This window comes from Cytobacillus oceanisediminis (assembly GCF_007830235.1).
In the GTDB taxonomy this organism is placed as follows: domain Bacteria; phylum Bacillota; class Bacilli; order Bacillales; family Cytobacillaceae; genus Cytobacillus; species Cytobacillus oceanisediminis.
In genome coordinates this window covers 202,987-243,476 of record NZ_VLKI01000007.1, presented here as the reverse complement: position 1 = coordinate 243,476, position 40,490 = coordinate 202,987, and the positions used below count along the sequence as shown (strand labels likewise).

Annotated in this window: 40 protein-coding genes and 10 pseudogenes (1 of these 50 running past the window's edge); 16 read left to right on the top strand and 34 right to left on the bottom strand. The window is 40.5% G+C overall.

The annotated features are described in order from the left end of the window. From IQ19_RS14240 to IQ19_RS14215, 6 genes and pseudogenes are all read left to right on the top strand, one after another. Positions 1–257: pseudogene (locus tag IQ19_RS14240) on the top strand (sodium/proline symporter); the annotation flags it as partial. Positions 258–939: 682 nt separating this feature from the next. Further along, the gene (locus tag IQ19_RS14235; protein WP_277875343.1) at positions 940–1,311 is read left to right on the top strand and encodes a redoxin domain-containing protein; all 372 of its coding nucleotides are present in this window, start codon (positions 940–942) and stop codon (positions 1,309–1,311) included. 77 nt (positions 1,312–1,388) lie between these two features. Continuing rightward, positions 1,389–1,704, top strand: a pseudogene (trxA, locus tag IQ19_RS14230) (thioredoxin). A gap of 133 nt (positions 1,705–1,837) precedes the next feature. Next, on the top strand, positions 1,838–2,077 hold the full coding sequence (locus tag IQ19_RS14225) for a DUF2553 family protein (RefSeq protein WP_158638805.1): 240 nt from the start codon (positions 1,838–1,840) through the stop codon (positions 2,075–2,077). A 23-nt stretch (positions 2,078–2,100) separates the two neighbouring features. After that, positions 2,101–2,418 (top strand): iron-sulfur cluster biosynthesis family protein, encoded by a 318-nt coding sequence (locus IQ19_RS14220; protein ID WP_113885883.1) that lies wholly within the window; start codon positions 2,101–2,103, stop codon positions 2,416–2,418. A 78-nt stretch (positions 2,419–2,496) separates the two neighbouring features. After that, positions 2,497–3,132, top strand: coding sequence for a peptide-methionine (S)-S-oxide reductase MsrA (locus IQ19_RS14215; RefSeq protein WP_242021008.1), 636 nt, complete (start codon positions 2,497–2,499; stop codon positions 3,130–3,132). 30 nt (positions 3,133–3,162) lie between these two features. Here IQ19_RS14215 and IQ19_RS14210 read toward each other — a convergent pair whose 3' ends face one another. After that, positions 3,163–3,573 (bottom strand): peroxiredoxin-like family protein, encoded by a 411-nt coding sequence (locus IQ19_RS14210; RefSeq protein ID WP_144543043.1) that lies wholly within the window; start codon positions 3,571–3,573, stop codon positions 3,163–3,165. Then, positions 3,570–4,457, bottom strand: a complete 888-nt coding sequence (locus tag IQ19_RS14205) for a LysR family transcriptional regulator (RefSeq protein WP_144543042.1) — start codon at positions 4,455–4,457, stop codon at positions 3,570–3,572. Before IQ19_RS14205 ends, IQ19_RS14210 begins: the two co-directional genes overlap by 4 nt. A 130-nt stretch (positions 4,458–4,587) precedes the next feature. On the opposite strand from IQ19_RS14205, the gene IQ19_RS14200 reads away from it, so the two are divergent. From IQ19_RS14200 to IQ19_RS28540, 3 genes are all read left to right on the top strand, one after another. Further along, the gene (locus tag IQ19_RS14200) at positions 4,588–5,283 is read left to right on the top strand and encodes an L-2-amino-thiazoline-4-carboxylic acid hydrolase (RefSeq protein ID WP_144543041.1); all 696 of its coding nucleotides are present in this window, start codon (positions 4,588–4,590) and stop codon (positions 5,281–5,283) included. A gap of 5 nt (positions 5,284–5,288) precedes the next feature. Next, positions 5,289–5,546, top strand: a complete 258-nt coding sequence (locus tag IQ19_RS28545; protein WP_242021004.1) for a hypothetical protein — start codon at positions 5,289–5,291, stop codon at positions 5,544–5,546. Between the two features lie 143 nt (positions 5,547–5,689). After that, positions 5,690–6,358 (top strand): hydantoinase/carbamoylase family amidase, encoded by a 669-nt coding sequence (locus IQ19_RS28540; protein ID WP_242021007.1) that lies wholly within the window; start codon positions 5,690–5,692, stop codon positions 6,356–6,358. On the opposite strand, the pseudogene IQ19_RS28535 reads toward IQ19_RS28540, so the two are convergent. The 3 genes and pseudogenes from IQ19_RS28535 to IQ19_RS14180 all read right to left on the bottom strand — a co-directional run. Next, a pseudogene (locus IQ19_RS28535) lies at positions 6,296–6,535 on the bottom strand (DUF6262 family protein); the annotation flags it as partial. The gene IQ19_RS28540 and the pseudogene IQ19_RS28535 overlap by 63 nt on opposite strands. Before the next feature lie 339 nt (positions 6,536–6,874). Continuing rightward, positions 6,875–10,375 (bottom strand): S8 family serine peptidase, encoded by a 3,501-nt coding sequence (locus IQ19_RS14185; protein WP_144543040.1) that lies wholly within the window; start codon positions 10,373–10,375, stop codon positions 6,875–6,877. 354 nt (positions 10,376–10,729) lie between these two features. Further along, entirely contained in the window at positions 10,730–11,572 is an 843-nt protein-coding gene (locus IQ19_RS14180) for a MurR/RpiR family transcriptional regulator (protein ID WP_242021003.1), read from the bottom strand. A 186-nt stretch (positions 11,573–11,758) separates the two neighbouring features. Here IQ19_RS14180 and IQ19_RS14175 point away from each other — a divergent pair. Then, positions 11,759–12,642: pseudogene (locus tag IQ19_RS14175) on the top strand (aconitase family protein); the annotation flags it as partial. Between the two features lie 2 nt (positions 12,643–12,644). Further along, a pseudogene (locus IQ19_RS28530) lies at positions 12,645–12,749 on the top strand (IS6 family transposase); the annotation flags it as partial. 92 nt (positions 12,750–12,841) lie between these two features. Here IQ19_RS28530 and IQ19_RS29010 read toward each other — a convergent pair. The 16 genes and pseudogenes from IQ19_RS29010 to IQ19_RS14100 form a co-directional block, all read right to left on the bottom strand. Further along, positions 12,842–13,513, bottom strand: a complete 672-nt coding sequence (locus tag IQ19_RS29010; protein ID WP_277875342.1) for a LamG domain-containing protein — start codon at positions 13,511–13,513, stop codon at positions 12,842–12,844. A gap of 22 nt (positions 13,514–13,535) precedes the next feature. After that, positions 13,536–14,021, bottom strand: coding sequence for a glycoside hydrolase family 16 protein (locus tag IQ19_RS29005; RefSeq protein WP_277875341.1), 486 nt, complete (start codon positions 14,019–14,021; stop codon positions 13,536–13,538). 24 nt (positions 14,022–14,045) lie between these two features. Continuing rightward, positions 14,046–14,258 (bottom strand): chitinase, encoded by a 213-nt coding sequence (locus IQ19_RS29000; RefSeq protein ID WP_277875346.1) that lies wholly within the window; start codon positions 14,256–14,258, stop codon positions 14,046–14,048. Further along, a complete protein-coding gene (locus tag IQ19_RS14165) occupies positions 14,219–14,770 on the bottom strand; it encodes a chitinase (protein WP_277875340.1) in 552 nt (183 codons plus the stop codon). The genes IQ19_RS29000 and IQ19_RS14165 overlap by 40 nt, the downstream gene beginning before the upstream one ends. A gap of 127 nt (positions 14,771–14,897) precedes the next feature. After that, the gene (locus tag IQ19_RS14160) at positions 14,898–15,083 is read right to left on the bottom strand and encodes a fascin domain-containing protein (protein ID WP_144543039.1); all 186 of its coding nucleotides are present in this window, start codon (positions 15,081–15,083) and stop codon (positions 14,898–14,900) included. Between the two features lie 119 nt (positions 15,084–15,202). Next, on the bottom strand, positions 15,203–15,751 hold the full coding sequence (locus IQ19_RS14155) for an NAD-dependent epimerase/dehydratase family protein (protein WP_144543038.1): 549 nt from the start codon (positions 15,749–15,751) through the stop codon (positions 15,203–15,205). Between the two features lie 97 nt (positions 15,752–15,848). Continuing rightward, positions 15,849–16,355, bottom strand: a complete 507-nt coding sequence (locus IQ19_RS14150; RefSeq protein ID WP_144543037.1) for a peroxiredoxin family protein — start codon at positions 16,353–16,355, stop codon at positions 15,849–15,851. 367 nt (positions 16,356–16,722) lie between these two features. Beyond that, positions 16,723–16,905, bottom strand: a complete 183-nt coding sequence (locus IQ19_RS29290) for a redoxin domain-containing protein (RefSeq protein ID WP_415802985.1) — start codon at positions 16,903–16,905, stop codon at positions 16,723–16,725. 1,346 nt (positions 16,906–18,251) lie between these two features. Beyond that, positions 18,252–19,205 carry a peptide-methionine (S)-S-oxide reductase MsrA gene (msrA, locus tag IQ19_RS14140; protein ID WP_144543035.1) on the bottom strand — a complete coding sequence of 318 codons (954 nt, stop codon included), beginning with the start codon at positions 19,203–19,205 and terminating at the stop codon, positions 18,252–18,254. Positions 19,206–19,317: 112 nt separating this feature from the next. Continuing rightward, positions 19,318–19,758, bottom strand: coding sequence for an OsmC family protein (locus IQ19_RS14135; protein WP_144543034.1), 441 nt, complete (start codon positions 19,756–19,758; stop codon positions 19,318–19,320). 320 nt (positions 19,759–20,078) lie between these two features. After that, a pseudogene (locus IQ19_RS29425) lies at positions 20,079–20,643 on the bottom strand (IS110 family transposase); the annotation flags it as partial. A 340-nt stretch (positions 20,644–20,983) separates the two neighbouring features. Next, a complete protein-coding gene (locus IQ19_RS14125) occupies positions 20,984–21,496 on the bottom strand; it encodes a GNAT family N-acetyltransferase (protein WP_144543033.1) in 513 nt (170 codons plus the stop codon). A 771-nt stretch (positions 21,497–22,267) separates the two neighbouring features. Further along, entirely contained in the window at positions 22,268–22,546 is a 279-nt protein-coding gene (locus IQ19_RS14110) for an MmcQ/YjbR family DNA-binding protein (protein WP_338422658.1), read from the bottom strand. A gap of 259 nt (positions 22,547–22,805) precedes the next feature. Beyond that, a pseudogene (locus tag IQ19_RS14105) lies at positions 22,806–23,089 on the bottom strand (excinuclease ABC subunit UvrA); the annotation flags it as partial. Positions 23,090–23,321: 232 nt separating this feature from the next. Further along, positions 23,322–23,489, bottom strand: coding sequence for a hypothetical protein (locus IQ19_RS27765; protein ID WP_158638802.1), 168 nt, complete (start codon positions 23,487–23,489; stop codon positions 23,322–23,324). Positions 23,490–23,733: 244 nt separating this feature from the next. Continuing rightward, on the bottom strand, positions 23,734–23,970 hold the full coding sequence (locus tag IQ19_RS14100) for a Rossmann-fold NAD(P)-binding domain-containing protein (protein WP_144543030.1): 237 nt from the start codon (positions 23,968–23,970) through the stop codon (positions 23,734–23,736). Between the two features lie 416 nt (positions 23,971–24,386). Between IQ19_RS14100 and IQ19_RS14095 the strand changes: the two genes are divergently transcribed. The 3 genes and pseudogenes from IQ19_RS14095 (at position 24,387) to IQ19_RS14085 (ending at position 26,433) form a co-directional block, all read left to right on the top strand. Continuing rightward, positions 24,387–25,715, top strand: coding sequence for an MFS transporter (locus tag IQ19_RS14095; RefSeq protein ID WP_415802976.1), 1,329 nt, complete (start codon positions 24,387–24,389; stop codon positions 25,713–25,715). A gap of 45 nt (positions 25,716–25,760) precedes the next feature. Further along, positions 25,761–25,967 (top strand): annotated as a pseudogene (locus IQ19_RS28995) (NAD-dependent epimerase/dehydratase family protein); the annotation flags it as partial. Positions 25,968–26,013: 46 nt separating this feature from the next. Continuing rightward, positions 26,014–26,433 carry a zinc-binding dehydrogenase gene (locus IQ19_RS14085; RefSeq protein ID WP_199749473.1) on the top strand — a complete coding sequence of 140 codons (420 nt, stop codon included), beginning with the start codon at positions 26,014–26,016 and terminating at the stop codon, positions 26,431–26,433. A gap of 152 nt (positions 26,434–26,585) precedes the next feature. On the opposite strand, the gene IQ19_RS14080 is transcribed toward IQ19_RS14085, so the two are convergent. From IQ19_RS14080 to IQ19_RS14055, 6 genes and pseudogenes are all read right to left on the bottom strand, one after another. Further along, positions 26,586–27,287, bottom strand: coding sequence for a Crp/Fnr family transcriptional regulator (locus tag IQ19_RS14080; RefSeq protein WP_144543029.1), 702 nt, complete (start codon positions 27,285–27,287; stop codon positions 26,586–26,588). Between the two features lie 24 nt (positions 27,288–27,311). Beyond that, positions 27,312–27,908, bottom strand: a complete 597-nt coding sequence (locus IQ19_RS14075; protein ID WP_144543028.1) for a Rossmann-fold NAD(P)-binding domain-containing protein — start codon at positions 27,906–27,908, stop codon at positions 27,312–27,314. After that, on the bottom strand, positions 27,898–28,185 hold the full coding sequence (locus tag IQ19_RS14070) for an NAD-dependent epimerase/dehydratase family protein (protein ID WP_144543027.1): 288 nt from the start codon (positions 28,183–28,185) through the stop codon (positions 27,898–27,900). The genes IQ19_RS14075 and IQ19_RS14070 overlap by 11 nt, the downstream gene beginning before the upstream one ends. Positions 28,186–29,015: 830 nt before the next feature. Next, positions 29,016–29,371: pseudogene (locus tag IQ19_RS14065) on the bottom strand (carboxymuconolactone decarboxylase family protein); the annotation flags it as partial. A 167-nt stretch (positions 29,372–29,538) separates the two neighbouring features. Further along, positions 29,539–30,177, bottom strand: a complete 639-nt coding sequence (locus IQ19_RS14060) for an FMN-dependent NADH-azoreductase (protein WP_144543026.1) — start codon at positions 30,175–30,177, stop codon at positions 29,539–29,541. A gap of 89 nt (positions 30,178–30,266) precedes the next feature. Further along, the gene (locus tag IQ19_RS14055) at positions 30,267–30,905 is read right to left on the bottom strand and encodes an FMN-dependent NADH-azoreductase (RefSeq protein ID WP_144543025.1); all 639 of its coding nucleotides are present in this window, start codon (positions 30,903–30,905) and stop codon (positions 30,267–30,269) included. 205 nt (positions 30,906–31,110) lie between these two features. Between IQ19_RS14055 and IQ19_RS14050 the strand changes: the two genes are divergently transcribed. Then, entirely contained in the window at positions 31,111–31,602 is a 492-nt protein-coding gene (locus tag IQ19_RS14050; protein ID WP_144543024.1) for an Rrf2 family transcriptional regulator, read from the top strand. A 186-nt stretch (positions 31,603–31,788) separates the two neighbouring features. On the opposite strand, the pseudogene IQ19_RS14045 reads toward IQ19_RS14050, so the two are convergent. From IQ19_RS14045 to IQ19_RS14020, 5 genes and pseudogenes are all read right to left on the bottom strand, one after another. Further along, positions 31,789–33,346, bottom strand: a pseudogene (locus IQ19_RS14045) (IS1182 family transposase). Between the two features lie 327 nt (positions 33,347–33,673). Further along, positions 33,674–35,362, bottom strand: coding sequence for a methyl-accepting chemotaxis protein (locus tag IQ19_RS14035; protein WP_144543022.1), 1,689 nt, complete (start codon positions 35,360–35,362; stop codon positions 33,674–33,676). Between the two features lie 475 nt (positions 35,363–35,837). After that, the gene (locus IQ19_RS14030) at positions 35,838–36,800 is read right to left on the bottom strand and encodes an ArsA family ATPase (RefSeq protein WP_415802971.1); all 963 of its coding nucleotides are present in this window, start codon (positions 36,798–36,800) and stop codon (positions 35,838–35,840) included. Positions 36,801–36,812: 12 nt separating this feature from the next. After that, entirely contained in the window at positions 36,813–37,076 is a 264-nt protein-coding gene (locus IQ19_RS14025) for a cory-CC-star protein (protein WP_144543021.1), read from the bottom strand. 56 nt (positions 37,077–37,132) lie between these two features. Further along, a complete protein-coding gene (locus tag IQ19_RS14020; protein ID WP_144543020.1) occupies positions 37,133–38,875 on the bottom strand; it encodes a carbon starvation CstA family protein in 1,743 nt (580 codons plus the stop codon). A 157-nt stretch (positions 38,876–39,032) separates the two neighbouring features. On the opposite strand from IQ19_RS14020, the gene IQ19_RS14015 reads away from it, so the two are divergent. Further along, positions 39,033–39,413 carry a hypothetical protein gene (locus tag IQ19_RS14015; RefSeq protein ID WP_144543019.1) on the top strand — a complete coding sequence of 127 codons (381 nt, stop codon included), beginning with the start codon at positions 39,033–39,035 and terminating at the stop codon, positions 39,411–39,413. Positions 39,414–39,593: 180 nt separating this feature from the next. On the opposite strand, the gene IQ19_RS14010 is transcribed toward IQ19_RS14015, so the two are convergent. Continuing rightward, on the bottom strand, positions 39,594–39,905 hold the full coding sequence (locus tag IQ19_RS14010) for a DUF3870 domain-containing protein (protein ID WP_144543018.1): 312 nt from the start codon (positions 39,903–39,905) through the stop codon (positions 39,594–39,596). A 99-nt stretch (positions 39,906–40,004) separates the two neighbouring features. Next, on the bottom strand, positions 40,005–40,490 hold the 3' end of the coding sequence (locus tag IQ19_RS14005; protein ID WP_110066938.1) for an acyl-CoA dehydrogenase family protein. The gene runs 720 nt beyond the window's last position; the window shows 486 of its 1,206 coding nt (coding positions 721–1,206); the start codon falls outside the window, past its right edge; the stop codon is at positions 40,005–40,007.

The window sequence follows — 40,490 nt, the reverse complement described above, 5'->3', positions numbered from 1 at the left end:
CATGGGCAGGTATTGGGAATACATTTTCTGTTATTATCTTATTAATTTTCTTCTGGAAGCGTATTTCAGGTATGGGTGTTATCGCCACGATTATTGTCGGATTTGTCAGTGCTATCGTTTGGCCGCTTTCATCGCTTGAATCGATTTTATCAGCAAAAGCTGCAACGTTCTTTATTTGCTTAATCGCTGGTATTGTATTCTCTTTAATTTATCCTGATACAGTAAAAGAGACACAGCCTAAATTAGTAAAATCGTAATATGGACTATTATTTTCTTATACAAAAAGGGGCTTGTTTAGAAAGTGTGGATTTGAAATTTATCTAGACCGGTTCTGGTGCAAATACCAAGACAAATTGAAAAAAAGTTGTAGGTCCACTTTCAGAAAAGTCTATGTATGAATTCCACTTTATTTTTGGACAGACTACACCCCTTGATGAAGTTTCGAAAGCATATTTATCACCTCAAGATTTTCTTACTACAAGTTTAAATCCAAAAACACTGTATACAAACTCAATTTTAATGAGTTTGTATACAGTCTGAACATTTCTTCTTTAGAGGAAATGTTTTTTTTATTTGTTAAAATAAAAACCCAAAAATATTAAGATGAGATCTGTAAATGTTAGCCATCTAACAAAATTTATACTCATTTATGTAAGAGCAAAGTGTAGATAACGTATCACATTTTTTTAGGCGGAGGAGAACACTAATGAATGAACAGCTTACGTTAAATGAACATTACAAGGGGTTGTAGAGCAATTGCGCCACAAAAGGTATTAGACAATCTAGCAAAGTCAGTAACTGATTTAATTGACAAGGAACAGGTGGGTGGATTAGCTGTAGGATTAAGGCTCCTAATTTTACATTGAAAGATGCAACAAGTAAAAAAGTAACTCTAACAGAGGAGTTAGCGAAGGGGCCAGTATCCTTTTTTTTACCGAGGTGGGTGGAGTCTATTTTGAAATCTCGAGCTACAAGCTTACAAAAAAGCACCTGGAACAAATTAAAGGTCAAGGTGCTAAAATGATTGCGGTTAGCACTGAGTCACCAGACAATTCTCTAAGCTCAAAAGAAAAGTACGACCCACCTTTCCTTGTATTAAGCGATAGAAACAGTCATGTTACTTCTGCCGACAAAAAAGCATATGAGGTACCTGAATACTTGGCTGAAACGTTAAAAGGTGTTCTTGGACTGGACCTAATTCGTTATAACGATGCAGATGTAGCTATATTGCCGGTTCCTGCAACATTTATCATTGACAAGAAGGAATCATTCAATTTGCTTTTAAAAATCCAGACTATACGACTCGTATAGTGCCAACTAGAGCAATTGAAGTGCTTAGTGCATTAAAATAAACAACCATTCATTTAAATGAAAAGGAGTAGTTAGATATGGCAGTATTAAACGTAACGGATAAAACGTTCGCAACAGAAACAAATAATGGGGTAGTATTAGCTGATTTTTTTTGCTACATGGTGTGGGCCTTGTAAGATGATCGTACAAGTATTAGAAGAACTTGAACAGGATATGGGTAATCAAGTTAAGATTGTGAAAATTGATGTCGACCAAAACCAAGAAACAGCTAATAAATTTGGTGTAATGAACATCCCGACTCTATTAGTGATGAAAGATGGCGAAGTAGTAGATACACTTGTTGGTTATAGACCAAAGGAAGCTCTTGAAGAAGCTCTCAATAAACACATCTAAACAGCAAAATCATCGGGAAGTTAGAGATTTCAATCGTTTTGTGTAAGGTACATTACATTTTTCTTTTGCGGTTTCCTATATACTCAAGTTGTAAGGATGATTCATGATTAAGACGAAAAGGAGAGGAAATATAATGAAGAACATGATGAATGTAACAGAGCATATTCGAGCAGTTGTAAAAGAATATCAAATAGAATTATTCTTTAAAGATGAAAAGATAGGAACGATCTCCATTTCTCCTGATGAGCAAAGAAATTTAGAGCTGCATCAAGATTATGTGATGGAAAATGGGAAGATCTTTAAATATATGGAGCATTTACAAGCAGATCATCCTAAAGCATATGTCGAAGGCTGTGACCTTGGCTGGTGCTAAAATTTCTTTAAGGGGCAGATACTATGAATGTACAATTTTCGGATAGAGCAGTTGAGAGATTAAACCAGGAGCCTGCCATTGCTTATCAATTGAACCCTAGTCTGGGTGGTTGCTCCATTGGAGCGGATTGGGTGACATTTGTCGGGATGAAGGAGCTAAGTTCAGAGATGGAACAACAACTCCTTTCTACAAACTTTAAGCCGGTTTTATTGGGACATAAGTCAGACCATTTATTTGATGAAGACTTAGTAGTGGATTATAATCCAAGTAAGTCCACGTTTATTTTAAAAAGTAACAGCCAAATCTATACGGCGTATATGAAATTAGAATATAGAAATTAAGAATGATACAAATCAAGTATCTTACCATGTAAGATTGCCTTGATTTGTATTTTTTTAGGAGTGATTTAATTGGATACAGTGACGTTTGGTATGGGCTGTTTCTGGGGACCTGAGTCACGTTTTGGCTACCACCCTGGAGTCATCAGAACAAGAGTCGGGTATGCGGGAGGTAAAGAAGGTCAGCCTACCTCCAAAAACACGTTAGATTATACAGAGGCTTTACACATCCAATATGATTCAAATCAACTGAGTTTAGATCAGATCTTGACTCAATTTTTTGAGCAGCATAATACAACGAGAGCTCCTCGCTCGATTAAGTATCGTTCTGTTCTGTTTTATCAAAGCGAGGAACAAAAAGATAAGATGCTTCAAAAAGTAGAGCACATCAAGCAACATCATGGTCGCTGCTATACCGATGTAGAGCCTCTTGACACCTTTTACGAGGCTGAAATCCGTCATCAAAAGTATTATCTTCAAAGATGGAAGCCTGTTTATGAAACGTGGCAGCAGCTTGAGGGAAAGGAATTCCTAGTTGATTCAACCCTAGCAGCCAGGTTAAATGGCTTTTCAAAAGACTGTGGGTCACTTCAAGAGCTGATGCTGGAATTTTCGGATTCAGGCTACCATACTCTTTGGTCAGTGATCGAAGAAGTGTCAAAGGAGACGAAAAATCAGGCACGTGAATCGTGTGATATAGTATGTAAGAGTAAATGAAAAACAGCCTGAACTAGGGCTGCTATAGTTTTAAAGTTTGGATTTATGCTTAAAGCGGATTTCTCCAGTTTCATCTATCATAAACGTAGCCAGTACTGGTAAGATCCAGTTTACTTTCCCATTGAAGGATTCTAAATCTAAGTCGATCTTTTCATAAGCATCTTTTAAATAATCAGGAACATCGAAAAGTACATTATACTTCGCTGAAACGATTCCTCTCGGATCACTTAACACTTGAAAATCGAATTCGTTTTTCTCTTGCATGGATAGTGTATTGTCCGGTGTTTGTGGACTGATTGCCAAAAGCTGTGCGACTAGCTCCTGTATATCGGGTAGGATCTCTTGGTAGGCTTTTAATTGTCGATTACAGAAAGGGCACCAAGATCCGCGGTAAAACGTTAGCACTACCGGACCTTTTTCCAGCTCTTCATAATTTGTCAATAATCATATTTCAAACTTGAAGCAATATTTTTAGAAATTTTCACAAATTTTAAAGCGCTTGGAGAAAGCTGAATACTGTGTTTGTGTGCAATTCCGACGTGTCTAACATACGACTCATAAATTTTTTTTCGGATAAGAGTATTTGGTGCATGAATTAAAATCGAATTCGGCACGATTGAAATACCTAAATTTTCATTTACCATCGTCAAAATGACTTGGTCAACGGATAATTCATAAACGATATTAGGGTGTATTTTATTTTCGGATAACATGCGTGAAACATCACGGTCAATGGTTCGCTTTGGCATTATCCATCGTTCATCTTTTAATTGTTCTAGGTGAAGTTTATCCTCCTTCGCCAAGGGATGACCTTGGGCCATTATGCAAACGAGTTCATCATCAAAAATTGAATCAAAAACAAGATTTTTTGAATGCGGCTTTACTAAAAAACCGATATCGATAATCCCATTATGCAGCCATTCCTCGATTTGATCGTAATCTCCCTCCATCAAACGAATGTGTAAGTTAGGATGATGTTGTACAAAGTACGCTAATACTTTTGGTAATAAAACGAATGAAACACTTGGAAGAATACCAACAGATAAAGAGCCTCCGATGAAATTTTTTAAATTAGCAACTACGGTTTCAAGCTGATGGTTCTGTTGTAAAATTTTTGAGATATGTTCATAAATGATTTTGCCTTCGCTCGTCAAAACGATATTGTTTCGATTACGGATAATAAGAGACAGCTCTAGTTCTGCTTCTAAATTGCTGATTGCATGGCTAATAGAAGACTGTGTGAGATTCAACTTTAAGCCGGTTTCGGTAAAATTCCCTATATCAACGAGTGTATGAAATGCGATATATTGTGCTAAAGTAGCCATCGTAAACTCCTTTTATGAATTTTTTTCATACTCATTCATCAAAATATTCATTTGATTTATTTTAATGTCCCCTCCTATAATAAAAATAAATCCCAAGTAAATCAATACGAATTATTGGAGGTCCAAAAACATGGCAGAGGAAAAGTTGATGATGAAGGCTTTATCCATGGATATTATTACAGGAAAAATGTTTACTGAATTACATCTGTCTATTACGGAAGAATACGGTGAGCATGGTCGTGAGTTAGTTCAAAAAGGATTAGAAGCTTTTGGTTTAAAAGACGCTGAAGCAATGGCGAAAAAGGCGACAGCAGAAGGTGAAAATCATGCTTTCTTTGAATACTTACCTCAAGTTGTAGAAGGAGAAGAAAAATTTGCGGATTTAACGACATATGCACGTTTTTCAAAAATGTTTGCACAAATTGCAAAACTAGTTGTTGATGAATACGGTGAGAAAGGCGAGCAGGTAATTATGCGAGCAGTGGAACGCTTCGGTAATAAACGTGGTGAAGGTATTGCACAACGAGCACGTACAAACGGTTTAGAAAATACTGTGGAAAATTACCTAACTAACTACGATATGGGGCGCAGTGATTTATTTGAAATTGATACGGTTTATAAAAAGAATGAAGTAGAGCAAACATTTACACATTGCCCATTTGGCCAACAATGGGCAGATGATAATATGGGCAAATACGGTATTCTTTATTGCAAAGTAATCGATCCATCCATTGCAACAGGATATAATAAAAATTTTGAAGTTATACATGATCAATATGTATTACGTGAGGGTCAATGCCATTTCCAATTTCAGATGAAAGAGTGAGTGCAATGATTAATGCTAACCGACTACTAAAGCATCTTCAAGACTTAAGTCAAATTGGACGTAATGAACTAACAGGCGGCATTAATCGCTTTTCTTTTACACCTGAAGAACAACAGACTATTGAGCTCGTAACATCATATATGGAAGAAGCAGGCATGACCATCACAGTTGATGCCGTTGGGAACGTTATTGGCACATATGGTGAAGGAAGCGAAACCATTATGCTAGGCTCTCATATTGATACTGTGCCAGAGGGCGGATAATATGACAGTGCTTTAGGTGTTCTTGCAGCAATTGAAGTCGTTCAAACCATTCATGTACAACAGCTATCACTTTCAAAGAAAATTGAAGTTGCAAAGCGTTTAAAGATGAAGAAGGAACACGCTTTGGCTTTGGCTTTGGGTTAATCGGCAGTCGTGCAGTGGCTGGCCTTTTAGCATATGAGCACCTACAGAAAACCGATGCATCAGGTATTTCTATTGAAGAAGCAATGAAGCAATCCCAATTGTCACCCCTTCCTTTAGAAAAAATAAAACGTAATGACATTCAAGCATATTTAGAAATGCATATTGAGCAGGGAAAAGTACTAGAAAACGAAGAATTACCGGTAGGCATCGTTACAGGTATTGCAGCACCATTATGGCTGGAAGTGACTGTGACAGGCGTTAGTGCACATGCTGGTGCAACGCCAATGCCAATTCGTAAGGATGCTTTAGCTGCAGCAAGTGAAATGATTTTAGCAATTGAACAAATGTTCAATGACAGGACCAATTCTGTAACTACTGTCGGAAAACTAAATGTAGAACCAAATGGCGTAAATGTCATTCCGGGTAGAGTTACCTTTACAATTGATATTCGTGATATTGATGAACAAATAATAAGCACTTTGGAAGGTTCCTTTTTAAGACAAATGCAAAAGATTGCTGAGCGTAGAAAAGTTACGCTGAAAACAAAGATGTTACAACTCGTAAAACCAGCAAAAACAGATCCTATGCTTCAACAGCAGCTAGCAAAGGGCGTCCTTGCTGCTCTCATTTATTTCTCGCTTAACTTGTTTTGGTGTAGGTGCTTGTGATTGTTGCTGCCTTAACGCTTCAATCCGTTTGCGAATATCGACATTGTTGTACAGCGTTGCTTTCGTTACACCTGATTCATTTGAGACACTGTTAAAATTAATCCTTTCATTGGATCGTATGAGCCGTTTAACGGCTTCGTCTACCTTTTGATAGGTGTTTGCATGACAGATTGGAATGTTCGTGCACTCTTCAGACGTTTACGGGAGAAAACAGGTATACATGTGCATCCGCATTTATTTCGCATGCTCTTCCTAAAACCATTCGTAAAACCGTTTTTCCCTGACCATTTTCGCCATAAAAAACATGAATAACGGGCTGCTAAACAGCCCGTTAATTTTCAATTCTTTCACCCGATTGCCGAAGTTTTACAAATGAATAGATACTTATTGAACTACTCACCATTTAGGGGTTCCCAAACTTCAGCTACTAATTTTTTACCTGTCATCATATTTCTAGGTATGTTCCAATTTTGTCCATATGCCTTTTGTATAGAAATACTAATAGTGCGGAGGCCTCTAGTTAGACTGCCTGCCTTCATAGTTGACAATAGAACGAATCATATAGTTCCCGACATCAAATCCGGAGGTCGGCATCTGTCTCCATGTTGTCCCATCAGAATTCCATGCACGCCCGGCTAATTGACCGTTTGTATCCAAACCGAGTGAAGAGATATAAGGATATTTTCCTGATTGTCCATAGACAAGATAAAACTCCTTATCAACGAAAATAGAATAACCGGATAAATCGACTAACGTCCAAGGATCGTTCGGATTTACCTTGGCATCAATCGGGCCTGCGAGCCGTTTTCCCGGTGCCCCACTCTCACCTGTTGCATCATAGACATAGACTTGAAAGTTAGTGCTGCCCGGTAAAAAATAGTCCGGTATAACACGGAAAAGCCCACCGGTTAAAAGACCTTCTTGTTTCCCGTCCGCCAATGTCATTTTTACAGCTGCCAGTTCCTTTTCACTAGGTAAAATAACATTCTCATTTGTACCATCATCATAACCAATTTCTTCTGGATAACCCACAAACGGGTTTAACTGAATATCTTTCATTTTCGTCATTTTGTCACTGATTGTGATGTTCAATTTCTTTGTATGGTAGTACGGCGCACGGATCAGAAGAGTGTAGTTTCCATTATAAGCTTCAATAGAAAACCTTCCATTTTTATCGGTAACGACGGGTTTAATGGCCGCATCTTCTACCAATGCTAAAGTAGCTCCTGATATTGGTTTCCCCGTCGGCTGGTCGATAAGTTGTCCAGTTAACGTACCTTTAGGTATTGGGTGTAACACAAAATTTTCTGTGCCAACAGTATTATTTGTAAAAGTAACCCTTTGATCCTTTGAACGAAATCCATAGGCTTCGGCGCGAATTGTGTATTCTCCCTCTTCTGCTTTCAGTGTATAGCTGCCATCGTTTGGATTGGTCTGTATGGCTTGGCCTGTCTCAAGTATAGTTACTTGTGCGTCCAACGGAAGAAAATTAGAGTCACGTACTTTATTAATATCGACTTCAGAACCAGGTATTTGGATATTCTCTATTGTGAGTGGTATTTTTGTGATTTGCTGCTTTTGTTCCAAAGTTGTTGTAGAATTATTTTCTTTTAACGGTTCAGTGTCTTGAAGTGACTTTTCATCTATGGAAACATCATCTAAATACCATCCCAAATTTGAAACTTGGTTGTCGGTTACCAAATGATACCCCACATAAATGGTCTTTCCTTTATAAACAGATAAGTCTATCTCTTTCGTTTCCCATTTCGTATAGGTATGTCCTTCATTTGTTATAATCTTTTCCCAATATTTCATGTCAGTGGAGACTACCACATATCCATGGTCATCAATTCCGTTAAAAGAAAATGGAAAGCCATATGCTTGTTTAAAATGTAAATAAGTAGATCCTTCAGCAGGGACATCAATTGGAGGCATTACCAGAGTCGAGTACTCATTGTTATTGTAGGACCAATCGTTTGCTGTTGTGGCGTACACTTTTTCTCCTGACGGGACCGTTATTTTCGGATACATTGGTTTCCCCCACTCCCACGAACTAAATCGGCCAAACGAGTACCAACCAAATGGATCAGATTCAAAATCAGTTTTGTATCCTCTTGTAATCCCTTGTTTTACCTCTTCTGTATACTTTTTGGATTGCGTAGTGTTTTCGCTATAATCAGTAATGGTCCACTTATAAGAGATGGTTGATTCTTTTACATCTGAAAAAGGTATTGTGGCTTGAAAGCTTCCAGCATGAGAATCGCCAGATGTTTGAACAGCGTGAATGGATTTCCACTCTTTATTGTTACCAATTTGATAAGAGAGCTCGACCAGCTTAATAGTTGTGTTATCTTGTGCCTGAATGGTTAGCATAAGTGGAGCTCTACGATAAACAATGGCCGGTTTTGTAAATTGGAATGTAGGTTTCTTGTTGTCCGTCCCCTCATAACCAACTTGGCCATTTACCTCAGATAATTTTCTATCATCAGGATGAATTACGTCCCACGCATTGACCAGTCCATATCCATAGCCGTGATTTGGGGAAGTCGTATAGATTTCATCTGTTAGCTCTGTAGCGCTGGAAAGGAACTTTTGCGCGATTTCATCTACTGTGAGTGAAGGATTGGTTTGTTTTACCAATGCCACAATTCCTCCAATATGCGGTGCTGCCATCGAGGTTCCGTCTAAACTTCCATATCTTCCAGTCGGTAAAGAGGAACGTATTTCTACTCCGGGAGCAGAGACATCAGGTTTAATCTCGTTATAGGGTGAAGGTCCTCGTAATGAAAATGATGCAATTTGATTTTCAGAGTCCAATGCACCAACGGCAAATGATTCCGGATAATTTGCTGGATTCGAAACAGATCCTGGAGAAGAATAACCATTACCAGCAGCAAAAACAGGGAAAATGTCCGCCGCACGCCATGCTTGTACGATCTGGCGATACCACTCATCTAACTCTGATCCCCCGCCCCAAGAATTGTTGACAACATCGGGTGCCATCTCAGGATGTGGATTTCCTTCCGTATCTTTTGGAGCGAGGATCCATTCCCCTGCTTTTAATAAGTCAACATTTGTTGCTATACCATTATCATCAAAGGCTTTTACCGCGATCCATTTAGCCCCGGGAGCCACGCCAATATGATTAGTATGATTCGGTTCTGATCCAACCATAATTCCCATTGTGTGGGTTCCGTGTCCATTAACATCTTCAGGCACCGCTGAATCGTTTACTGCGTCGTACCAGTTAAAGGTATGAACCGCATTCATGGGATTAGAAATGTTAAATCCCCGATATTTTGTTTGGAGTGTCGGGTGTTTCCAATCGACACCAGTATCAATATTGGCTACGACCACACCGGATCCATCTATCCCTTCATCCCAAAGATTTGGTGCTCCTACTCTTTCAATATTCCATTCAACGGAAGAGCTGTTTGTTTTTACAAGGGGCTCACTCGACTGTTTGGGTTCAATCACTTTTTTTGTTTCGTTTGGTAAAATCTTTTCTATCTCAGGGTAAGATGCCAAACTATCCAAAACTTCTTTCGTAGCAGTGACGGCCATTGCATTGACAATGTAAAAAGATTCAATTTCTTTCACTTGTCCTTTATTTTTCTCTTGCTTTAGAAACTTTTTAACACTAGACTGATTATCTTCTGCGTTTGTACGAAGGGTTGTCACGATTGTGGAACGCTTTCGTTGCTTCTTTTGAAATGTAGTCATATCCTGGTTTTTAGACTTTTCAACCGTTTCTTTCACAACTGAATCTAGATTTACTTGTTTTTGGAATTTAACAAGAAAGGTGACGTACTCATCTTCCTTAAATTTCTCTAAAACTTTTTTATTAATTTTATTTTGCGCTTTTTCCTCTACCTGTTCATTGATTCGGAATACAGGAGATTTGTATGTACCTTCAGCAGCATAAGAAGGGACATTCACTGTAGAAAAAATTAAAATAACGGCCAATACCACTAGATTAAAAATTCTGTTTTTTCTGTACGTTCTTATTTTTTTCATTTCACCACTCCCTTAGTTTCTGAATCGCCTTGTTGGAAAATAACAACAACCTTCGCGATTTATTTTAGAATACTTCCTGCTAAGGCTCCTATCAATTGGTATCATTGAGATTGTAAGGTCATACATTTTTTGTATATGATTTCAATATTTGATTTTCATTTGAATGATCTCGTATCGCTTGCTAAATGTTATGTATGAAAAGAGACCCAATTCACTCAAACTCTATTAGACTTTCAAAGAGGAAATTTTTAAGTAAAGCTAGGACAGTCCTTTTTGTATATTATGTATATTTTAATCCTAAACAACTGACAGCTAAATCTTCATTCTCTTTGCCTGACTGCTTTTCACTAATAGTTATAATGTTTCCAAAGTTTTTTCGGTTTGTTCATTTAAAAACGAAATAATTATAAAATCTAAAATTATGCTCAATGGAAAACGTGAACTTATATCCAGCTCACCATAATAATAATTTGTGATATATGCCTGGAGAGATAAATGCACTTCCTGTTGTAAACTGTTGATAGGTCTCCCGGTAATAGCAATTAATTTGACATTATTATGTTTTAAAATTTGTACAAATTCTAACATATGCTTTGTTTCTCCGCTATAGGAAACCAATATTGCTAAATCATTTTCTTTTAAATTGTTTGCGGCACTTCGTAATTCATCCCAATCTTCTCGCGCATAGCAAATCTTTCCCGCAAACATAAGCTTCCTTGCAACGTCTTTACAAACCAGAAAAGAATTACCAACACCAAATAGCTCGACGTGATTGCTTTGTTTTATATAACCGGCTGCTAGCTTTATTTTTTTTTCATCTACTAATTGTAAGGTAAAATCCATTTCTTGTTTCATTCTTTCTATATGTATTTGTAAAAGAGAAGTGGGAGGCGAAACAGCATTTTTCATTTCTTGTGTTACTTCCTTAGTAAGCCTGTACTTCATTTCTTGAAACCCACGAAATCCTAGTTTTTGGCACGTTCTGCTAATAGTAGCAGTGGACACAAAAAGATTCCGGGATATTTCATCTAGTTTCTGGTGGGTAAAATATTCAGGGTTCCGCAATAAATACTCTAACACTCGCTTTTCAAGCGGGCTCAATCGTTCTCGATGTTGTGATAAGCGTTTTAAAAAAACTTGCATATTGTCATATCCCCTCTTTATTCTTAGATTAATGGACTTTTCTTTTGCCTTCATCTTCTTTGATCACCTTCAAGACAACCTTTCATTCTAGCCTTCTGCCTAATAATAAAAAAATAACTACGAAAATGACATTTAAAAAACAGGGTATTAAGTTTTAAAAACAGTTTTATTCATTTACCGTTTACAAAAAAGATAATGTTGTTTAAAAACGTTAGTCATGGTATTCCATTTAAAGGCCAGATTGCACCGGAATATGGGGGCGACCATGGGTTATTTTCCAGTCGATCATGAGACCTTGAGCTACTTACGATTTATCGGGCATACCGAGAAACACGTGTCCTTGGTTGAAGCCTATTACAAAGCACAGGGTATGTTTGTATCGGAAAACAGTGAGGATCCTGTGTATTCAGAAATAATCGAACTTGACCTGTCCACGTTAGTTCCTTGTTTGGCTGGTCCCAAGCGACCACAGGACCAAATTCCGATCTCCACTATGAAACAGTCCTATAAGGAAGCAGCTTAAGCTTCCGTCTACAAAGGCGGGTACGGCTTGTCTGAATCCGATCTGTCGTTCTCGCCGCCATTACGACCGGCACCAATACGACCAATCCAAGCATTTTGATTTGTGCCGGTCTCCTCGCCAAAAAGGCAGTAGATAAAGGATTGAAGAAGCCTGCATATGTAAAAAACTCGCTTATCCCGGGTCATTTCGGATTATTTAACCGAATCGGGTCTGTCCAAAAGCTTAGAAGCGCTCGGATTTCATGTTGCAGGATATGGATGCGCGACCTGTATCGGCAACTCTGGTCCGCTCCCCGAAGATGTCAGACAGGAGATCGTGGACCATGATCTTGTCACGGCAGCCGTTTTGTCGGGCAACCGTAACTTTGAAGGATGAATCCACCCACAAGTAAAAGCCAATTATTTAGCCTCACCTCCGCTTGTGCCTATGCGTTAGCGAGTACGGTTACCATTGGTGTCGCTACCGAGCCGATCGAGGAAAAGCCCGTTTTCTTGAAAGAATACAGTAATGGATGAACCAGGCAGTCCGTCCTGAGCTGTTCCGCAAAAACTATCAAAATGTCCTCTTCGCTAATAAACAGTGGAATGCTATCGAACCTCCAAACGAATTATTGCGGGGATAGAGGCTATGCACATGATCAAAAAAGGACAGACTCTTCAAAGGGAGAAGTCTGTCCAAAATCAAAAAGAATTCATCCATCAACTGTGATTGGACTAGTTGCTTAAGACCAGGGATCAATAGAAATCTTGTGCTTTTTTATATTTTCTTCAAGTATTTGCACCAGAACCCATTGTTGTTTGTTATTTTCTTACCAGTTCAAAGCCATCGAATGCCGCCCAGTTGTTCGCGTTGGCGTCATTCCATATCCCGATCTCGATTTGTCCGTTCGTGACCTGAATGTTGTCAATCGTATACTTCCGGTATTCCGTTACCGTACTCGTCCCGATGTCACTCGAGAGCTCGGCGCCTCCGTAATCTTTGACGTACAGCTTCAGGGCTTTCTGCCCTCCGCTGGAGCGAGCCCAGACGCTGGCCTTGTACAGACCGTTAGGAACGTTTACCTTTTGAGCCGTAATTTGCTGATACGCTCCGGACGCCCAGTGCGTCAATTTATAGCTGCCTTGGCGGGGATAATCCTTATCGACCTTTTGTGCCGATACCGAGCTATTCCACTCGAAACAGCCTGTCAAATCTCCCGTTTCAAAGCCCGAATTGGCTAGCAGGTATTGGCTCTGCGGTTCCGCGCGATTATACACCCGGACATAATCGACCATCATCGTCTGCAGGAACGTCGTCGAACCGTCGGGATCGCCGTCAAAGTTTCCGCCGACGGCCACATTGAGCAGAATGTGGAACCGCTTATTAAAGGGTGCCGGGCTTGGACCGCCCGAACTGTACCACTCCTTCGTCCTGTGTGTTTGGTACAGGTTACCGTCAACGTACCAGCGGATTTTGCCCGGCTCCCACTCCACGGCGTACTCGTGGTATCCCCCGTCAGGGAGCCGTTATTCCGCGCCGATATTTCCACAGATTTCCGAAGTGAATCGTTCCATGCACCTTGAGCGGGTCCGAGCCCCACTGCTCCATAATGTCGGTTTCGCCGCTGATCGGCCAGGTTCCGTATTCCCAATCGGTTGGAAGCATCCAGATGGCGGGCCATAAACCTTTCCCGGTGGGAAGCTTTGAACGAGCTTCGATTCTCCCGTAGGTCCAGTCTCCTTTATTTCTGGATACCAGGCGAGCGGAGGTGTAGGGCATTCCGTTCTTATTTTCTTTGATCGCCTTAATAACCAAATGGCCGGATCCGTCCAGGTAGGCGTTATTCGTACTGTCGGTGTAATACTGTTTCTCGTTATTCCCCCATCCGGTTCCCCCGGTATCGTAGCCCCATTTACCGGGGTCGGGCGCCGAACCGCTGATCCCGCTAAATTCGTCGCTCCACACAAGACGCCATCTGCTGTCTGCATTTAGTTCCGCCATCTCTAGAACTCCTCCTTCTTCAATTTAGCAGGAAAGATTGTTGCCCGGGCTCACGCCGAGAATCCCGCAAATTCTTTTGTACTGCTCGACACGGCTTTGAACCGGACCTCCGCCTCCGCGATTACATTCGAGCGACCCATTGATCGTACGGATCGTCTCGCCGAACCCTCTAGAATTTACCAACGCATTATGGCAGGTCATCGTTCCTGCCCCAGTCTGCGTGTTCCAGAACCACAGCCCCGTTTTCCAAGCGACCGAGGAGTCTCGAGCGACCAGACCCGGGTCGGCCCCAGTAGCGGCAGCCCCAGCGCTTCGCCGGCCGCTCCGTAATTGTAATTCCAGCTGATCTGGATCGGACCGCGGCCGTAATATTGTTTTCCCGGCGCGCTTGGATAGCGTGTGTTGCTAGGATCGGAATAGTGGGAGTAATTCGCCTTGTTCTGCTCGACGATGTAATAGAGACCGCCGGTTTCATGGTAGACGTTGGCAAGAAAAGCGGCAGCTTCCTGCTTCTCTATCGTAGCACCGCCGGTTTTCGCAAAGCCCGGATACGCACCGAGAGCCGCGATCAGCCCGGAGTAGGTATAGAAACCGTTCCGGTTCGGGAAAATTTGATTGAATTGCTGCTCAGATACGGCGAATCCTCCCGTTTGCGGGGAAGAAAAACCGGAGCCCGCCGGAGAAATAACGAATTCTTCCCATTTTGACGCCGACGACCTATTCGCGTAAAGAACCGCTCCTTTATTCAAATCGGCTGATACGTATAAATTGTTCGCTACGGCCTGCAGCGCTATTTTCCCGTTGCCGCGGTCGATTTTCCGGAACCTCTCCCATGCCTGAATCTCCGTAGCCCGACAACCAGCTTCGTCTCCTGATTCAGATCCGCCGTAAATATTTATTATTGGCTACCGCTTGGAAGGAGATGGTCCCGTCCGAGTTGTTAATGACATTAAAGTTCTCCCATTCCTGAGCAGCCTCGCGGTTGGCAGCCAGCGGGCTTTCTCCCTGGTTCTCCGCGCTAACGAATTGATTATTAAACGCCGATTTAATCTGTATTTGCATAAGTCATCCTTGAGCCTTTTTACGATTTTTGAAATCCGATTTATTTGTCAGAGTTCATGTATCGGTATATGTGTCAGATTTATAAACAACTTTGGCTCCTATACTAATGGTTATACCTCCTAGAATGCAGTCCCAATATTTGCCACATGTCCAACATAAAAATCAAATCGGCCTGTAAAGTCATCGTTTCCCGATACCACCATCGCTACACGAACAGCAACCACTGGGAATGCAGCATGTTGAAAAAAATAAGCCTCTGCCTGGCGTTTTCCTTCATCATAGGCATAATCGTCAGCATCCAGATTAACTTTGTAATCTTCCAGGATAAAATCTCTTTCCACAATTTCAGTTTCTTTATGACCGTACACTGCCATACTTGACGTAAAGACATAACGTTTTATACGGTTGCTGAATGTTTCAACAGCGATTTTGGCTTCTCTCGGATTAAAACAAATTTGGTCATAGACTACGTCAAAGTACTGGTCTGCAAAGGCGCGCTTCATTGAACTCTGATCCGTACGATCAATTTTAATTCTTTTTACCTTCTCCCCAAAATCATCTGAAGTTTGGCCACGAGTAGCAATGGTTACATTATGTCCATCTTCAAGTAATAACTCGACTAAGCGGCGACCAAAAAACTTTGTACCTCCCATAACAAGAATTTCCATAAAGGCCCTTCTTTCAAATTTGGAAAAAATGAATGCTGCCTTTTTGTAAGCCGTTGATGGGACATATTCATGCCTCTTTTTAAGCAAATCCTAAATATTAAGCTTTAAGTTTCTTTTTGATCCATTGAACAATTTTTCGGAGCTCTGTTGCCGTTGGTCGGCCAAATGGGCTTGTTTGCTTTTGTTGATAAAGCAAGGTGCCCCCTTCATCTGTTAAGAAGTATGCAGGTTCGCCGTGAGCACCGTGGTCCTCATAGAGATCATTATCATTATGGTAAAAGACATCATAAGCTTTTAATACGTTTAAATCCTGATCAGACAGAACTGGGAATGTAAAATTATGTTTTTCAACCATTTGGTTCAAATTATCAAGGTTATCTGCAGAAACAACTGTAAAATACACCCCTTTATCTTCAAAATAACCTTTGTTTTTCTCTAGTTCTTTTAGATCTTCCACACATACAGGGCACCAAGAACCTCTAAAATAGATGACTAGGTGCCAGCCTTTATTATCATTACGAAAAGATTCGAAATCATATTGGTAACCGGACGTAGAGGGGAGTTCAAAGTTAGGAACTTTATCTCCTAAATTAAATTTATTCACAAATAAACCTCCCATATTTGAAATTAAGTTATTTTTAATATAAAGATATTAATTAAACTACTATGGACGAATCCCTATAATGCATTTTTTCAAAGCTTCTTCAATTGATCAATGATTTCTTCTTGTTCCATTCGATCAAAAGCCCGGGTTTACGTGTGCCCTGCGGACACATCCTTCCTTGTCGATAATAAAAGTGGCCGGTACCGGCAAAATCCAGCGATCTGTTTTGTTGAACTCATTGAGAGAAAGCCCTAGATTATTTTAAAGATATCCTGAAGATAAGCGGCAGTTCAAACAGAATTTTGTAGTTTCCGACAACGCTGCCATTCGAATCGCTCAGTACCTGGAAGGCTAATTCCTCCTTCTCCTACTGGAACACAGAATTATCAGGACTTCGAGGAGTGATAGCAATCAATTGAGCACCAAGCCTCTGAAACAGTGGTAAAAATCGTTGATAAGTCCGGAGCTTTAAAGTGCAGAATGGACACCAACCGCCTCGGTAGAAGGTCAAGACAAACGGACCCTTCTCAAGCTCATCATACAGAGACATTTTTTTGCCCAAGCGGACTCGGCAATGTAAAATTCGGAGTTTCTTCCCCATCCTTTAAACCAAATTCGATATCGGACTGCTGTAGTTCCTTAATATGTCACAAGATTTGCATTTGTATATCCCTATGTACGTTGGTGACAAACATCTCCTTCTCTTGAATCAATTTCTCTTTTAAAAACATCGTTTCACGCCCCTTATATTTTTTTGGAGTGTTAACTCTATTTTATCAGAATAATCGTAACAATATTTTTTTGGAGTGTCAATTCCATTTTATTAAAAAAGATAATCCACCGTAGCCAAGTGTTCGACTCTCGGTTCGTCAAGTCCATGCGCTCATCGCATCACGAAGATCCTTCTACACAAACTCTGCTTTCCCTCCTGCTTTTCGGATATCTGTAACCGTCTGTACTCCACGATTTGCAATGCAGCCCGCAAGAACTTTTATCTACTGAAGAAGGAAATAAAAAGTATAGACAAAGGAAATGACGTTGAACCTGTCCAAAAAGAGATCTCAGTTCCAGTTATTAAAAAAACCAAAGATAAAGTGAAAATAAAAGACTAACCCAAAAGAGTCGTCATTTAACGACCTTTTGGGTCAGCCTCTATATTTATGGGTATATATTTTCTTTTTTACTACTCTTGAAACACCTAATAAAAAGGGGATTCCAATTAATTGTATCACCTTCGGCAGAAAGGATTTTATTTTGGCTAGCGCAAATCCAATAATACCTAATCTTATATGAAGCTAGTGTTCCTCAGAATCGAGGTTTGCCGCTCACTTTCTATAGATTCCGCGTCATTTGGATTCTCTCGCTTTACGTTAACTGATACTTCTGTCTTCGCAGTTCGGGACTTTCACCATTGAGACTCACCCCAAATTAGCTCACACAAATTAAATTAAAAGAAGCCCATGCGTCTCATTGAACTGTGCCCCGATTTACGGACAGTTTAAAAAGCGCCTATGCGGCTAGTAAATGGCCCCGGTATTGCTCCGGGATCATTTTATTTAAGCCCCATTGATAACGATGCTGGTTATATTCCTCGATCACTCGATTCACTTCTTTTAAATTTGGAGCTGTTTGCCCCGAAGATAATCCAGTAGGACCATGTTTCTCTAGATCCTCTGCAGCCTCTCTAAATACATCTAGTATTTCCTTAGGCCGATTTCTTTACAAATTGACTAATTTTCGCTTCTAGCTGTTCACGTAATGTCATAAAGCTTGACTCCATATATTCACTTTACTTCTCATTTTATAGAAAAACAATTGTTCATACTGGTTACCTAGCTTACAGGTTTGCCTTGTAATGAAAAAGTCCTTGGAGAAGCCTCCAAGAACTCTAGATTTCTATTGGAACAAACCAAGATATTCCCCGTAGCCCTCTTCCTGCAGTTTATCTTTTGGAATAAATTTGAGGGCCGCAGAGTTGATACAATATCGAAGCCCACCTTTATCACGTGGACCATCATCAAATACGTGTCCTAAATGAGAATCTGCTGACGTGCTTCTTACTTCTATCCGTCTCATTCCATGGGACGTATCTAGTTTTTCAAGTACCTCTTGATGCTTGATTGGCTTCGTGAAGCTCGGCCACCCACAGCCAGAATCAAATTTATCAAGAGAGCTAAATAATGGTTTGCCAGAGATAATCTCGACATAAATCCCTTCATCCTTATGATCCCAGAATTCATTTTGAAAGGGTGGTTCCGTTCCGTTTTCTTGTGTGACACGATACTGAATAGGAGTAAGCTTCTTGATGTTTTCAGCCTGATGCTTTTTCCAGTTTTCTCGAATAAATCCTGCTCGTCCTGACCCTTCCTTATAACGGTTATAATGAAAGGAATTCTTTTTATAATAGTGCTGATGATATTCTTCTGCCGGATAAAACACAGACGCCTCTTTAATTTCTGTCACGATTGGCTTTGAAAACCTTTTACTTTCTTGTAATGTCTGTTTAGATTCTTCGGCTAGTCGCTTTTGCTCCTCTGTATGATAAAAAATGGCGGTTTTGTAGGACTCTCCTCGATCACCAAACTGACCATGAGCATCGGTAGGATCAATTTGCTGCCAGAAAAGCTCTAACAGCTTCTCATACGGAAAAACGGTTGGGTCGAACGTAATTTGAACTGCCTCATAATGACCCGTTGTATTAGAGCACACTTCTTGATAAGTTGGGTTCTCTTTATGCCCACCTGTATAGCCTGACACTACTTTTATAATACCAGGTAACTCATCAAAGGGTTGAACCATACACCAAAAACATCCACCAGCAAACGTAGCTAGTTCATATTGTGCTGACATAAACAGACCTCCAGTATAGTCAATATATCCCTAGTTTACCCAAACCTTATTTATTCTTCATTTTAAGAAAAAACCTCTAAGTTCATAAAGGGTTCCTTGCCAAACAGTAAGATTATTTTCTTCTCCAAGTAGATTGAATCTTAATAAAGTTTGTATCCTTTAAAATGTTGAATACTGGGCATCTTGAATCTGTTTTTTCTTTAAGCTCTTGAATTCTTTCGTCAGACTCGTCAGTATCAACAAGTGCTTCAATCGTAAGGGTTTGGAAGTATTGCTTTACGGATGCATCTCCCATTAAGCCTTTTGGATCTAAAGCTCCTTCAATTTTGAAGTCGATTCCATTTAAATTAAACTTCATTTCCTTTGCCACCATGTTGGCAATGGCGTTTTCACAGCCTGCAAGAGAGCCTAATAGTGTATTTAATGGATTTGCACCCTTATCATTTCCACCTAAGTTTTTTGGCTCATCTACAAAAAATGTATGAGCTCTTGCCTTCACTTCAGTTGTTACCTTTTGAGATGTAGATTCGATATTGAAATTCACTAATGCCATGATTAGTTCCTCCTCTAATATGCTTTTTTTAACTTACACATAGGAGTATACTTGGAATCCTCTTAAAAAAATGTTAGGTGCCTTACATATTTAACGAATAATAAAATGAAGCAAAGTAAAGTTGAATCTCTCTGCAATTAGTAGAATAGTCTCGTTAATTTGGGAGAATACCTTCATATAATTGTGAAAAAGTTATGGAATTTCTAGTTAATTTTATTCATCCAGGCTTATTTGATTTTTTGCATTTGGCTAGGACATAGTGTGTTATGTTTACTAATTTTCTCATTAATGACTTTGACACTTAAATCGCCAGCTTCTCATAAAATACTGGCTAATGAAATTTCACTAATTCCCTTGAAATTAAGCAGCTTATCTGCGAAAGGGATATTAGGGAGTTCTTCCTTTATTGCCAGCTCGACTTTGTCTATTTGTTGAACCGCAAGGTCATACTCTTCGAGTAATTTTTCCAGATGAAATACATAAGCCTCTTTGCTTGTCTTGTACCAACAGGTTTCCTTGCTACCAAGAAGTTAATAGGCTTTCCTTAATCCAGGTTGTCTTTTCATGAGTGACTTCCAACCGGCCATGACTTCTTCTGGCTTCATGGAGCCCAATTCCATAGCGGGTAGGAAAAAACCGTAGTGTAGCGATTGCCCCTTTGGCGGTGATGTCTTTAAATACTTGCCTTAGTTCAGGAAATACAATGTCCACCCAACGATTTATTTGATTAACCGATCTTACAAGCCTTTTAACAATGGCATCTCGGTTTGACATGAGTACTCTCAATTTTTCAAACTACCCAGAAGTATTCCTGAAAAAGGAATAGTAGCCATTCTTCACCATATCGGCTATGGCCAGGTTATCATTCTTATCACTCTTTGATTGGTTAAAGTACAAAGATTAAAAAAATTGCTTGAAGTTTACTTTATTTCTTTAAGCTGCTTAAAGAAAACAAGTTGCTTTTTAGGCTGAAATATCATAATAGTAAAAACAAAAAACAAGCCCCACAGCATTCTATGAACTAAGTTTTCCATTGAGGACACTGTCTCCAGGACGCTCCAGAATTTGCCAAAAACCTCCAAAGCAAGTAGGCTGAGGAGGTATAAATATAACCCATTATTTTCTCTAAATAACTGGAAACGTGAACTTTTTCTTTAGCAGAAGTATTCCATTCAGTCACAACTTTCGCCTTTCTGTAATGATTCTTTATAAATACCAACGAAATTTAATCTTCCACAGGATTTTTAGGTCCTTTAAGTTCTAATTGATAAAAAGCTAAGTCAAGCCATCTATTGAATTTAAAACCTGCCTTTTTTATAGTATCTGAATGAACGAAGCCAAAGTTTTTATGCATGGTAATGCTTTTTTCATTTGCGGCATCAATCCCAGCAATTAAAGTCATGTACTCCCTCTCCATGGCATTTGCGATTATTTCTTTCAGTAAAGAAGTCCCAATTCCTTTTTTTCTGTATTCCTTATCTACATATACAGAATGCTCAATTGAATATTTATAAGCCGGCCACGCTCTAAAAGGACCAAATGTCGCAAATCCAACCACTTTATGACCTTGTTCGTATACTAATATTGGATACCCCTCCTCCTTCTTTTGGTCATACCAAAATTGTCTGCTTTCAAGCGTTTGGGGTTTATATTCGTATACAGCAGTCGTATTGAGAATGGCATCATTATAGATATTTAAAATGTCCATTAAATCATTTTGAGTTGCTTCTCTTATCATTTTTTTCTTCCTTTCCTCATCAATGTATTTGCCTCCATTTATTGTAGAACTTTTCATACAAAAACGTAAAATTGAACTTTTTAACATTACAGCTAGCTACGTTGAAGATAGAAATAAACAAAAAAGCCCCTCTCTAATGAGAAGGGCACAGTATGTAGACAAGTATACCTGTTGAAATGCCTTTACCCGAGCTTATTAGTATAATTTTAATGGAAACAAATTTTAGCCGATGTTCCACTTGCTGGGCCAATAGCGGCGGCAGCCGAGTATAAACGATACGGTTCGTTAATATGACGCGCCACGCAGATGGCTCCTACCATGATTCGGGAGGCAGGACGAAGAGAGAGGACGAGCGCATTCTTTGTTTGAATCATTATGAGCACGGCATTGTCATCAACGCCCTGAACAGTCTGCGCGCCGCGGCAAAAAACAAGGCTGGGAACACTTCTTCTTTTCCGGGAATAAAGAAAAGGTACAGAAGTATTCGCCAGAAACGCATCATCAAAGCCGGTTTGCCAAGAGGCTGACAAGCTTTCCGGCTTGATACCGCCATTGGAAAATCGAAGACATCTTGAATATGAGCGCGCGTGTCTTTCGAACGATATGCAAGTTCTTGTCCATCGCATTGGACATAAACTTGTATCGTGAAAATGAAGAAATCCGCGGTTTACGCAGATCTGCCCCTTCCTGCCTTGAGATACGGGAGCGCCGCCTTCGTCATGAAAAATTGAGGAAACACATTTGTATGATAGATATCCAACAATTGTAAAACTAAATAGACTCCCGGATTCTCTTAGGAAGGCTTTTGACAACCAAATCGTAAGATTGGTCAATCATTGCAAAGATATCCGACTCCGGCAAAGAACCCTCGAGAATAATCGTATTCCAGTGCTGTTTGTTCATATGATACCCCGGTAGAACGTCCTCATGCTTCTCTCTCAAGTTTTCCGCAATCACAGGATCACATTTTAGGTTCAAGTACCCTTTTTCCTCATAAAAAAGAGCGAATATTTTACCTGCAATTTTTATCGCGATTGGATCGAGTCCCAAAGGATAATCCTTAATCGCTCCTTTTTTTGTTTAGACAGTATTCGATGAAATTATTTTTCAAACCGGCTAATCTCCTTCGTAAATGATATCGTATAGTCCACGCCGTTTATCTATACCGTCGGCATGCATCTTCAGTTTCTTAATATTATAAAACGAACGTTCGCAATCTTCAAATAGAATCCGTTAATTAAGAGAAAAGCTGTCGATTCTGCCGGCAGCCATGGTTGAGTTTTACCTTTTATCAAAGTGATTGGATGCATTATGCCAAGTACCTTCCCGTGATCGACTGCTCCCATGGATGATCTGCGAAGGCGTGCCCTCGAACACCACCTGTCCATCCGTCCGGTCCCATATCGATGATCCAGTCCACTTGACTGATCACATCGAGATTGTGCTCGATGACGATCACGGTATTGCCGGCGCCCACGAGGCGGTTCATGATCTCCAGAAGATGACCGTTGTCAGACATATTCAATTCGGTCCCGGCTAGTCCATCACGTAGATGCTGCCCTTCCTATGCTGCTCGCTTGCCAGCTCGATGCGTCGCGGGCGGACTCCGGAGTTTGGACCAATGTGTTTTTTGTGAACCAATTGAAATGATGGATGGTATCTAGCTGATCGATCTCTCTAATTTCTTCTCGCGACATTTCTTCAAAAATACTTATTTGAGATAAATACCATAGTTTGCACATCGGATATATCGGTCCTCCAAAATAATGTTGGCAAAGTCATTGGCGTTCGTTGCAGTAACATTATTGCAACGAACGGACTTTTTTTAGGCTTTGAACGGTTCCATCATCGATCTATGGTTTAAATCTGAAGCACCGGATATGACGGTTCCTTTTTTATCGTTAATATATGTGGCTGTGACAGGAAGCTCAAATGTATGGTCACCGTTAAATTGATGTAGCTCAATACCAGATCTTTTCTGATTTGCTTGCATAAAATCAGGCAGCTTGTATTTAAGATTGCAGTTTTCCACAGTTTTGTTGTTCGCATCGCTAGCCATGGTCGTATCGGGGACCGACGATTATACAGGCCGATTTGAACCACAACGGCGGAAGTGCCGCATTCTGGAAGATATAGGCTTCGGCTTGGTGTTTTTATTCGGCATAGTCATATTTCTGAGCGTCTAAATCATAGCTGTATTGTTCCGGCATGAAATCGTCTTCGGTGATTTCGGTATCTTAACTATTATAAACCGCCATGCTCGAGGTTAAAATATAACGCTTAACGTGATCGCCAAACGATTCCACGGCGATTTTGGCATCTTGAGGATTAAAGCAGTTTTGATTGTAGACGACATCATAATAACAATTACCGAACGCTTCCATCATGGCATCCTGGTTCGTCCGGTCCACCTTTATTCGGTTCACGGCGTCGCCAAAATCATCCGGTGTCTGACCTCTTGTTACAATTGTCACATCGTGGCCATCCCCGAGTAATAAAATAAATGGACTAACCGGCGACCAAAAAACGTCCTAAAACGAGTATCTTCATCCATTTTCTCCTTTCACGTTTGTATTCTTATTTTATTAATTGAGCGAATTTTCTCCTGCCATCGGGGACAAAAGAAAATTGACTGATAACTCAATGGTACTTGGCGGTTTAGTTTACAGATTAACATGCCAACCAAATCGGCATCTGTCATCTAAATTACATTGTTCTGCCGAGAACTGTAAGCTACATTACAGAACTCCGTTTTTTTTAGAATTATAATCAAGCTATCATTCGATATTGGAGGTTTCAGAACGATGAGCAACCATAATTTAACCGAACAGCTGGATGGCTGATTTTCAAATAAAAGTGGATCTGATGGAATCCAACTTTACATGCTAACATGGATATCGCCAATACAAATTTCAGAAAGAAGATGAAACTGATGAACCTTCGAACCTTGTTTATTCGGACCAGTGAACGGAATGTTCGAAACAGTGAGGCAAACTCACAGCTTCAAGGAATACCGTCGAAGGCGGCCGACTGGCTTCCGATCGCCGCCCTCTTTATGGCATCTCTGAATCTGAGGCCTACGATTAGTTCAATCGCGCCCATACTAGAGGTCATTCGAAGAGATCTGGGCATGAATGCATTTGCAGCCAGTTTATTAACCTCAATCCCGGTTCTTTGCATGGGATTTCTTTCACCGCTATCCATTCGACTCGGCAAACATATTGGCTTTGAACGGGGGATTGCCTGTTCACTGGTTATGATAACGGGAGGCTCGCTTTTGCGTATGGTCGCGCATTCCGCTCCCATGCTGCTTCTTACCGCCGTTTTGACAGGTGTTGGCATAGCTGTGATGGGGCCTCTATTATCCGGATTTATCAAGAAGCACTTTTTCCGCAACATTCCAATGATGATCGCCTTATACTCTATGGCCTTGTCGCTGGGGGCCGCTCTGGGCGCCAGCTTGTCCGCTCCTATTCAAATGAAATTACACTCATGGCAAACGGCGCTTGCTTTTTGGGCGCTCCTCGCGGTCGCGGCTGTTCCGGTGTGGTATGCAGTAGTTAAACAGCAAGTCTTTTCTCCAATCGTGGAGGCTGCGGAACCGTCTCAAACGTCGGCATTGCCGTGGGGCAATAAAAGGGCATGGCTGTTAACCTTCCATTTTGGACTTATGGCTTTGGTTTTTTATTCCTTGATGGGATGGTTGCCGCCTATGATGGAAAGTGCGGGGTACTCACGCTTTTACGCGGGAATGCTACTGACGATGTTTGCCTTGATTCAAATACCGAGCGGGCTGGTGGTTCATATGCTGCTGAAACGCTTCCCTTCCCGCTTGGTCTGGCTTCTTTCAGCCTCATTTCTGCAGCTAATCGGGCTGATCTTAATTTTTTTCGCTACACTTCCTTGGTTGGCGGCTCTTTTATCCGGACTCGGCTGCGGGATGCTATTTACTCTAGGGACTTTGCTGCCGATAGACGAAGCGTCAAATCCCCATGAGGCGGCATCCTGGGCAGCTATGACACAATCTGTCGGATATTTGATCGCGGCGATCGGACCAATCTTTGTCGGTTGGGTTAATGATACTACACATAAATTTGACTTTGCGATATCGGGATTGATTTTTATCACGCTGATATTGGCGATGGTTCAATGGCTGATAGTTCCGCGAAAAGCAAAATCGGCAGTTGAAACCGCAGCGAGAATCATGAATCGCATTTGATAATAAAAAGTTGGGAGTTGTGCATATGAAAATTTTGTAGCAGGTTCTACTGGGGTAATCGGCCAATTGCTGCTTCCCAAATTGGCGCAAGCAGGCCACGAAGTTATTGGGATGTCTCATATCCCGGAACGCACACCGTTGATTCGAGCTTCCGGTGCAATGGCGATCGTGGTTGATGCATTTGATCGAGAGGCGCTATGTTCAGCACTTGTCGACATTCAGCCCGATGTGGTTATTCATCAGTTAACTTCATTAAGCAATTGGAACTGTACGGCTTGGCCGCCTCGCGGGCTCGCTGATGACGCAGCTCGCCCGCGAGGCGGGAGCCTACGTCATCGGCACCGGACGTGCCGCCGACCGTCAGACTGCGCCCGACTTCGGCGCGCAGGAGTTCGTCGACCTCGACAACGACTCACTGGAAGACGTCGGCGACGTCGATCAGGTTTTCGACGTGATCGGTGGTGACATCGGGAAGAGGTCCGTGGGCCTGGTTCGCGCCGGCGGAATGCTGGTGACCATCGCCGGCCCGGCCGAGGGCCTGGCGGTTGATTTCGTTGTCGAGGCCGATCGCGTGCAACTGAGTGAGGTCGTCCAGCGGGTCCGGGATGGTCGGCTACGGACAAACATCGGCCAAATCGCGACCCTCGACGATGCAGTCGTTGCTTTCAACCCGACCGAGCGGATCAAGGGAAAGACGATCATCCGCGTTCGTCCGTAAGGACTCAGGGATAGTGAACGGGCCTCGTGGATCATCGTCAGCCGCGAGGCCCGTTCATTTCCGGCTTCGGACATGGGAACTAAATGGCAATTTACGACATTTATCCTTAAAGTAAAAGCAAAGACCACCGGAAATCCGGTGGTCTTTGCATATCAATGTGTAGAGTTTCGAGGAATATTTTCTTCAAGTATTGTAACAGCAAGTTGAACAGACAGACGTGATGTCTTAACGACGCCCCCCTTGGCAAGCTCGCTCATCACGACACTGACCGCTTCGCGGCTAGCACCGAGCATATTGGCAATCTCTTGATGTGAAAGCGGCAGATCGATCAACGCATATCCGTCTTGAATGACGCCGAATTTGGCGCTCAGTGTGGAGAGGAGATGGAGTACGCGTTTTCTAAGACCATGAAGCGCAAGCTGTTCCAATTGATCCTCCCGCTCCTTTAACCGGTCACTGAGTGCTTTAAGAAATTTGAGCGCGAGCTGAGGCAGATTGATCATCAGTCGCTCAAACTGAGGCTCGGACATAGTGCAAAGAAGCGACGATTCCATCGTTTCAATATAAACCCTCCTGGTTCCGAACGAGAATGAATTTAACTCTCCGAATATATTTCCTCTTGTGAGAATGCCAAGCGTGAACTGTTTTCCGCTGTCGTTCAGTTTATAGAGTCTAAGCTTGCCCTCCTTGACGAAATAGAGTCCCTCGCGGACGGACTCCGGGGTTTGGACCAATGTGTTTTTTGTGATCCAATTGAAATGATGGATGGTATCTAGCTGATCGATCTCTCTTATCTCTTCTCGTGACATTTCTTCAAAAATGCTGATTTGCGACAAATACCAGAGCTTGTTCATTGAATATCGAGCCTCCAAATGGTATTAGCCAACGGGATACGGATTCCTGATAAGTTGCCATGCTTCTCCCATGGCTGTTTCGTAAATATTTAAATGTTGCGGCCGTTTATTCCAATGCCCAGTCGCGCCATGCTTTCCTGGACCATACCGGCAATCGACTTCCGAATCGGTGAAAACGCAAAACCGGCAGACGCCGTTCTGGTATTCGCCAGCTTCCATGTATAAGGCATGGCATAAAGGGATAAGTTGTTCCACGCGTGATCCCAAATGAAACAGCGGTTCCACATTTAGGCATTCCCCAATATGACGACCGTGTTCCTGGATGCTCAGACTACTTCCGTTTGACGCGTTGATCGGCCCGGCAAAATCGGATTTGGCTCCGATAAAATGAGGAAATTTCGCCGCATCCCATGCCGTCACATAAGAAATCGTGTGTTCGGATTCCAACACGCCAATCGATTTATGTTCGGCGATATGCTTCACATAATAATCAAATCGGCCTGTATAATCGTCGGTCCCCGATACGACCATGGCTATGCGAACTGCAACGGCGGGAAATGACGCATTCCGGAAGAAATAGGCTTCGGCTTGGCGTTTTCCTTCGGCATAGTCATATTTCATAGCTGTATTGTTCCGGCATGAAATCGTCTTCGGTGATTTCGGCATCTTGAGGATTAAAGCAGATTTGATTGTAGACGACATCATAATAACAATTGCCGAACGCTTCCATCATGGCATCATGATTCGTCCGGTCCACCTTTATTCGGGTCACGGCGTCGCGAAAAAAATCCGGTGTCTGACCTCTTGTTGCAATGGTCACATCGTGGCCATCCCCGAGTAATAAATGGACTAACCGGCGACCAAAAAACCCTGTTCCTCCTAAAACGAGTATCTTCATATTCTTATTTTATTAATTGAGCGAATTTTCTCCTGCCATCCAGGACAAAAGAAAATTGACTGATAACTCAATGGTACTTGGCGGTTTAGTTTACAGATTAACATGCCAACCAAATCGGCATCTGTCATCTACATTACATTGATTTTAAATTTTCTCTTTCAAGAAGGTGGATTTGAATATTGGTCTCTTCTGTCCAGTAGTATAAGATTCTTGTTTGCTACATTACGATAAAATAATGATTGTAACACTACAACAGCTAATAAATTTTTCACAACTGCCATATCCTTATAAATATTTCGTAATATCCTAATGCAACAATTCTGTTTAGTTTTTAATATTAATTGTCTTAACCATTCAAATAACACTAGGCAAAAGAAAGGCGAATATCGTCAGCAATATCAGCAAGTTTCTTCTCTGATTTTTATTCAACCGAGCTTTAGGAACCTGATTAGGTTTATTTGTCAAAGTAAATCCCCCTACTTTAGATGTGTTCATTAATAGCCTTATTCAACAATCCTGCACGTTTGTTCAATAAGTTCAATAACAAAATGCACTTCTCCTTCTTGAAAAAATGCACCAGTTAGTTTAAGTACAATGCTTCACAATCTTCCATAAGCATGAAGTTGACCATCATACTGGATAATTATAGAAAGTTCTGAAATGACATAAGGTGGAGCAAGCAAAAGGTATTTTTATGCTCTATATATGCATAAAACGGAAAGGCATTCAAACTGAGTTCATTTGGATGCCTTTTTCCTCAAATCAACAGTTGGAATAGAATTTCTATTGCAATGGGGATATATTTTTTAGTAATTATTTTTCAGTTGCTGTACATATTGTTTCTCGCCATAATGTTCACGTACTCGTTGATAAAGCTCATCCGGCACACGTTTTGTCGAGATTAAAGTCACGTACTCTCAAGAGCTACTTTTTCTGCATCTGTGTAAAATGTGCACTCTCTCCAAGCACTAATACAATATAATCGTTGTTCCGTTTCTCCCATTTTTCTAGCATCAGCTGTATGCATGTTAATACAATACGCACAACCATTTATTTGAGAAGCCCGAATTTTTATAAGTTCACGAAGTATACGGTCTATACCTGTAGTTTTCATATACTTCTCCATTTCCATCATTATTTTAAGTGCTTCTGGTGCTACATTGTAATAATCAATTCGTTGTTCCAATTTAATTACCTCCTTAAAAGGGTTATTCAATTAATTGAAGATAGTACTTCAATTAATTGAATAATATCTTTCGGTTCAGCTTTTCTAACAGTAGTCATTATAATTACTCTCCTTAGTGAAAGATTGTTTTGACTTTAAAAATCACTTCTGACTAAGATGAAGTCAAATTAAAAAGCCAACGCATGTTTTTCTGCATCTAATATACCTTTGCGAATAATTTCATCTGCTTTATCTCTGTCAAAGTCATGTCCTTCCACATACAATACTTCCACATCATCTATACCTATTATATTAAGCACTTGTTTTAAATATGGATGACTATGATCCATTTTCGCAAAAGGTCCATGTGAGTAAATTCCACCACTTACTTGAATGAGAATAGCTTTTTTACCTTTTAAATGTCCAACAGGGCCATTCTCCGTATAATGAAATGTTTTTCCTACTACTACAAAGGAATCGATAAATTCTTTTAATCGTGGTGGAGTTCCCCAGTTCCACATAGGAGATACAAATACATATTTGTCAGCGTTCGCTATCATGTCTGTAAATGTATTTAAAGCATTTATTTTTTCTTGTTCTATTTCATTCAATTCTGAAAAAGAAATTCCGTCTTTACGCATTTTTCCCCAACCGTTAAGGACATCGTAATCTATTATTGGAAAGTCTTCTTCATATAAATTTATTTCTCTAATCTCGTCATTTTTATGAGAATGGCGATAAGCTTGCAGAAAAGCTTGCCCTACTCTATGACTAACTGAATTTTCAACTGATTTTGGATTAGCAGTAATGTATAGAACTTTCGCCATGTTAAACCAGACTCTCCCCTTATGTAAAATTGAAGGAAATGTCAAATTAATGATTAATTTAACATTTCCTTTCTTTGGTCAAGTGTTCTTTATTTAGCAGCTAATCTTGAAGCAGCTTCTTCAACTTCTTTATATGCTTTTTCTAATACCTCATTTGGCTCTAATAAAGCAGTTCCTTGTGCGCGAATGATTTGATAATCTTCAATCCCAAGGAAATTGAACATTGATTTCAGGTATTTATGGGAGTATTCAACTTCTGTATACCAATCATCATTTGTATAGACTCCTCCACTTGCTTGTATGACAAGCATTCTTCGTCCGTCTTTAAGGAGGCCCACTGACCCATTTTCAGTATATTTAAAAGTTTCACGTGCGATCATGATATTATCCATATAATCTTTTAACTTTGATGGAATATTAAAATTATGCAAAGGTAAAACGATGACATACGTATTTGCATTTTTAAATTGTTGCAAGATTTCGGACATACGCTCCGTTACTTTTTGTTCTTCGAAAGTTAGTTCTTCTTTTCGTTGTTTTTCCCATGCACTTAAAACCGTTTGATCTACCATAGGTACTACATCACTGTAGAGGTTAATCTGTTCAATTGCTTCGATATCGGGGATTAATTCTTTATAAGCTTTCAAAAAGTAGTTAAAAACCTGTAAGCTAATTGAAGAGGTATCATCTACTTTTGGATGTGCGTTAATGATAAGTGTTTTGTTCATTGGTATTTCTCCTTTAAAATGGATTTTAAGTTCTAATTAACGATTAATTTAATCGGCGATTAACATTGTCAATAATATATGCTATAATTATTTTTGTCAAATGAATATGATTTACCCAACAGAGATTTCTTTTATTTGACTAACACTCTAAATACTTCTAAGATACAATTTGGTAACCCTTAAAATCAAAAGCAGGTGAGTTTATATGCAATATAGTGTCGGAGTTGAATATGCTTTACATTGCCTGGTTTATTTAATTGATGTTCCTTCAAAGGAAAGTGTTGGGATAAAAGATTTGGCAGAATTCCAAGGACTTTCTGAGACATTTCTTTCAAAAGTTTTTGGTAAATTATCTAAGGCTGGCATTGTAAATTCTGTACCTGGTGTAAAGGGAGGATATAGGTTATCTAAGTCCCCAGAAGATATTTCCTTTTGGGATGTTGTTGAAGCAGTTGAAGGTCCTAAGCCCATTTTTCAATGTAAAAATATTAAAGACAATGGCTATTTGTATAGAGAAAACTGTTGTACAGCCCCCTCCTCTTGTACCATCAATTTAGTTATGCTTTCTGCGGAAGAAAAAATGCGTGAAGATTTACGCAGTAAGACACTTTTATGGTTAAACGAAGAGCTTGATCGTGTCTTACCCAAACAAATACGTGAAAATACTAGGAAGTATTTTTCGAAGAGCAACAAATAAAACAAACCTCTCATAAAATTCCTAAATTAAAGGGGATTCCAGAGAGGCAAGACCACTTAGTCCGCAAGATGGAGGCTGACTCAAAAGGTCGTTGAAAAACGACTCTTTTGAGTCAGTTTTTTGTTTTTGAAAGCATTTTTTTCTCGTTTTCGGGTTATTTATTCAAAAATAGAAGAGATATCTCCACTAATCTTTCATTATTTTAACTTTGTTTTGTCTAAGTTCATCCCACTTTTTCAAATTGTGGGCAACACAAATAAGACCCCATCCGTGGTATTTTGGGATAGGCCTCTTAGAGAAAACCGGTTAAATTTTCTGTTGTGTTTAATTTGTCCAAAGACAGGCTCAACATCTATTTTTCGGCTTCTGTACTTTTTATTGCCTTCTTCAGAGGCAAGCCTTTCTCAAACTTCTTGTCGCTGCTTTTGATTTTCGATAGAGACCTGAACAGTCTTTGCGTCTTTATCTTTAGCACATAGCGTTTGAAACGGACAGCCTTGACACTCGGTACAGCTATAAGTTCTTTTAATCGATTTATACCCATTCTCTGATTTTCTTCGTGAAGCATATTGAAAAGTAAGGCGCTTGCCGTTTATACAAATCCATTCATCCAGCTCCTCATCGTAACTCATGTTTTCAACTCGTCCGACTTGTTCTTTCCATTTCTTCGTGGCTTCCTTATCAAATGTACTGTATTTAATATAGGCTTCCATTTCCTCCTTTTCACAATAGGTATAGTTTTCTTCGCTGCCATAACCAGAATCTGCAATAATAGACTTAGGCTTTGGACGGTTATATTTTTCTAATACATTTAAATGAGGAATCAAGCATTCTGGATCTCCAGCACGCTGATGAAGACTGAATCCCACAACGAATTGATTTTCGGTCCCGATTTGACAGTATAGCCAGGCTTCAACTGGCCGTTTTTCATATGATCATCTTTCATCCGCATGAAGGTAGCGTCTGTATCGGTTTTAGAGTAGCTGTTTCTCCCTTCAAATGTAGATTTCTGCTTTTCATACTTTTGTTTTCTTGGTAGAAGGTCTTTCTCTAACTGACGCTTTGCTTTTTTAATGGTCTTATTCTTAGGATCCTTTTCTAGACGCTTTTCTAATTTCTTAACTGTTTCAGCTATTTTCTCAGAAGAGATCGGGGTTTCTTCCAGCTTTTCCACTAGATCTAGTTCTTTTTCTGCTTCTTCGTCTTCCTTTGTAACCTGTTCAATCTGAAAGACCAGCTGCTTAAATTTTTCATCAAGCATCTGATCATATTTTTCAGTAGATTTTCTCCAAACAAAGGTATACTTGTTCGCGTTAGCTTCAATCTTGGTACCATCAAGAAAGTACTCTTCGAATTTTACATAACCTTCTTCCCGTAAAAGATCCACAATGGAAAAGAATGTTTCATAAATAACATCTTTCATGCGTTCGGAACGGAAGCGATTAATGGTGCTGAAATCAGGCTGTTGCTCTCCGGAGAGCCACATGAAAATAATGTTCTCGGTCAGCTGTTTAGCAATTTGACGGGAAAAATAAATACGGTTTGAGTAAGCATAAAGAATAATTTTCAACATCATCTTAGGATGGTAGGGAGGTCTTCCGCCTCCAGGATAAAGGGATGTAAAGATAGTAGGATTCATCTGATCGACTGCGAAGTCGATCAAACGGGCAAGGTGTTGTTGGGGGATTAGCACCTGAATATCCATTGGAAGTGCTAATTGATTCGTGTTATACTCTTTATACATAAGAAAATCGTTCCTTTCTCGGATAATTGTGTTGTGGTGACTTAATTATACCAAAAAGGACGTTTTTCTTCTTTTTTTACCTTAGTATTAATGCTGATATTGATTCTTGCACCCTGTTGATTGGAGCGGAAGGGGCGAGACTCCTGCGGGAGAAGCGAGTCAACGGGAGACCCCGCAGGTGCGAATGCACCGAGGAGGCTCCCGGACCGCCCGCGGAAAGCGAGTCCCTGGAGCGGAAATCAACAGGCCTATTTTATAGAGAAAAAAAGAGGGTGCCCGAAAGTTATACTTTTGGGACACCCTCTTTTCATACTTTCATATTTAGAATTACAATTTGAATCGAGAAACAACCACTTGAAGTTCTTCGGCAAGCCTCGAAAGCGAACCAGCAGATGACGAGACTTCTTCCATTGTGGCAAGCTGCTCTTCTGTCGCAGCCGAAGTCTCCTGTGAGGCAGCTGCATTTTTTTCGGAAATCACTTTCACATTTGTAATCACTTCAAAAATTTGACTGCTCAGTGCGGAAAGCTCTTCAACTGAGGATGAAACTTCCTCTACCTTGCCAGAAACCTCACCCATTGAATGGGCAATTTCTGCAAAGGCGACACTGGCTTCACTTGTATCTTCCAGCCCATCTTTTACCTGCTCATTCCCTGTTTCCATTGCCCGGACTGCCTGCCTGGTTTCCTCCTGAATCAAACCAATCATTTCCTGTATTTGATCAGCGGATTGTTTGGAACCTTCAGCTAATTTCCGAACTTCATCAGCCACGACAGAAAATCCTCTTCCATGCTCTCCTGCTCTTGCTGCTTCAATAGCAGCATTAAGAGCAAGCAGATTTGTCTGCTCTGCAATATTAGTAATGAGCTCCACAATATTGCTAATTTCTTTGGAGCGGGATTCAAGCGTATGAATATACTGAGTGGCATTTCCTACAGAGGTATTTATTTCATTCATCTGCCTTACCACATTATCAACTGACTTTGTCCCTTTTTTCGTAAGTATCTCTGCTTTTTCTGCTGCTTCAAGCATCAGCTCACTGCTGGAGGATATGTGATGGATACCTGATGCTATTTCCTCCACAGTGGCAGAGACCTCGCGGAAACGGTGAAGCTGCTGTTCAGTACCCAGGGCATTATTTTGCGAAATTTGGGCTACCTGTTCTGATGCAAGTGAACTTTGTTCAGCGCTGGCAGCCAGTTCTTCACTGCTGGCAGCCACTTGTGCAGAGGTATCTCTAACATGGCTGACCACAGACCGCAAATCCTTTACCATCTTATTTAAGGATAAAATAAAAGCGCCAATCTCATCGCGATTTTTTACTTTTATTTCTTCCTGGCTTAAATCTCCGCTTGCAACCTTATCAATGGTTTTAGCGGCCAAGTTAATCGGACGGGAAATCATCCTGCTGATATAATAAGCAATAAACATTGCAGCGACTATTGCTGCAAGCGTAATGGCCAGTACGAAAACCTGAACAAATTTAACATAGTCTGTTGTCTCTTCAATCCCTGCATTTAACTGTGATCCATAAAACTTTACGAGTTCATCCGCTTTTTGATTAAACTCCTTGCTTACCTGCTTGTCAGAAGTTTCAACTAACGACATATAGGCAATATTATCTTCCAATTTAAATTTAATTTCTTTATCAATAATGCTTTGGTAACGGTTATGGAGAACTTCAAGCTCTTTAACCAGCCCCTTCTCCTCATTTTGATCCGTCACTTTATGTAATTGTTCAATATGATGCTCCATTCTTTTTCGGGCACTTTCATAATCACTAAGATAAGTAGAATCCCCTGTTAATAAATAACCGCGAATTCCTCCAGCTTCATTCATCAGCTCAGCCTTTAAAGTTTTAACAAGAATAACTTCAGAAACATTCCCATCTATTAATTTATTATAATTTCGATTAACGTTTCCAAGTTCATAGTTAGAAAGACCGGCCACCAATCCAAATAAAAAAAGGACTGATAAAAACCCTAGGAACAGCTTCTTTGCAACGGTAAATTTCATTAATCATCCTCATTTCCTGCTGTGATAGGAGTTTATACTTATAATTTAACACGAACACTAATGGTAAGTCAGGTGCTTTTTACCTATTAAATCATTTATTTACAGAAAATTCTTCCCCTTTCGCTAATTTTCTCATTTTAGAACATAAAAAAGCCGTTAATCCTGCTTACAGATTAACGGCAACTATGCAGACCAAAGATCTTTAGGGAGGAGATCTTCTATATTAGTGTATTAATTATTACTGGAATGGTGTGGACAAACCCCTCCGCTATTTTCTTATTTTGATGCATTCTCTATATGTTTCTTATATTTTTTTCAGGTACCGGGCTTTTTTGATGGGTACTCATCAAATGATAAATTTTAGGAACACTTTGAAGAATTACGTATTATTTCAAGTGTTCCTCACTTCAGTGTCTTGTAGGATTAACAGGAAATTCTGAAAAGTACACCACAGGAAAAAACAGCACTCTTTTATTTAACGGTGCTGTTCCCTTCCTGCTAATAGGCAAGACTCTAAATTGATCGTGAATGCCTCTAAATCTTCAAAACTTGAAATATCTCTATCCAATAATGGCAACAGCAGCACTCTTTTATTGGCAAATACATCTTGAATCTCATGTAGATATACTTTTTCGTTTTCTCGGCGCTTCTCCATAAATTGCCCGTCTGCCTTATCTGGAATTACTTTATTCACGACCAGAGTATGTACATGGATTTTATGCTGATAAAGTGTTTCAATCGCCTTTTTCGTCTCTAGAATAGGGAGCCGTTCAGCATTCAAAACAAATAGATATTCTGTTTGATTGTGATTAAGCAGGTAATCTCGTACCTCCATAAATCTATCTTTCCGTTCTATCAACTTTTCATAGATTGGATCTTCAACTGGTTCGCCGTCATTCATCCATTCTGCGTAATTCTTGTTTATTTTTTTCCGCCGATCTAAAAGACCATCCATCCAGACTCCCATTAGCTCAGGAAGAGTTAGCAAGCGAATTGTATGGCCGGTTGGTGCCGTATCAAACACAATGCTGTCATATTGATGAATCGTTTCCAGAATAAGTGATGTAATGCGGTCAAACAAAGCAGCTTCTTCCGCCCCTGGCGACGCAGCAGCAAGGTCTATTTGTCTATGGACTTCATCCAGCATTGTGGATTTGACAAGTCCTTTGATATTATCTTTTACTCCATTGATATAACGGAGTGTTTCCTTCTCTGAGTTAATTTCAAGAACATCCAGACTAGTCCGGACAGATGTAATTTCTCCATACATATTGATATGAAATAAATCTCCTGTATTATGAGCAGGATCAGTCGAAACAAGGAGGACCTTTTTTCCTTGCTTGGATAGCAGCAGCGCAAGTGCTGCAGAGGTTGTACTTTTTCCGACTCCTCCTTTGCCGCCGACAAAATATATCTTCTTATTTAAAAAATCCAACATTTATTCCCCTTTCTAACAGCAGCGGATTCCATCAAGCGGCGACTTTTCCATGCCCATCCGCAAATGCCACTCGTGGAATCTCTCGATAATCATTGGGTACAGCTCCAGTGTGTAATAAAACGCTGGGTTTGGAAGCCCGAGCATTTCAGAAAAACAAAGAAGCATGAAGAGATCCTCTTCATCTCTCAATTCTCTTGCCAGTTCAGTCCTGTGCGGCTGTTTGAGGATTTCATCATAAAGGGCAATCGCTCTTTTCATCTTTTCCATTAGGCTCATGCTGCTGCTCCTTTCAAAATGACAATAGAGACCGGGTCACCCCGGCCTCCATAACTTTACATGTCCTGTGTCAAAGTTGGTGTATGATCTTTATTGAATGCGCTGAAGGCTTCTACAATGATCCAAAATACAAAGATTAGAATCATGCCGCCAAGAATGAAAAGCAGCATGTTAGCATCTGATGAACCGTAACCAGACCACTGGAATACGACTTGCTGAATCATAGCCCAGACGGTCATGAAGAATACGAATACCATTGGGATAAAAGTCACTAGGTAGTTTCTTCCCTGGCGCTTCAGCCAAATGGAAATCAGCAATAAACTTATGCCGGCAAGAAGCTGGTTGCTTGTGCCAAACAGCGGCCATAATAAATATCCGCCTGAGCCGAAACCATTTGGACCTTTTGGCAGCAGAACCAGCGCGGCACTGGAAGCCACAGCAATCGTTGTTGCCACATGGGTTTTTGTTAATGGCTTTAAATTGTATTCGCTTCCAATTTCAGCAATGATATAGCGCATCAAACGGACAGAAGTATCAAGTGTTGTAGCTGCGAACGATACAACGATAACCGATACAATGGTGCTGGCAATGTCTGCAGGTATCCAAACCCCGGTTGCTAATTGGGCAGCCCCTTGAATGAAGACTCCTAAACCGCCGGAACTTGCTGCAGCAAAGCTCGAGTATGTGGATAAAAATTCACCCTGAGTAGAGAAGAATGTAACAACCGCAATAATTGCGATTAAAGCAAGAACACCTTCTCCTACTGCGCCAAGATATCCGACAAATCGGGCATCTGTCTCTTTATCAAGCTGCTTGGAGGATGTTCCAGAAGAAACGAGTCCATGGAAACCGGAAATCGCACCGCAAGCAATTGTTATAAATAATAACGGAAACCAAGAAACATCAGATGCAGCAGCATTTGTGGCCGGTGCTGTTACCTTCGGCTGCAGGAACACCAACCCTAGGTAAAGAATTAGCAAACCTACAACAAGCTGATGGGAATTAATATAATCACGAGGCTGCAAAAGCTTCCATACCGGCAGTGTCGATGCAATATAACAATACACCATTAAAACAATAATCCAGATGAAGAAAGCCATCGCCACACCATTCAATCCAAACAAAACATTGTTTTCGGCACCGCCAAAATAACTGACCAAGTCAATTTGCAAGGCAGGAACGCGGCTAGCCAAAACAGCTGTACCATACATGACTGCCAGTGCAATCAGAGATGGAACCAGCATGCTTGCTTTTCGCTTATAAACGGCATATCCAATCCAGATGGCTAGCGGAATTTGGATGAAAACAGGCAGCACGCTTGCGGGAAACTTGACAAACAAATTGGAAATAACCCAGGCAAAAACAGCGTTTACCATAAGTACAAGGACTAAAATAATAAATAAGAACAACATCTTGGCGCGCTTGCCAATAAGCCTATTAGTAATAGTACCAACCGATTGGCCTTTATTGCGAACCGATAATACCAAGGTGCCAAAATCATGGACACCGGCAGCAAACACTGTTCCTAAAATAACCCAAAGGAACGCAGGCAGCCACCCCCAATAAACCGCAATTGCCGGGCCGACAATCGGTGCAGCTCCTGCTATTGAGGTAAAATGATGCCCCCAAAGAACCTTTTTATTGGTCGGAACAAAATCGACTCCATCCTTAAACTTATGAGCGGGTGTTACATAGTTCGGATCAAGCCTGTAAATCTTTTCAGCCACCCATTTTGAATAAAAACGGTAGCCTATGGCAAAAACAGTCATTCCAATGACAGCCAGCCAAATTGAATTCATAGATAAATCCCTCCTTTTTAAGACCTGATACTACAATCTTATGATAAAAAAAGGATTCCTATTAGTCAATAAATTCAGAATTTTAAAATGTGATTTTTGTCTATAAAAACCTTCCGAAAGGGCAAACCTAAAGTAAAAATGATCGGACGGGCATATCATGGATAAAAAAATAGTAAATTTACAAACATCGAAATCACTTGAAAAAATGAAAGAACTTGTAGATAGCCTTACATTCACTAAAAACTTTCGGTCAGCCTCTGCAGAAGAATGGTATTTGTTCCTTCCCGGCTTCCAGGACCCGCGTACAAAAGGCGCTGCTGGCAAAGCTATCATTCACTATAATCTTTATGGCACAAAAGAAATATTTATTAATACAACCATCATTTATGATGACCCATCCCTCCATCAGCCTGAAATGAAGTATATCGTCCAAGCCTTTTCGGAAGAAGTCATTAACAGGCTCGTCGGATACGCCGATACTCTCCTATCCGTCCATGCCGGAGAAAATTCATATGATACCGAGTATTTGGGTGGCTAGGAATATCAATTGACGTTCGAAGGTAATCAGAGAGTGGTTTACATAATATAATTATGGTGAAAAATTAATTAACTATACAAATGTGAGATACCTTCCACATAGCTGTGGACTCAATCCACTATCTTTAAATATAGGATTAAAAAAGACCTAACCTGAATTGAAAAGGTTAGATCTATACTATTATTTATATGAAACCAATTCAAATTGAAGATAAACATCCCTTAAAGCTGCCTGAATGGCCTGGCCTGCTTTCCCCCGGTAATGGAGTTGAACCCTTTCTATAAGTTCTTCAACCCCATCACCCAGACAATAACCTCTCAAGAGCTGGCGGATATACTCCCTTCCATGCTCGGTTGCAAGTGTACAGGATGAATCGACGATCACCCCGTATTTAAAGTCCAATTCCAACGTAATGGTAATGGAATCATATAAATTCCTGGCCGCCATTCCTTGTGGAAGTTTGGCATGCCCTGCGATGAAATATGTGTTCATTATTTGAATCTCCTTTTTTTGCTCTAATAAAGAGGAGTGAATAGCCGGCTATTCCAGAAGGTTATCTTAAAGGAAATAAACGAAACCAGTTCTTAATAATTAATGGACTGAGACTTCTTCAAAAGGCCAAGCCGGCAGCTGCTTTCGAAGCGGCTTATCCTCCCTGTAGCCCAGAGCGTATTCTCCTTGCATGATGGTATGGATTTCCCTGGTGCCTTCATAAATGACAGGAGCTTTTGAGTTTCTTAGGAAACGCTCGACTGGGTATTCATCTGAATATCCATATGCACCGTGAATTTGTACAGCATCATTGGCAGCTTCAAAAGCCGCATTGCATGAAATCCACTTAGCAAGGGAAGTTTCCTTTGTATTCCTTTTACCCTGGTTCTTTAGCCACCCTGCCTTGAAAACAAGCAATCTGGATATCTCTAAATTTGCACTCATATTAGCAATCATTTGCTGTACCAGTTGATGTTTCCCAATCTCCTTGCCAAAAGTTTTACGTTCGTGGCAGTATTTTAAGCTTGCTTCCAGACTTGCCTGGATTAATCCGACAGCACCAGCTGCAACTGTAAATCTTCCGTT

Coding starts and splice junctions, on each gene's coding strand:
- IQ19_RS14055 (WP_144543025.1), bottom strand. CDS start 30,905: ATGAACAAAACACTTATCATTAACGCACATCCAAAAGTAGATGATACC.
- IQ19_RS14225 (WP_158638805.1), top strand. CDS start 1,838: ATGAAGAACATGATGAATGTAACAGAGCATATTCGAGCAGTTGTAAAA.
- IQ19_RS14035 (WP_144543022.1), bottom strand. CDS start 35,362: ATGAAATTTACCGTTGCAAAGAAGCTGTTCCTAGGGTTTTTATCAGTC.
- IQ19_RS14125 (WP_144543033.1), bottom strand. CDS start 21,496: ATGATAAGAGAAGCAACTCAAAATGATTTAATGGACATTTTAAATATC.
- IQ19_RS27765 (WP_158638802.1), bottom strand. CDS start 23,489: ATGCAAGCAAATCAGAAAAGATCTGGTATTGAGCTACATCAATTTAAC.
- IQ19_RS14060 (WP_144543026.1), bottom strand. CDS start 30,177: ATGGCGAAAGTTCTATACATTACTGCTAATCCAAAATCAGTTGAAAAT.
- IQ19_RS14200 (WP_144543041.1), top strand. CDS start 4,588: ATGGCAGAGGAAAAGTTGATGATGAAGGCTTTATCCATGGATATTATT.
- IQ19_RS14025 (WP_144543021.1), bottom strand. CDS start 37,076: ATGAGCCTAATGGAAAAGATGAAAAGAGCGATTGCCCTTTATGATGAA.
- IQ19_RS29290 (WP_415802985.1), bottom strand. CDS start 16,905: ATGTCTCTGTATGATGAGCTTGAGAAGGGTCCGTTTGTCTTGACCTTC.
- IQ19_RS14185 (WP_144543040.1), bottom strand. CDS start 10,375: ATGAAAAAAATAAGAACGTACAGAAAAAACAGAATTTTTAATCTAGTG.
- IQ19_RS14095 (WP_415802976.1), top strand. CDS start 24,387: ATGGATATCGCCAATACAAATTTCAGAAAGAAGATGAAACTGATGAAC.
- IQ19_RS14080 (WP_144543029.1), bottom strand. CDS start 27,287: ATGAACAAGCTCTGGTATTTGTCGCAAATCAGCATTTTTGAAGAAATG.
- IQ19_RS14050 (WP_144543024.1), top strand. CDS start 31,111: ATGCAATATAGTGTCGGAGTTGAATATGCTTTACATTGCCTGGTTTAT.
- msrA (WP_144543035.1), bottom strand. CDS start 19,205: ATGTCAGCACAATATGAACTAGCTACGTTTGCTGGTGGATGTTTTTGG.
- IQ19_RS14205 (WP_144543042.1), bottom strand. CDS start 4,457: ATGGCTACTTTAGCACAATATATCGCATTTCATACACTCGTTGATATA.
- IQ19_RS28545 (WP_242021004.1), top strand. CDS start 5,289: ATGATTAATGCTAACCGACTACTAAAGCATCTTCAAGACTTAAGTCAA.
- IQ19_RS14010 (WP_144543018.1), bottom strand. CDS start 39,905: ATGAACACATATTTCATCGCAGGGCATGCCAAACTTCCACAAGGAATG.
- IQ19_RS14135 (WP_144543034.1), bottom strand. CDS start 19,758: ATGGCATTAGTGAATTTCAATATCGAATCTACATCTCAAAAGGTAACA.
- IQ19_RS14180 (WP_242021003.1), bottom strand. CDS start 11,572: ATGAAGGCAAAAGAAAAGTCCATTAATCTAAGAATAAAGAGGGGATAT.
- IQ19_RS14030 (WP_415802971.1), bottom strand. CDS start 36,800: ATGTTGGATTTTTTAAATAAGAAGATATATTTTGTCGGCGGCAAAGGA.
- IQ19_RS14085 (WP_199749473.1), top strand. CDS start 26,014: ATGACGCAGCTCGCCCGCGAGGCGGGAGCCTACGTCATCGGCACCGGA.
- IQ19_RS14070 (WP_144543027.1), bottom strand. CDS start 28,185: ATGAAGATACTCGTTTTAGGAGGAACAGGGTTTTTTGGTCGCCGGTTA.
- IQ19_RS14160 (WP_144543039.1), bottom strand. CDS start 15,083: ATGCAAATACAGATTAAATCGGCGTTTAATAATCAATTCGTTAGCGCG.
- IQ19_RS29005 (WP_277875341.1), bottom strand. CDS start 14,021: ATGGCGGAACTAAATGCAGACAGCAGATGGCGTCTTGTGTGGAGCGAC.
- IQ19_RS14020 (WP_144543020.1), bottom strand. CDS start 38,875: ATGAATTCAATTTGGCTGGCTGTCATTGGAATGACTGTTTTTGCCATA.
- IQ19_RS14155 (WP_144543038.1), bottom strand. CDS start 15,751: ATGGAAATTCTTGTTATGGGAGGTACAAAGTTTTTTGGTCGCCGCTTA.
- IQ19_RS14220 (WP_113885883.1), top strand. CDS start 2,101: ATGAATGTACAATTTTCGGATAGAGCAGTTGAGAGATTAAACCAGGAG.
- IQ19_RS14075 (WP_144543028.1), bottom strand. CDS start 27,908: ATGAAATATGACTATGCCGAAGGAAAACGCCAAGCCGAAGCCTATTTC.
- IQ19_RS14015 (WP_144543019.1), top strand. CDS start 39,033: ATGGATAAAAAAATAGTAAATTTACAAACATCGAAATCACTTGAAAAA.